The 55,241-nt window shown below is 72.1% G+C and carries 59 protein-coding genes and 1 pseudogene (2 of these 60 running past the window's edge); 40 read left to right on the forward strand and 20 right to left on the reverse strand.

The window, feature by feature from the left end:
* From VMS22_17780 to VMS22_17875, 20 genes are all read left to right on the forward strand, one after another.
* Window positions 1–535, forward strand: the 3' end of a protein-coding gene (locus tag VMS22_17780; GenBank protein HXJ35885.1) for an EscU/YscU/HrcU family type III secretion system export apparatus switch protein. It extends 539 nt beyond the left edge of the window; 535 of the gene's 1,074 nt are visible here — the last part of the coding sequence; its start codon lies off the left edge, out of view; it ends in the stop codon at window positions 533–535.
* A gap of 3 nt (window positions 536–538) precedes the next feature.
* On the forward strand, window positions 539–2,647 hold the full coding sequence (flhA, locus tag VMS22_17785; protein HXJ35886.1) for a flagellar biosynthesis protein FlhA: 2,109 nt from the start codon (window positions 539–541) through the stop codon (window positions 2,645–2,647).
* Window positions 2,637–3,380 (forward strand): hypothetical protein, encoded by a 744-nt coding sequence (locus VMS22_17790; GenBank protein ID HXJ35887.1) that lies wholly within the window; start codon window positions 2,637–2,639, stop codon window positions 3,378–3,380. Before flhA ends, VMS22_17790 begins: the two co-directional genes overlap by 11 nt.
* A gap of 8 nt (window positions 3,381–3,388) precedes the next feature.
* A complete protein-coding gene (locus VMS22_17795) occupies window positions 3,389–4,252 on the forward strand; it encodes a MinD/ParA family protein (GenBank protein HXJ35888.1) in 864 nt (287 codons plus the stop codon).
* A gap of 3 nt (window positions 4,253–4,255) precedes the next feature.
* Window positions 4,256–5,047, forward strand: coding sequence for a FliA/WhiG family RNA polymerase sigma factor (locus VMS22_17800; GenBank protein HXJ35889.1), 792 nt, complete (start codon window positions 4,256–4,258; stop codon window positions 5,045–5,047).
* Window positions 5,048–5,055: 8 nt separating this feature from the next.
* Window positions 5,056–5,232, forward strand: a complete 177-nt coding sequence (locus VMS22_17805) for a hypothetical protein (GenBank protein HXJ35890.1) — start codon at window positions 5,056–5,058, stop codon at window positions 5,230–5,232.
* A gap of 1 nt (window position 5,233) precedes the next feature.
* The gene (locus tag VMS22_17810) at window positions 5,234–5,563 is read left to right on the forward strand and encodes a hypothetical protein (GenBank protein ID HXJ35891.1); all 330 of its coding nucleotides are present in this window, start codon (window positions 5,234–5,236) and stop codon (window positions 5,561–5,563) included.
* A gap of 100 nt (window positions 5,564–5,663) precedes the next feature.
* Complete coding sequence (locus VMS22_17815) at window positions 5,664–6,410, forward strand: flagellar hook basal-body protein (GenBank protein ID HXJ35892.1); 747 nt, start codon at window positions 5,664–5,666, stop codon at window positions 6,408–6,410.
* Window positions 6,407–7,195, forward strand: coding sequence for a flagellar basal-body rod protein FlgG (gene flgG, locus VMS22_17820; protein HXJ35893.1), 789 nt, complete (start codon window positions 6,407–6,409; stop codon window positions 7,193–7,195). The genes VMS22_17815 and flgG overlap by 4 nt, the downstream gene beginning before the upstream one ends.
* On the forward strand, window positions 7,179–8,153 hold the full coding sequence (gene flgA, locus VMS22_17825) for a flagellar basal body P-ring formation chaperone FlgA (protein HXJ35894.1): 975 nt from the start codon (window positions 7,179–7,181) through the stop codon (window positions 8,151–8,153). Before flgG ends, flgA begins: the two co-directional genes overlap by 17 nt.
* Window positions 8,153–8,842 carry a flagellar basal body L-ring protein FlgH gene (locus VMS22_17830; protein HXJ35895.1) on the forward strand — a complete coding sequence of 230 codons (690 nt, stop codon included), beginning with the start codon at window positions 8,153–8,155 and terminating at the stop codon, window positions 8,840–8,842. Before flgA ends, VMS22_17830 begins: the two co-directional genes overlap by 1 nt.
* Window positions 8,830–9,972, forward strand: a complete 1,143-nt coding sequence (locus VMS22_17835) for a flagellar basal body P-ring protein FlgI (GenBank protein ID HXJ35896.1) — start codon at window positions 8,830–8,832, stop codon at window positions 9,970–9,972. The genes VMS22_17830 and VMS22_17835 overlap by 13 nt, the downstream gene beginning before the upstream one ends.
* Window positions 9,972–10,361 carry a hypothetical protein gene (locus tag VMS22_17840; protein ID HXJ35897.1) on the forward strand — a complete coding sequence of 130 codons (390 nt, stop codon included), beginning with the start codon at window positions 9,972–9,974 and terminating at the stop codon, window positions 10,359–10,361. Before VMS22_17835 ends, VMS22_17840 begins: the two co-directional genes overlap by 1 nt.
* Window positions 10,345–10,656, forward strand: a complete 312-nt coding sequence (locus VMS22_17845) for a flagellar biosynthesis anti-sigma factor FlgM (GenBank protein ID HXJ35898.1) — start codon at window positions 10,345–10,347, stop codon at window positions 10,654–10,656. The genes VMS22_17840 and VMS22_17845 overlap by 17 nt, the downstream gene beginning before the upstream one ends.
* A 21-nt stretch (window positions 10,657–10,677) precedes the next feature.
* The gene (gene flgN, locus VMS22_17850) at window positions 10,678–11,163 is read left to right on the forward strand and encodes a flagellar export chaperone FlgN (GenBank protein ID HXJ35899.1); all 486 of its coding nucleotides are present in this window, start codon (window positions 10,678–10,680) and stop codon (window positions 11,161–11,163) included.
* Window positions 11,164–11,166: 3 nt separating this feature from the next.
* The gene (flgK, locus tag VMS22_17855; protein ID HXJ35900.1) at window positions 11,167–12,570 is read left to right on the forward strand and encodes a flagellar hook-associated protein FlgK; all 1,404 of its coding nucleotides are present in this window, start codon (window positions 11,167–11,169) and stop codon (window positions 12,568–12,570) included.
* A gap of 2 nt (window positions 12,571–12,572) precedes the next feature.
* Entirely contained in the window at window positions 12,573–13,472 is a 900-nt protein-coding gene (locus VMS22_17860; GenBank protein HXJ35901.1) for a hypothetical protein, read from the forward strand.
* A gap of 32 nt (window positions 13,473–13,504) precedes the next feature.
* A complete protein-coding gene (gene csrA, locus VMS22_17865) occupies window positions 13,505–13,744 on the forward strand; it encodes a carbon storage regulator CsrA (GenBank protein ID HXJ35902.1) in 240 nt (79 codons plus the stop codon).
* A gap of 31 nt (window positions 13,745–13,775) precedes the next feature.
* Entirely contained in the window at window positions 13,776–14,138 is a 363-nt protein-coding gene (locus VMS22_17870) for a cupin (protein HXJ35903.1), read from the forward strand.
* Between the two features lie 263 nt (window positions 14,139–14,401).
* A complete protein-coding gene (locus VMS22_17875; GenBank protein HXJ35904.1) occupies window positions 14,402–15,553 on the forward strand; it encodes a sigma-54 dependent transcriptional regulator in 1,152 nt (383 codons plus the stop codon).
* Between the two features lie 63 nt (window positions 15,554–15,616).
* Here the strand turns inward: VMS22_17875 and VMS22_17880 are convergent, their stop codons facing one another.
* Window positions 15,617–16,783 (reverse strand): hypothetical protein, encoded by a 1,167-nt coding sequence (locus tag VMS22_17880; protein ID HXJ35905.1) that lies wholly within the window; start codon window positions 16,781–16,783, stop codon window positions 15,617–15,619.
* Window positions 16,784–17,022: 239 nt separating this feature from the next.
* Here VMS22_17880 and VMS22_17885 point away from each other — a divergent pair, with 239 nt between their 5' ends.
* The 5 genes from VMS22_17885 to VMS22_17905 all read left to right on the forward strand — a co-directional run bounded on the left by VMS22_17885 (window position 17,023) and on the right by VMS22_17905 (window position 21,889).
* Complete coding sequence (locus tag VMS22_17885; protein HXJ35906.1) at window positions 17,023–17,442, forward strand: hypothetical protein; 420 nt, start codon at window positions 17,023–17,025, stop codon at window positions 17,440–17,442.
* Window positions 17,443–17,619: 177 nt separating this feature from the next.
* Window positions 17,620–19,176 carry an MFS transporter gene (locus VMS22_17890; protein ID HXJ35907.1) on the forward strand — a complete coding sequence of 519 codons (1,557 nt, stop codon included), beginning with the start codon at window positions 17,620–17,622 and terminating at the stop codon, window positions 19,174–19,176.
* Window positions 19,177–19,218: 42 nt separating this feature from the next.
* Complete coding sequence (locus VMS22_17895) at window positions 19,219–20,379, forward strand: hypothetical protein (GenBank protein HXJ35908.1); 1,161 nt, start codon at window positions 19,219–19,221, stop codon at window positions 20,377–20,379.
* Window positions 20,380–20,424: 45 nt separating this feature from the next.
* Window positions 20,425–21,105: a VOC family protein gene (locus VMS22_17900; protein ID HXJ35909.1), complete on the forward strand. Its 681-nt coding sequence runs from the start codon at window positions 20,425–20,427 to the stop codon at window positions 21,103–21,105.
* Window positions 21,098–21,889 carry an enoyl-CoA hydratase gene (locus VMS22_17905; protein HXJ35910.1) on the forward strand — a complete coding sequence of 264 codons (792 nt, stop codon included), beginning with the start codon at window positions 21,098–21,100 and terminating at the stop codon, window positions 21,887–21,889. The genes VMS22_17900 and VMS22_17905 overlap by 8 nt, the downstream gene beginning before the upstream one ends.
* Window positions 21,890–22,068: 179 nt before the next feature.
* On the opposite strand, the gene VMS22_17910 is transcribed toward VMS22_17905, so the two are convergent.
* Window positions 22,069–22,824 (reverse strand): SDR family NAD(P)-dependent oxidoreductase, encoded by a 756-nt coding sequence (locus VMS22_17910; protein ID HXJ35911.1) that lies wholly within the window; start codon window positions 22,822–22,824, stop codon window positions 22,069–22,071.
* A gap of 11 nt (window positions 22,825–22,835) precedes the next feature.
* Window positions 22,836–24,095 (reverse strand): MFS transporter, encoded by a 1,260-nt coding sequence (locus VMS22_17915; protein HXJ35912.1) that lies wholly within the window; start codon window positions 24,093–24,095, stop codon window positions 22,836–22,838.
* A 59-nt stretch (window positions 24,096–24,154) separates the two neighbouring features.
* Between VMS22_17915 and VMS22_17920 the strand changes: the two genes are divergently transcribed.
* Window positions 24,155–24,724 carry a hypothetical protein gene (locus tag VMS22_17920; GenBank protein HXJ35913.1) on the forward strand — a complete coding sequence of 190 codons (570 nt, stop codon included), beginning with the start codon at window positions 24,155–24,157 and terminating at the stop codon, window positions 24,722–24,724.
* 7 nt (window positions 24,725–24,731) lie between these two features.
* On the opposite strand, the gene VMS22_17925 is transcribed toward VMS22_17920, so the two are convergent.
* Both VMS22_17925 and VMS22_17930 read right to left on the reverse strand, forming a co-directional pair.
* Complete coding sequence (locus VMS22_17925) at window positions 24,732–25,103, reverse strand: rhodanese-like domain-containing protein (GenBank protein ID HXJ35914.1); 372 nt, start codon at window positions 25,101–25,103, stop codon at window positions 24,732–24,734.
* A gap of 313 nt (window positions 25,104–25,416) precedes the next feature.
* Window positions 25,417–26,919, reverse strand: a complete 1,503-nt coding sequence (locus VMS22_17930) for a mechanosensitive ion channel family protein (GenBank protein ID HXJ35915.1) — start codon at window positions 26,917–26,919, stop codon at window positions 25,417–25,419.
* Between the two features lie 76 nt (window positions 26,920–26,995).
* Here VMS22_17930 and VMS22_17935 point away from each other — a divergent pair, with 76 nt between their 5' ends.
* Window positions 26,996–27,340 carry a hypothetical protein gene (locus VMS22_17935; GenBank protein ID HXJ35916.1) on the forward strand — a complete coding sequence of 115 codons (345 nt, stop codon included), beginning with the start codon at window positions 26,996–26,998 and terminating at the stop codon, window positions 27,338–27,340.
* Here the strand turns inward: VMS22_17935 and VMS22_17940 are convergent, their stop codons facing one another.
* Complete coding sequence (locus VMS22_17940; GenBank protein HXJ35917.1) at window positions 27,341–28,489, reverse strand: hypothetical protein; 1,149 nt, start codon at window positions 28,487–28,489, stop codon at window positions 27,341–27,343.
* A gap of 149 nt (window positions 28,490–28,638) precedes the next feature.
* Here VMS22_17940 and VMS22_17945 point away from each other — a divergent pair, with 149 nt between their 5' ends.
* Window positions 28,639–30,456 carry an ATP-binding protein gene (locus tag VMS22_17945; protein HXJ35918.1) on the forward strand — a complete coding sequence of 606 codons (1,818 nt, stop codon included), beginning with the start codon at window positions 28,639–28,641 and terminating at the stop codon, window positions 30,454–30,456.
* Between the two features lie 9 nt (window positions 30,457–30,465).
* Here VMS22_17945 and VMS22_17950 read toward each other — a convergent pair whose 3' ends face one another.
* Window positions 30,466–31,125, reverse strand: a complete 660-nt coding sequence (locus VMS22_17950) for a response regulator transcription factor (GenBank protein HXJ35919.1) — start codon at window positions 31,123–31,125, stop codon at window positions 30,466–30,468.
* Between the two features lie 160 nt (window positions 31,126–31,285).
* Between VMS22_17950 and VMS22_17955 the strand changes: the two genes are divergently transcribed.
* The 5 genes from VMS22_17955 to VMS22_17975 all read left to right on the forward strand — a co-directional run bounded on the left by VMS22_17955 (window position 31,286) and on the right by VMS22_17975 (window position 36,514).
* A complete protein-coding gene (locus VMS22_17955; GenBank protein HXJ35920.1) occupies window positions 31,286–32,779 on the forward strand; it encodes a hypothetical protein in 1,494 nt (497 codons plus the stop codon).
* A gap of 119 nt (window positions 32,780–32,898) precedes the next feature.
* The gene (locus tag VMS22_17960) at window positions 32,899–33,732 is read left to right on the forward strand and encodes a TIGR03619 family F420-dependent LLM class oxidoreductase (GenBank protein ID HXJ35921.1); all 834 of its coding nucleotides are present in this window, start codon (window positions 32,899–32,901) and stop codon (window positions 33,730–33,732) included.
* Window positions 33,729–34,136 carry a DUF4079 family protein gene (locus tag VMS22_17965; protein ID HXJ35922.1) on the forward strand — a complete coding sequence of 136 codons (408 nt, stop codon included), beginning with the start codon at window positions 33,729–33,731 and terminating at the stop codon, window positions 34,134–34,136. The genes VMS22_17960 and VMS22_17965 overlap by 4 nt, the downstream gene beginning before the upstream one ends.
* Window positions 34,137–34,184: 48 nt before the next feature.
* The gene (locus VMS22_17970; protein HXJ35923.1) at window positions 34,185–35,366 is read left to right on the forward strand and encodes an acyl-CoA dehydrogenase family protein; all 1,182 of its coding nucleotides are present in this window, start codon (window positions 34,185–34,187) and stop codon (window positions 35,364–35,366) included.
* Window positions 35,367–35,371: 5 nt separating this feature from the next.
* Entirely contained in the window at window positions 35,372–36,514 is a 1,143-nt protein-coding gene (locus VMS22_17975; GenBank protein ID HXJ35924.1) for an acyl-CoA dehydrogenase, read from the forward strand.
* Here VMS22_17975 and VMS22_17980 read toward each other — a convergent pair.
* Entirely contained in the window at window positions 36,508–36,654 is a 147-nt protein-coding gene (locus VMS22_17980) for a hypothetical protein (GenBank protein HXJ35925.1), read from the reverse strand. The two genes, VMS22_17975 and VMS22_17980, sit on opposite strands and share 7 nt — an antisense overlap.
* On the opposite strand from VMS22_17980, the gene VMS22_17985 reads away from it, so the two are divergent.
* From VMS22_17985 to VMS22_18000, 4 genes are all read left to right on the forward strand, one after another.
* A complete protein-coding gene (locus VMS22_17985; protein HXJ35926.1) occupies window positions 36,653–40,348 on the forward strand; it encodes an AAA family ATPase in 3,696 nt (1,231 codons plus the stop codon). The genes VMS22_17980 and VMS22_17985 overlap by 2 nt on opposite strands.
* Before the next feature lie 84 nt (window positions 40,349–40,432).
* Window positions 40,433–41,302: a Crp/Fnr family transcriptional regulator gene (locus VMS22_17990; protein ID HXJ35927.1), complete on the forward strand. Its 870-nt coding sequence runs from the start codon at window positions 40,433–40,435 to the stop codon at window positions 41,300–41,302.
* The gene (locus VMS22_17995) at window positions 41,232–41,657 is read left to right on the forward strand and encodes an NUDIX domain-containing protein (GenBank protein HXJ35928.1); all 426 of its coding nucleotides are present in this window, start codon (window positions 41,232–41,234) and stop codon (window positions 41,655–41,657) included. Before VMS22_17990 ends, VMS22_17995 begins: the two co-directional genes overlap by 71 nt.
* Window positions 41,654–42,517, forward strand: a complete 864-nt coding sequence (locus VMS22_18000) for a DUF882 domain-containing protein (GenBank protein ID HXJ35929.1) — start codon at window positions 41,654–41,656, stop codon at window positions 42,515–42,517. Before VMS22_17995 ends, VMS22_18000 begins: the two co-directional genes overlap by 4 nt.
* A 169-nt stretch (window positions 42,518–42,686) precedes the next feature.
* On the opposite strand, the gene VMS22_18005 is transcribed toward VMS22_18000, so the two are convergent.
* From VMS22_18005 to thiE, 10 genes and pseudogenes are all read right to left on the reverse strand, one after another.
* Window positions 42,687–44,279, reverse strand: a complete 1,593-nt coding sequence (locus VMS22_18005; protein ID HXJ35930.1) for a tetratricopeptide repeat protein — start codon at window positions 44,277–44,279, stop codon at window positions 42,687–42,689.
* Between the two features lie 25 nt (window positions 44,280–44,304).
* Window positions 44,305–44,967, reverse strand: a complete 663-nt coding sequence (locus VMS22_18010; GenBank protein ID HXJ35931.1) for a TIGR00730 family Rossman fold protein — start codon at window positions 44,965–44,967, stop codon at window positions 44,305–44,307.
* Window positions 44,968–45,017: 50 nt separating this feature from the next.
* Window positions 45,018–45,794: pseudogene (locus tag VMS22_18015) on the reverse strand (glycine betaine ABC transporter substrate-binding protein).
* Window positions 45,782–46,387: an ABC transporter permease gene (locus VMS22_18020; protein HXJ35932.1), complete on the reverse strand. Its 606-nt coding sequence runs from the start codon at window positions 46,385–46,387 to the stop codon at window positions 45,782–45,784. Before VMS22_18020 ends, VMS22_18015 begins: the two are co-directional and overlap by 13 nt.
* Window positions 46,384–47,115: an ATP-binding cassette domain-containing protein gene (locus VMS22_18025; protein ID HXJ35933.1), complete on the reverse strand. Its 732-nt coding sequence runs from the start codon at window positions 47,113–47,115 to the stop codon at window positions 46,384–46,386. Before VMS22_18025 ends, VMS22_18020 begins: the two co-directional genes overlap by 4 nt.
* The gene (locus tag VMS22_18030) at window positions 47,112–47,567 is read right to left on the reverse strand and encodes a pyridoxamine 5'-phosphate oxidase family protein (protein HXJ35934.1); all 456 of its coding nucleotides are present in this window, start codon (window positions 47,565–47,567) and stop codon (window positions 47,112–47,114) included. Before VMS22_18030 ends, VMS22_18025 begins: the two co-directional genes overlap by 4 nt.
* Window positions 47,568–47,575: 8 nt before the next feature.
* Entirely contained in the window at window positions 47,576–48,490 is a 915-nt protein-coding gene (locus VMS22_18035; protein ID HXJ35935.1) for a hypothetical protein, read from the reverse strand.
* Window positions 48,474–50,735: an ergothioneine biosynthesis protein EgtB gene (gene egtB, locus VMS22_18040; GenBank protein HXJ35936.1), complete on the reverse strand. Its 2,262-nt coding sequence runs from the start codon at window positions 50,733–50,735 to the stop codon at window positions 48,474–48,476. Before egtB ends, VMS22_18035 begins: the two co-directional genes overlap by 17 nt.
* Window positions 50,732–51,145 carry an HIT family protein gene (locus tag VMS22_18045; protein HXJ35937.1) on the reverse strand — a complete coding sequence of 138 codons (414 nt, stop codon included), beginning with the start codon at window positions 51,143–51,145 and terminating at the stop codon, window positions 50,732–50,734. Before VMS22_18045 ends, egtB begins: the two co-directional genes overlap by 4 nt.
* A 43-nt stretch (window positions 51,146–51,188) precedes the next feature.
* A complete protein-coding gene (gene thiE / locus VMS22_18050; GenBank protein HXJ35938.1) occupies window positions 51,189–51,821 on the reverse strand; it encodes a thiamine phosphate synthase in 633 nt (210 codons plus the stop codon).
* Here thiE and VMS22_18055 point away from each other — a divergent pair.
* Complete coding sequence (locus VMS22_18055; GenBank protein HXJ35939.1) at window positions 51,820–53,037, forward strand: acyl-CoA dehydrogenase family protein; 1,218 nt, start codon at window positions 51,820–51,822, stop codon at window positions 53,035–53,037. The genes thiE and VMS22_18055 overlap by 2 nt on opposite strands.
* A gap of 173 nt (window positions 53,038–53,210) precedes the next feature.
* Here the strand turns inward: VMS22_18055 and VMS22_18060 are convergent, their stop codons facing one another.
* Entirely contained in the window at window positions 53,211–53,381 is a 171-nt protein-coding gene (locus VMS22_18060) for a hypothetical protein (GenBank protein ID HXJ35940.1), read from the reverse strand.
* Window positions 53,382–53,459: 78 nt separating this feature from the next.
* Window positions 53,460–54,302, reverse strand: a complete 843-nt coding sequence (locus tag VMS22_18065; GenBank protein ID HXJ35941.1) for a transglutaminase-like domain-containing protein — start codon at window positions 54,300–54,302, stop codon at window positions 53,460–53,462.
* A gap of 202 nt (window positions 54,303–54,504) precedes the next feature.
* Here VMS22_18065 and VMS22_18070 point away from each other — a divergent pair, with 202 nt between their 5' ends.
* Window positions 54,505–55,008, forward strand: coding sequence for a hypothetical protein (locus VMS22_18070; GenBank protein ID HXJ35942.1), 504 nt, complete (start codon window positions 54,505–54,507; stop codon window positions 55,006–55,008).
* Window positions 55,008–55,241, forward strand: partial view of a lipid-transfer protein gene (locus VMS22_18075; protein HXJ35943.1) — the 5' end (the start) only. It continues 930 nt past the right edge of the window; only the first 234 of its 1,164 coding nucleotides appear in the window; its start codon is at window positions 55,008–55,010; its stop codon lies off the right edge, out of view. Before VMS22_18070 ends, VMS22_18075 begins: the two co-directional genes overlap by 1 nt.

Genomic DNA, 55,241 nt, shown 5'->3' on the forward strand with positions numbered 1-55,241 from the left:
CATGGGGCTTGCCGGGACCGGCCTCCAGCGCCTGGGCCTCGTCATGGCCGCCGTGCTGGCGGTCGTCGGCGCCGCCGACTACGCCTGGGCGCGCTGGCGGCACGAGCAGACGCTCAAGATGAGCCGCTACGAGCTCCGCGAGGAGCTGAAGCAGAGCGAGGGCGATCCGCAGGTGCGGCTGCGTTTCCGCCGGGCACATCGAGAGATCGCCAAGCGCCGCATGCTGGCCGAGGTGGCGCGCGCCGACGTCGTGTTGGTGAACCCGGTCCACGTGGCGGTGGCGGTGCGCTACCGGCCGGACGAGATGCGGGCGCCGCGAGTGGTCGCCAAGGGCGCCGACGAGCTGTGCGAGAAGATCAAGGCGGCCGCGCGGGCGGCGGGCGTGCCGATCGTCGAGCGCCGCGCGCTCGCGCGCGCGCTCTTCCGCACGGTCCAGATCGGCGCCGAGATCCCGCCGACGCTCTACCGCGCCGTGGCCGAGATCCTCGCCTACATCTACTCGCTGCGCGGCGGGGTTCCCGGGGAGGTCCGGTAGGCCATGGCCACGACCGCCGCCACGTTGCCGGCCCCGAAGGGACGGAGCGTCGCCTTGGGCGAGCTCGTGGTCCCGCTCGCGCTCGTCTCCGTCGTCCTCATCATGGTCATCCCGCTACCGGCGGTGCTGCTGGACCTCCTGCTCGCCGTCTCGATCTCGATCGCGCTCATCATCCTCATGGTCGGGATGTACACGCAGCAGCCGCTCGAGTTCTCGACCTTCCCGTCGGTGCTGCTGGTCGTGACGCTCTTCCGGCTCGCGCTCAACGTCGCCTCGACCCGCATGATCCTGCTCTACGGTCACGAGGGACCCGCCGCGGCCGGGCACGTGATCCAGGCCTTCGGGAACTTCGTCGTCGGCGGCTCCTACGCGGTCGGGATCGTCGTCTTCCTGATCCTCGTCATCATCAACTTCGCCGTCATCACCAAGGGCGCGGGACGCATCGCCGAGGTGGCGGCGCGCTTCACGTTGGACGCGATGCCCGGCAAGCAGCTCGCGATCGACGCCGACCTCAACAGCGGCCTCATCACCGAGAAGGACGCCCGCGCGCGGCGCCGGACGATCGAGGCCGAGGCCGACTTCTACGGCGCGATGGACGGCGCCTCGAAGTTCGTCCGCGGCGACGCGATCGCGGGGCTCGTCATCACCGCGATCAACATCGTGGGCGGCTTCGTGATCGGCGTCGGCCAGCACGGCGTCGACTGGCAGACGGCGGCGCAGAGCTACACGGTGCTGACGATCGGCGACGGGCTCGTCTCGCAGCTCCCGGCGCTCCTCATCTCGACGGCGGCCGGCATCATCGTGACCCGTGCTGCCTCGGGGTCGGACCTCGGGACCGAGGTCGCCGGGCAGCTCCTGACGAGCCCGCGCGTCCTGTGGCTCGTGACCGGCATTCTCGGCTTCCTGTCGCTCGTCCCGGGCCTGCCGTTCCTGCCGTTCGTCGCGCTCGCCGGCACCACCGGCGCGCTCGCGGCGGCGGGCGGGGTCGCGCCGTCCGCGCCGGCCGAGCCCGAGGGCGCGCGCGGCGGCGCCGCCACGTCGGCCGAGGATCGCCCGGAGGCGCTCCTCGCGCTCGACCTCATGGAGCTCGAGGTCGGCTTCGAGCTCGTGCCGCTCGTCGACGCCGTCACCGGGCACGTGCCGGACGGCGGCGGCGATCTCATCGAGCGCATCCGCACGACGCGCCGTCAGCTCGCGCTCGAGATGGGGTTCATCGTTCCGCCCATCCACATCCGCGACAACCTGCAGCTGAAGCCGTCGGCGTACAGCATCCTGGTGAAGGGGATCGAGGTCGCGCGCGGCGAGCTCCGCATGGGGAGCCTGCTCGCGATCAACCCGGGCACGGTCGAGACGCCGGTCACGGGCGTCGCGACGCGCGAGCCCGCCTTCGGGCTCGACGCGCTCTGGGTGGCATCGCAGGACCGCGAGCGGGCGCAGCTCGCCGGCTACACGGTCGTCGATCCCGGCACGGTCGTCATCACGCATCTGACGGAAGTGATCCGGCGCCACGCCTGGGAGCTGCTCGGACGGCAGGAGGTGCAGGGGCTCCTCGACCAGGTCGCGAAGACGCGCCCGAAGGTGGTCGAGGAGCTGGTCCCGCAGCTCCTCCCGGTCGGCGGCGTCCAGAAGGTGCTGCAGAACCTCCTGCGCGAGGGCGTGTCGATCCGGGACCTCGCGACGATCCTCGAAGCGGTCGCCGATCACGCGGGGCGCACGAAGGATCCGGACGCGCTCACGGAGTACGCGCGGCAGGCGCTGGGGCGCTCGATCACGCAGAAGCTGGTCGGCCCCGATGGCACGCTGGCCCTCGTCACGCTGGCGGCGCCGCTCGAGCGCGGGCTCGTCGACTCCATCCAGCGCACCGAGGACGGGGCTTCGCTGGTCGTCGACCCGTCGACCGCGCAGCGCCTGGTCGGACGCCTCGGCGCGTGGATGGAGCGCTTCGCGACCGACGGTCTGACGCCGATCCTGCTGTGCGGCGCGACGCTGCGGCCGTCGGTGCGCCGCTTCCTCGAGCGCTACCTGCCGACGCTCGTCGTGATGGCGCCGGCGGAGATCGCGCACACCGTGCGGGTGCGCTCGCTCGGCGTGGTGGCGCTCGATGACGCCTGAGCGCTTCCGCGCGGCGTCGACCGCCGCGGCACTGGCCCTCGTGAAGGCCGCCTGCGGTCCCGACGCGGTGCTCGTGGCGACGCGGACCCATGCCGACGGCACGGTCGAGATCGAGGCGGCGGCGCCGCCCGAGCCGCGGCGCGCGCTCGACGATCCGCGCGTCGAGCTGCTCGTCGGCCTTCCCGGCGACGGCAAGACGACCGTGCTCGGCAAGCTCGCGCTCGCGGCGCGGCGTGGGGGTGCGCGCATCGGCGTCGTCTCCACCGACACGCACCGGCTCGGCGCCGCGGCGGAGATCGACGCCATCGGCCGCGCGCTCGACGTGCCGGTCGCGCGCGTCGTGGACACGCGCGGGCTCGCCGCCGCGCTCGCGACCTTCGCGGACCTGGATCGCGTGGTGGTCGACACGACCGGGGCAGGACTCGCCCACGCGGCAACCCTTGCCGAGCTCGCGGCGTTGGCCGAGGTCGTGGGCGCGCAGAGCCGCCGCACCCTCGTCGTCGCGGCGACGACGGCGCCGGCGGTGGTCGCGGCCACGCTCGATGCGTTCGCCGTGCTCGCGCCGACGGCGAGCATCGTCACGAAGGCGGACCTCGCGCCGGCGGACGCGGTCGCGAGTCAGATCTCGGGACACGGAGTCGTCGTTACCGCCGTCTCGAGTGGCCGTCGGCTGACCGACTCGCTCGTGCCCACGGGGCGCGGTGGGCTGGCACGCCGCCTGCTCGCTGCGTGAGACGCACCATGAGTAGCCCGATCCCCGACACCGCGCCCCCGATCGGGGCCGCGCCGAGCAGTGCCCCCGTGCGCGTCATCGCCGTGGCGAGCGGCAAGGGGGGTGTCGGAAAAACCAACATCACCGCCAACCTCGCCGTCACGTACGCGCAGCGCGGCGATCGCGTGCTGGTGCTCGACGCGGACCTCGGGCTCGCCAACATCGACGTGGTCTACGGCGTCACGCCCGAGCACACGCTCCTGCACGTCCTGCGCGGCGAGCACCGTCTCGCCGACGTCATCGCGCTCGGCCCCGCCGGCGTGCGGCTCGTGCCGGCGGCGAGCGGCGTCGCCGAGCTCACCGCGTTGACGCCGGCCCAGCGGCTCGCCGTGCTCGACGAGGTCGACGCGCTCGAGGACACGCTCGACGTGCTGCTGATCGACGTCGCCGCGGGCATCTCGTCGAACGTCCTCTACTTCGCGGCGACCGCGAGCGAGACGCTGGTGGTCGTCACGCCCGAGCCGACGGCCATGACGGACGCGTACGCGCTCGTGAAGGTGCTGGCGACGCGCTGGGGACGCACCGAGTTCCCGGTGGTCGTCAACATGGCGGCGAGCGCGCGCGACGCCGACGAGGCCTTCGCGCGCCTGGCGCGCGTCGCGGCGCAGTTCCTGCCGGTCCGCCTCGACTACGTGGGCTGGGTGCCGCTCGACGACGCCGTGCCGCGCGCCGTGCGCACGCAGGCGCCGATCGCGATCTCCGCGCCGGGAACGCCGGCCGCGCGCGCGATCGCCGCGCTCGCCGATCGGCTGCGCAATCGCGATCCGCGCGGCGCGGCGACCGGCGGACTGCAGTTCTTCTTCCGCAAGCTGCTCGCGGAGGGGAGGGCGTAGCGCGTGGCGGGAACGGGCTACGCCGATCTCGGCCGGGGGCGTGGCCGCCGCCGCACGACGTACGCGCCGCTCGAGGGCGAGCGCGACGAGATCATGCGGCGGTACCTGCCGCTGGTCCGCCGCGTCGTGCAGCGCCTCGCGATCCGCAAGCCGCCCCACATCGAGATCGACGATCTCGTGTCGTGGGGCATCGTCGGCCTCCTCGACGCGATCGAGAAGTACGATCCGAAGAAGGAGGCGCTCTTCTCCACGTACGCGCAGTTCCGCATCCGCGGCGCCATCCTGGACCACCTCCGCTCGCTCGACTGGGTGCCGCGCAGCGTGCGCCAGAAGGCCGCGCTCATCGAGAAGGTGTCGCACGAGCTCGAGGGCCGGCTCGGACGGCCGCCGAGCGAAGAAGAGATCGCGCGCGAGCTCGAGATGTCGCTCACGGACTACCAGGATCTGCTCGCCAAGGTCGGCGAGATGACGCTCTTCTCGCTCGAGGATCTGGGGTTCGGCAGCGGGGAGGAGCGGCTCTCGCAGGATCAGGAGGACGAGGAGGCCGACGCCGACCCGCTGCGCGCGTTGCTCTCGCAGGAGCGCGTGCACCTGGTCGCCGACGCGATCGGCAAGCTCCCGGAGCGCGAGAAGCTCGTCGTGTCGCTCTACTACAACGAGGACCTCACCATGAAGGAAGTGGGCGGCGTGCTCGGGCTCACCGAGTCGCGCGTCTCCCAGCTCCACTCGCAGGCGATGCTGCGCCTGAAGCGCTTCCTGCTCGCGAAGCTCGCGGGCGAGGAGCCGGGCGAGTGAGGGAGACGATGGACGGGACCGTGGTCGACAGGACGGTGGCGCGGGGCGCGGACCCGCACCCCGAACGCCGGCGCAGCGAGCCCAAGCGGCAGCGCCGTCCGGCACGCCCGTCGGCCCCCGAGCGGCCGGCCGACGATGCCCTGCCGCCGCCGCGACATCCGGGCCGCCTCGACGTGATTGCCTGACATGACCCGGGTCCTCGCCGTCACCACCATCGTCGACTGTCTCGCCGTGCTGGCGCTCGCCTGGCTCGTCCGGCGCGGCCGCCGCGCGCACGAGCTGGTCGCCGCCGAGCAGCAGGCGACGCTCGAGCGGTTGCGCGCCCAGCTGGCCGATCTCGTGGCCGACGCCGAGCGGCGCGCGACGGCGCTCGACGAGACGCTCGCGCGGCGCGAGGCGGCGCTGCGGGAGCTCGTCCGGGCCGCCGAGCCGCTGCGGCCCACGATCGATCCGGCCGAGGTACGCCTGCGGCGCGATCTCGAGCTCCAGATCGGCGCGAGCCCCGCGAGCAGATGACGCCCTACCGGCAACTTCTGCCGCCCGCGCCCGGCCCGTCCGGCCGGTGCACGAGGCGGGGCGCCGTGGCACCGGCGTTGCTCGAACGGGTCGAGCTCCCATGACCCGCGGGATCTACACGATCGCCTCCGGAGGCGTGGCGGCGCTGGCACGCCTCGATGCCGCGTCGCAGAACCTCGCCAACGCGGGGACGGCCGGCTACAAGGCCGAGCGCGCCGCGTTCGTGCTGGAGCCGCTCTCGGGCGGCCCGCGCGCCGGCGTCGATCCGATCCTCGGACGGACCGGCGCACAGGTGCAGCAGATCGCCACGATGCGCGACTTCTCGCAGGGGCCGATCCGGATGACCGGCAACCCCCTCGACGTCGCCGTGTCGGGGAGCGGCTTCTTCGCCGTGCAGACCGCGCACGGCGAGCGCTACACGCGCCAGGGCAGCTTCCAGCGCGACCCCGAGGGCTTTCTCGTGACGCCCGTCGGTGACCGCGTGCAGGGGGAGAACGGCGACATTCGCCTGGGTGACGGCGACGTCGTCATCGCCGAGGACGGCACGATCACCGTCGACGACCAGGCGGCAGGGCGCCTGCGCCTCGTCGACTTCGGCGACAAGCCGCGGCTCGTGCCGGAAGGCGGGACGCTCTTCGCAGCGGTGCCGGGCGCGACCGGTCGCCCGGTTCCGGCCGTCGACACCCACGTGGTGCCGAGCGCGATCGAGGGCGCGAACGTCGACGCGGTACACGGGCTCGTCGAGCTCGTGGATCTCGCGCGCGGCTTCGAGTCGTACATGCGCGCGCTACAGCGGCTCGACGAGGTCACGCAGCACAGCATCAACGACGTAGGGAGGGTTGGATGATCCGCGCACTCTACACGGCGGCGACGGGCATGCAGGCGCAGGAGCTCGCCATCGACGTCATCGCGCACAACCTCGCGAACGTGAACACGACCGGCTTCAAGAAGAGCCGAGCCGACTTCCAAGACCTGCTCTACCAGACCCTGCGCGCACCGGGCGTCGCGACGACCGCGACCACGAATTCGCCGACCGGCATCCAGGTGGGCCTGGGCGTGAAGCCAGCGGCCGTGCAGCGCATGAACATGCAGGGCGACTACACGCAGACCGCGAACACGTACGACGTCGCGATCGAGGGCAACGGCTTCTTCCAGATCGACATGCCCGACGGCACGACGTCGTTCACGCGCGCGGGCGCCTTCAAGATCGATTCGCAGCAGCGCATCGTCACCTCGGACGGGTTGCCGATCGACCCGGCGATCACCATCCCCGACGGCGCGCTCGACGTGACGATCGGCCAGGACGGCACCGTCTCGGCGATCCTGCCGGGGCAGAATCTCGCCACCCAGCTCGGACAGATGCAGACGGCGCGCTTCACGAACCCGGCGGGCCTGCGGGCGCTCGGGAAGAACCTCCTGCAGGAGACCGAGACGTCCGGTCCCCCACAGCTCGGCAACCCCGGCGAGGACAACCGCGGGACGCTGCTCCAGGGCTTCCTCGAGAACTCGAACGTCAGCGTGGTCGAGGAGCTGATCGGCCTCATCACGGGCCAGCGCGCCTACGAGGTGACCTCGAAGGCCATCCAGACCGCCGACGAGATGCTGAAGGTGACGAATGCGATGGTCCAGTAGACGGGTCGTCGTCCGTCTCGCGTGCGGCCTCGTCCTCGCGACGTGCGTCGTCCGCGTGGTGACGGCCGACGGCGGGCGCATCACGGTCGCGGCCGACCCCATCGTCACGGGCGGAACGGTGCGCCTGCGCGACGTGGCGACGCTCGACGGCCCCGCGGCGCTCGCCGTCGCGGACGTGGAACTCGCCGCGGCGCCGAGCGCGGGCGAGAGCCGTCTCCTCGACGGCAGGCGGCTCCTCGACACCCTCGTCGTGGCCGGCCTCGATCTCTCGACGGTGACCTACAACGTGCCGCCGACGGTGCGCGTGCGGCGCGCGACGCAGGAGATTCCGCCGTCGACGGTCCGGCAGCTCGTCGAGGACGACCTGCGGCGCCGGTTCGGCGACGACGGCGGCACGCTCGCGCTGCGAACGGTGGAGCTGACCGCGCCGATCCGCATCCCGACCGGAACCTGGACGGCGCAGGTCGTCGTGCCGACCGGGACGGCGCTCCTCGGGCGCGTGCGCCTCCAGCTCGACGTCACGGTCGACGGCCGTCCGGCACGGACGGCGTGGATCACCGCCGACATCGGCCGCTTCGCCGACGTCGTCGTCGCGACGCGCGAGATCGAGCGGGGCGAGGTCGTGCCGCCCGACGCGGTGGGGATCGATCGCCAGGATCTCTCGGCGCTCCCGCGCGACGTCGCCACCGACCTCGCGAGCATCGTCGGACGAACGGCGCGTGCGCCGATCGTCGCCTTCTCGCCCGTGCGCCTGCAGCAGGTCGCGACCGGCGCGACCGTGCGGCGCGGCGACGTGGTGGAGCTGGTGGCCGAGCGCGGCGCGCTGCGGCTCTCCGCGCTCGGCGAGGTGAAGCAGGACGCGGGCGCGGGGGAGCGCGTGGCGGTCATGAACCGGACGAGCGGCAAGGTCATCACCGGCCGCGTGGTCGACGGCAAGACGGTGAGCGTGGAGTTCTGATGCGGGTCGCGGGCATCCTCCTCGTCGCCAGCCTGCTCTCGGGCTGCTTCCTCTTCGGCAGCCGGCCGAAGCTCGAGCCCGTGCCGTGCGACCTCGGCACGCCGCCGCCCGGCCCCCCGCCGGGCATGGGGTCGCTGTGGCGTCCCGAGCTCGCGGCAAACTACACGGGTCTGGACGTGCGGGCGCGCTTTCCCGGCGATCTCTTGACGATCGTCGTCTCCGAGACGGCGAACGGGCGCAAGAATGCGACCACCGAGGGGCACGAGAAGTCGTCGATCCTCGCCAAGGTGCAGGCGTTCTTCGGCATCCCGGCGGCGGCCGTCGGCTTCCTGCCGAGCGGGTTCAATCCGGACCAGATCATCCAGGCGGAGACCGCGCACGACTACCAGCAGGACGGCGCCACGTCGCGAGCCGGCGCCCTCACGGCGAGCATCACGGCGCGGGTGATCGCGGTCGACGGCGGCGGGAACCTCCGCGTGCAGGGCGACAAGATCGTCACCGTGAACAACGAGGACCAGCACATCGTGCTGCTCGGTACGGTCCGGCCGGTCGACATCCGGCCCGACAACACGGTGCTGTCGTCGCGACTCGCGGACGCGCGCATCGCCTACTACGGCTACGGCCCAGTCGGCGACAAGCAGAACGCACCGCTCCTCCAGCGCGCCATGGATTGGGTATGGCCCTTCTGAACCGTCGCCTCGGCGCGGCGAAGCCGCGCCGGGCTCCACTCACGATGGTTGCGATCCTCGTATGCTTCGCCTCGGTGGCGCACGCCGTGCGGGTGAAGGACATCGCGGCCATCGAGGGGGCGCGCTCGAACCAGCTCTCGGGTTACGGCCTCGTGGCCGGGCTGAACGGCACGGGCGACACGCAGCAGGCGCTCTTCACGCCGCAGACCGTGCTGAACCTCCTCAAGCGCCGCGGCCTCACGATCGACGTCAACCCGCGCACGCTGCAGGTGCGCAACTCGGCCGCCGTCATGGTCACGGCGACGCTGCCGCCGTTCGCGCGGCAGGGCGGACGGATCGAGGCGCAAGTGTCGTCGCTCGGCGACGCCAAGTCGCTGCAGGGCGGCACGCTGCTGCCGACGCCGCTCTTCGCTCCCGACGGCCAGGTGTACGCGGTCGGGCAGGGTGCGCTCTCGCTCGGCGGCGGGTATGCCGTGCGCGCCATCGGCGCCTCGGCGGTGAAGAACTTCCCGACCGTCGCGCTGCTCACCGAGGGCGCGATCGTCGAGCGCGAGGTGCCCGTCGAGCTCGGCGCAGGCGGCGAGCTGAAGGTCGCGCTCTACCAGCCGGACTTCACGACCGCCGAGCGCGTGAGCCGCGCCGTCAACGCCAAGCTCGGCCGCGGCGCGTCGCGCCCGCTCGACGCCGGCACGGTGCTGATCGAGCTCCGCAGCGCGTCGCCGCAGGAGGCCGTCGACACCGTCACGCTCATCGAGCAGGCGGAGGTCACGCCCGACTCGCCGGCGCGCGTCGTGCTGAACGAGCGCACCGGTACCGTCATCATCGGACAGAACGTCCGGCTCCTCCCGGTCGCCATCGCGCACGGGAGCCTCCAGGTCACCGTGAAGACCGACTTCGGGGTATCGCAGCCGGCGCCGTTCTCGAACGGCGAGACGGTCGTGGTTCCCGATTCGACCATCGGCGTCGAGGAGGGCAAGCCGCAGGGGATCGTCACGCTTCGTGGCGGACCGAACCTCGGGGATCTGGTCTCCGGTCTCAACGCCCTCGGCGTGACGCCCCAGGACCTGATCGCCATCCTCCAGGCCGTGAAGGCGGCCGGGGCCCTGCAGGCCGACCTGGAGATCATGTAGTGGACGCGCTCGGCCTTCGCACCGATGCCGCGGCCGCGGCGGCGCTCGCCGCGCCCGAAGCGCCCCATCCAGCCTCCAAGGCCGGGGCGATCCGGCAGGTCGAAGTCGAGTTCTTGACGCAGCTGCTGGGGGTTCTGCGCAAGACGATCCCCGAGAGCGACTGGCTGCCCAAGTCCCCCGAGCGGGAGATCCTCTCGGGAGCCTTCGACCGCAACGTCGCCGAGGTGCTGGCGTCCCAGGACGCGCTCGGCATGGCACGTGCTTTGGAAGGTGGGGCCCCCAAGGGGGCGTCAGGAACGCCGACGGGACGATTAAAGGTTGCGACCGAAACTGCCGAGACTCGTAGTGGAGCACCACTGCAAGGCGGTCGACATGAAGATCGGCGATAAGAACGGGGTTGATCATTCCACGCTGACGGGGCGGGTCGCTCCCCAGACGGCGACGCCCGCCGGCCGTCGCGGCGAGGCCGGCCGCAAGCCCGGGGCCGATTCGGTCGAGGTATCCGACGTGGCACGCGCTCTCGCGAAGCTGATCGGCAGCGTGGGTGGCGACGCCCCGGATCCGGCGCGCGCGGCGCAGGTGGCCATCCTGCGCAACACGGTCGCCAGTGGCCGCTACCAGCCGAATCTCCACGACGTGGCGCACAAGCTGCTCTCCGAGGTCGCCGCCGAGATCGCGGGCTAGCCCGCCCGGGGCCGGGAGCCGATGGAGCACGTCGAGCGACTCTGCGCGGTGCTCAGCGAGGAGACGGCGCTGTGCGACGCGCTTGCGCGCGTGCTCCGCGATCAGCAGGCCGCGGTGGTGCAGCTGCGGGCCGACGCCATCGTGTCGTGCCTCGCCGAGCGCGAGAGCCTCCAGGCGCAGCTCCTCGCCGTCGCCCGCGAGCGCCGCGAGAGCGTGCGCGCCGCCGCGGCCGAGCGCGGCGCGACGACCACGAGCGCGGTGGAGCTCCTGCCGCTGCTGCCCGCGGCGCCGCAGGCGACGCTGCGCGAGAAGCTCCGCCGCCTGCGCGCGGCGTTGCTCGAGACACGCGCGCTCGAACGCGAGACGGCGCGCCTGGTCGGCGACGGCCTCGGTACCGTCAACGAGCTCCTGCGCGCGCTCCGCGCCTTCGTGCCCGGCGCGCGCTACGGCGCCGACGCCGCCATCGCCACGCCGGACGCGCCCGAGCGCGTCGATCGCCACGTGTGACCCATGGGACTCCTTCCACTTCTCGACATCGCCCGCAGCGGCCTGCTCGCCCACGAGTACGGCCTCTCGGTGATCGGCAACAACATCGCCAACGTGCAGACGCCGGGCTACACGCGCCAGCGCGCGATGTTGGCGTCGGTGTCGGGTGGCCTCGGCCCGTACGGTCTGCCGGTGCCGGGCGGCGTGCGCGTCGCCGGGCTCGAGCAGCTCCTCGACGGCTTCCTCGACCGGCGCCGGCGCCTCGCGACGTCGGATGCGAGCGGCGGCGCGGCCCGGCGCGACGCGCTCGGGGCTCTCGGCTCCCTCGTCGACGAGGTGAGCAATCCCTCGCTCTCCGCGGCGGTGAACGACTTCTTCGACGCCGCCGAAGCGCTGCAGCGCAATCCCGCCGGCATCGCCGAGCGCCAGCAGCTCCTCGCCCGCGCCGGCGCGGTCGCGAGCGAGCTCGCGCGCCGCACCAGCGGCATCGCCGCGCAGCAGCGCGAGGCCGACGATCGCGTGACCGCGCTCGTGACGCGCGCCAACGACGATCTCGCGCGCATCGCCGACCTCAACACGCGGATCGGCGCCTCGGCGGCCGAGGGCCCCGGCGCCGCCAGCGCGCTCGTCGACGAGCGCAGCCGCGTCCTGCAGGACCTGGCGGGCGTGCTGCCGGTCGAGGTCACGCAGCGGTCGGATGGCGGCATCAGCGTCTCGGCGGGCGGCGCGACGCTCGTCGACGGCGGCGCGATCGTCCAGCAGCTCGGAATCGCCGCCGGGAGCCCCGGGCTCGACGGACTCCCGCTCCATCAGGTCGGGATCGCCGGCGCGGGCGGTACGCTCGTCGGCGTGCCCGGCCTCGGCGCTCACGGCGAGCTGGGCGCGCTGCTCACGGTGCGCGACCAGGACCTCGCGACTGCGGCGTCGAACCTCGATACCTTCGCGGCCGCGTTCGCCGGCGCGGTGAACGGCGTCCAGACGAGCGCCGGCGCCGTCGACCTCGACGGTAACCCGACCGCGGGCGTGCCGCTGTTCACCGGGACGACGGCCGCGACGCTGGCGGTTGCCATCACCGACCCCCGCCGAATCGCGGCGGCGGGCTCCCTCGCGCCCGGCGACAACCAGAATGCGATGGCGCTGGCGGCGCTGCGCACGACCGCGCAGGCGGGCCTCGGAAACCTCACCTTCACCGGCTGGATCGGTGGCGAGCAGACCCGCATCGCGGGCGACGTCGCCGACGCGGACGCCGCGGCGCGCTCGGCCGAGCTGTGGGCGAACGAGGCGGAGGCGCAGCACGACGCCGTCTCCGGCGTGAGCCTCGAGGAGGAGCTGACGAACCTGCTCGCCGTGCAGCGCGCCTTCCAGGCTTCGTCCAAGCTCGTGAGCGTCGCCGACGAGGTCTTGGACGACCTCATGCAGATGGTGTGACGATGATCGGACGCGTGACCGACGGCATGCAGCTCCGCGCCCTCGTCGAGCAGCATCGACGACTGCAGACGCGGCTCGCGACGCTCCAGGAGCAGCTCGCGACCGGCAAGCGGCTCACGTCCGCCGACGTCGATCCGGTCGCCGCCGGCGCGGTGCTGCGTTCGAGTGGGACGCTCGCCGCCCTCGGCCAGTTCGACACCTCGAGCCGCTTCGGACTCGAGGTGCTGGGCGCCGAGGACACCGCGCTCGGACAGGGCACGGACCTCCTCGTGCGCGCCGAGGAGATCGCGACCACCTTCGCGTCCGCCGGCCACACGCAGGCCGACCGCGACGCGGCAGCCGAAGAGGTGCACGGCCTCCTGCAGGCGCTGACGGCGCTCGGCAACAGCTCGAGCGCGGGCCGGCGCATCTTCGGCGGGCTGGCGCAGGACGCCCCCGCGCCGTTCGCCGATCCCGACGGGCCCGGCTATACCGCAGCGACCGCGTACACCGGCTCGACCTACGAGTTCGAGCTGCGCACCGGCGATGGCGAGTCGGTTCGTCTGACGACGCGCGGCGACACCGTGTTCGGCCAGGCGCTGCAGGGGCTCGAGGCGCTGGAGACGTCGCTCCGCACGCCCGGCGTCGACGTCGCGACCACGCTCGCCGGCCTCGCGTCGGGACGGGACGCGATCACCGCCGAGCGCACGAGCGTCGGCACGCGCGAGACGCTGCTGCAGGCGCGGCTCACGACCGTGCAGGCGAGCAGCGCCGACGAGACGGCGCGGCGCTCGCGCCTCGAGGACGCCGACGTGATTGCCGTCGTGACCGAGCTGACGCAGGTGCAGCAGGCGCTCGAGACGCTGCTGGCCGCAGCCGGGCGCCAGAACGACACGAGCCTCGCGAGCCTCCTCAGAATCTGAGCCGGCATGGGTGGCTGGGAAGGATCCCTACGATGCTGATACTGACACGGAAGGTTGGCGAGCTGATCCGGATCGGCGATGCGGTCACCGTGCGCGTGCTCGAGGTGCGAGGGAGCCAGGTGCGGCTCGGCGTCGAGGCGCCGTCCGACGTCCGGATCTTCCGGGAGGAAGTCTATCGCGCCATGCAGCAGGAGCAGGCCGAAGGCCGCACGCCCGACACCGACACGACGCCGGTGAACGGCGATCCGCACGGAAAGCATCGCAGCTCTTGAACGCCCGCGACGTGGGTGCCATGGGAGCCCGATGCCCACGCACATCGCCGCACCGACCCGCGTCACCGCCGCCGGCAACAAGCCCAAGCTGATCGACGAGTACGTCGGGCGCGTCAATTCGCAGACCGCCTCCGTCAGCGTCGCGCACATGCGAAGCCCTGCCGGCTGGGTCGAGCCGGGTCAGACACCCGACTTCGACGAATACACGGTCGTCCTCGGTGGACGGTTGCGTGTCACGCACCGCGACGGCTCGTTCGACGTGCGGGCGGGCGAGGCCGTGCTGGCACACAAGGGCGAGTGGGTGCAGTACAGCACGCCCGATCCGGACGGCGCCGAGTACATCGCCGTGTGTCTGCCGGCCTTTTCGCCCGACACCGTGCACCGCGACGCGTAGGCGCGGCCGCGCCGCGTACGAAGTCGCGCACCTGGCGGGGATGGGCGTACAGCATTGTCCGCGTCCCGACCCCCCCTATGGGCCCCGCCCGACGCCCCTGAAGTCAGTTTCCACAGCGTTGAAAAGTCAATTTTCTCGGCTGCTTAGGTGCCAGACCGCTGACAGGTGGAGGGTCAATCGCCTGGCCCTTCCGGGGCGGTGGATTGGCTCTTGCTGTGTTGTCGCCTCCAGCGGTCACGTGTCTGACCGGGGGAGGGTTGGTGATGGAAGGGACTGCGGGGGAAGTGGGCTTCGAGGGCATCATCGGGCGTCATCCGAGCATGCTCGCGATCTTCGAGATCATTCGGCGGGTCGCGGCGACGGACGCGACGGTGCTGATCACCGGCGAGAGCGGGACGGGCAAGGAGCTCGTCGCGGCGGCGTTGCACAAGCTGTCGCGTCGTACGAGCCAGCGCTTCGTCCCCGTGCATTGCGGCGCGATTCCGGAAGAGCTCCTCGAGAGCGAGATGTTCGGCCACGAGCGCGGCGCGTTCACGGGCGCCGTCACGAGCCGCCTCGGTCGCTTCAAGCTCGCCGACAACGGCACGATCTTCCTCGACGAGATCGGCGAGATGAGCCCGAAGCTCCAGATGAAGCTGCTGCGCGTGCTCGAGGACGGCCGCTTCGAGCCGGTCGGCAGCATCGGGACGCAGCAGGTGGACGTGCGCATCATCGCGGCCACCAACCGCTCGCTCGAGCAGGCCGTCGCCGCCAAGCAGTTCCGCGAAGACCTGTTCTACCGCTTGCGCGTCGTCCCGATCGAGATGCCCCCGCTGCGTCGCCGGCGCGAAGACATCCCGCTGATCGTCGACCACGTGCTCGACACGCTCGCCGCCAAGGGTATGGCGCGCTTCACCGTCGAGCCGGCGGCCATGGAGGTGTTCCAGCGCTACTCATGGCCGGGCAACGTGCGCGAGCTGCGCAATCTGCTCGAGCAGCTCGTGGTGCTCGGCCGGCCCGATCAGGTGATCGAAGCGCGCGACCTTCCGCCGCACCTGGTGGCGCCGCGCGACGTGGAGACGGGCGTGTCGCCGATGCCCTGGCAGTTCGGTGCCGGCGGCATCGACTTCTATCGCGAGATGGAAGCGATCGAGGACCGCATCATCGCGCAGGCGCTCCGCCTTTCACGCGGCAACAAGAAGGAGGCCGCGCGTCTGTTGAGAGTGAATCGCACCACGCTGCTCGAGAAGCTGAAGCGCAAACGGGCTCAGGGAAGCCCGCTTGCCGTGCTCCTCGGCGGAGCGCTGCCGGAGCAGGCGGGCGACATGGAGGTGCCCGTCGAGGCGCCGCCCCTCACGATCGTGGCACCGGAACGCAGCCCCCTCGATCCCGACGTGCCGGGCACCAGTGGCCCGCGCTTCAACTACGCCGGCTGAGCGTTTCGGATTGCCATCGAAGCGCGGCGTCGCCGGGTCCGGCCCGGCGACGCCGCCGTCGTTTCAGAGCGGATGGATGCCCTGGAACGGGAACCAGACGGCACCCGGACCGTCGACGGCGGTCGCTGGCTGCTTGAAGAGGTTCAACAGGTACACCTGGTGGCCCGCCGTCACGCCCGTTCCGGCCATGAGATCGAACGTGGTCGAGAGGACGACGAAATGCTTGCCGAGCTCGGGCTGCAGCCGCGTCGTGTTCCCGCCCGGCGTCGGGATCGCGTAGAGCTGGTCCTCGCGCAGCATGAAGAAGAAGGGTTGACCCGAGCACACGAAGCCGATGCGCCAGTCGCGCTTCACCTTCGTCACCGCAGGATCCGTGCAGCCGCCGGCGTCGAAGGTCACCTGCGCGGTCGTGTGCGTCTTCGGGTCGTGGGCGAAGATCTGGGGCACGTCCATGTCGCTCTTGTCGCCGGCGAGATCGGCACGGCTCTGGAAGGCGAGGATCGCGCCGTCGCTGCTGAACGACGGATTGGTCGACGGCGCGAGCCCGTCGGTGATGGGCGTCGCGCCCTGGCCGGTCACGAGACCGAGCCAGATCTGCTCGACGCCCGTGTCGTGACCGTCGCCCGGCGCGCTCGTCGATTCGAACGCCACGCGCCCCTTGCGCGCCGACAGCGCCGGGTTGCGGCTCGTGCCGACACCGATGCTCAGCTGCGAGACGCCGCCCGTCGGCTGGCGCAGGAACACCTGGCGCGCACCCGCGTTGCCGGTGTTCGCGAGATCGCCCGTCGATTCGAACGCGACACGCTGCCCGCCGGCGTCGACGCTCGGGTTCGTGCTGGTTCCCGTCGGGTCGCCGGGGCCGGCCGTGAGGGTTCCGGTCTTGGCGACGACGATCTGGCGCCCCGGCAGGCCCGTCGCGAGCGGATCGGCGTCGGTGTCGTAGGCGACCACGGTGCCCGTGTACGAGACGGCGGGATTCTGGTTGTCCCCCGGCGTCCCGACCGGCGTCTGCAGCGACGGATTCTTGTACGGCTTCACCGTGACGATCTGTGCACCCGTAGCCTGCGGAACGGCGAATGTGAGGGTCGATCGTCCGGGCGCGGGTTGGCGCGGAAGCCCGGTGTCGCCGCTCGTCGTGAGGGGCACGACCGGCGGGGTCTGGCGGTGATGGGCGAGGGCCGGTGTGGCGGCGAGGCTCGCCATGGCGGCGCAGGCCAGCAGGCGTCTCATGATGCTGAACGAAGGTGATACCACCACGACGGGCACGCGGGGCCCGAAAATAGCGAACGGCATGCCGCCGCCCGGCCAGGATTGGCGCCGCGGGGCTCGTGCACCCCTGCACGAGCATCGCGACGACGCCATGGCGGGTGCCTGGACGGGCAGCGATCTGACATCGCGCAGACGGCACGGCGCCTGCCGACTTTTGACTCGCGGGGACGGCCACTACGCTCGGAGTGGGAGGACTCCACATGCATCGGGGGATCGCAACGGCCGTGCTCGCGGCCATGCTCGTCGCAGCGCCCGCGGCACACGCGTTCACGTTGGGAGAGACCGGCGCCGCGGCGGCCGTGCAGGGCACGCTCGCGGGAAACAGCACGCTCAACGTCGCGGGAACCATCAACGGCGTGAAGAGCGCGCTCGGCGCGGCGACCGACAAGCAGAACCAGAAGCTCGGCCAGGTCGGCGGCGGGCAGGGTTGGGGCGGCAAGGGCGGCGGCCAGTCGCGCTGGGCGTCGAACGGGAAGGGCGGCTCGGGCGGCAGGGGCTGGACGTCCGGCGGCGGCTGGGGCGCGAACGGCAAGTCGGGCGGCATGGGAAAATGGCAGACGGCGAGCGCGGGTGGCTCGAAGGCGTGGGCCACGGGTTCCTGGGGGCGCGCGCGGAACTAGCATTTCGACCCGAGCCACGGCTCGGGTCGAGGTCGGAACGCGTAGGCTGCGGCGGCGGTGGCTCGCGCGACCGGGGTGCGGCGGCCGGCGCAAGCCGGCGCCGCATACGGGTGCGAACGTAGGAAGAGCGCGCGAGCGCTTTCGCTGCGCGGGGGCGGCCGGCTATACGGGCGCGCCATGGCGCGGCCCGCGGAGCGCGAAGGACGGTATGCTTGGGGCGTCCTTCTGGTGCTGACGGCGGTCTACGTCCTCAACTATCTCGATCGGCAGATCCTCTCGATCCTGGCGGAGGACGTGAAGCGGGATCTCGATCTGACGGACGCGCAGATCGGGTTCCTGTACGGGACGGCGTTCGCGGTCTTCTACGCGGTGTTCGGGCTGCCGCTCGGGCGGCTCGCGGACACGTGGACGCGGACGCGCGTCATCACGTGGGGGCTGTCGGTGTGGAGCCTCATGACGGCGGCGTCGGGGCTCGCGCGCAGCTTCGGGCAGCTCGCGGCGGCGCGCTTCGGCGTCGGCGTCGGGGAGGCGAGCGCCAACCCGGCGGCGTTCTCGCTCATCGCGGACTACTTTCGACCCGAGCGGCGCGCAACCGCGATGGCGGTCTACCAGACCGGGCTCTACATCGGATCGGGGCTCGGGCTCGGCATCGGCGGGCTCGTGGTCCACGCGTGGGACGTCGCGTGGGCCGGGACGACGGCGCCCCTGGATCTTCGGGGCTGGCAGGTCGCGTTCTTCGTCGTCGGCGTGCCGGGGCTCCTCCTGGCGCCGCTCGTGCGGCGGCTCGCCGAGCCCGAGCGCGGTGCTCTGGACGGCGTTCCGGCGCCGAACGCCGCGCATCCGCTGCGCGATGCGCTGCGCGAGCTCGGCGCCGTGCTGCCGCCGTTCACGCTCGCGCACCTCTGGAGGGTGGGCAGCGGCCCGCGGCTACCGGCGCGCAACCTCACCGTCGCGGCGCTGCTCGCGTTCGCGGCGTGGGGCCTCACGGCCGCGCTCGGCAACCCCGTGCAATGGATCGCGCTCGGCGTCGGCATCTACGCGGCGACGTCGTGGGCGCAGGCGCTGCGCGTCCGCGATCCGGCGAGCTTCGCCCTCATGTTCGAGGCGCGCGCGCCGCGCCTGGCCGCGCTCGGCTTCGCGTTCATCGCCGCCGTCGGCTACGGCGTCAACTTCTGGACGGCGCCGTTCTTCATCCGCGTGCACGGCATGGAGAAGGCGACGGCGGGAGTGACGCTCGGTCTCGTCCACGCGCTCGGCGGATGGCTCGGTGTCGTCGCGGGCGGCGTCATCGCCGATCGCTGGCGGCGGCGTACCCCCGAGGGACGCATCTACACGACCATGCTCGCGGCGAGTCTCCCGGTGCCGTTCGCGATCGCGATGCTGCGCGCCCCGGCGACGTCGGTGGCGCTCGCCTGCTATGCCCTCTGGTCGGTGTTCGCCGGGTGCTGGGGCGGGGCCGCGGTCGCGGTCGTGCAGGATCTCGTGCTACCGCGCATGCGGGGCACCGCGGCGGCCGTCTACCTGCTGCTCGCGACCTTCGTCGGGCTCGCGGTGGGACCGTATGCGATCGGTCGCATCTCGCAGGCGATCGGCGACCTCGGTCTCGCGATGCAGATGGGGCTCGTGTGGGACGGCGTCGCGCTCGTGTGTCTCGCCGCCGCGGCCCGCCATCTCGCCGCCGACGAGGCCGGCAGGATCGCGCGCGCCCGCGCCGCCGGCGAAGCGATCGCCTGACGCCGGCTGGCGGGAGGAGCACGCCGGGTATACAGGCGCGCCATGCGACGCGGCGACTCTCGCATCCTCACCACGCACGCCGGCAGCCTGCCGCGTCCGAAGGCGCTCGTCGACCTCTTCGTCAGGAAGAGCCGGCGCGAGCCCGTCGACGAGGCGGCGCTCGCGGCCGCGATCGAGGACGCCACGCGGCGCGTGGTCGAGAAGCAGATCGAGGCCGGCATCGACGTCGGCAACGACGGCGAGCAGCCGCGGGAGAGCTTCTTCACCTACGTGCAGCACCGCATGCGCGGCTTCGGCGGCCAGAGCCAGCGCCCGATCATGCGCGACATCGTGCGCTACCAGAGCTTCCTCGCGCTCAAGCTGCCCGACTTCTCGCGCACGATGGTGAGCCTCATGAACGCGCCGCAGGCGATCGCGCCGGTCGAGTACGCCGACCGCGGTCCGCTCGAGCGCGACCTCGCGGCCCTGCGCCGCCTCGCCGGGGTCGACGGCGACTCGTTCGTCGAGTGCTTCGTCACGGCGCCGTCGCCGGGCATCGTCGCGTGCGCGATGGAGAACGCGCACTACGCATCGTTCGACGAATACTTCGTCGCGCTGGCCGATGCGCTGCGCGTGGAATACGAGGCGATCGTCCGAGCCGGCTTGGTCCTCCAGATCGACGCGCCCGACCTGGCGATGGAGCGACACACCCGCTTCGCCGACCGTCCGCTGGAGGAGTTCCTCGCCTTCGTCGACGTGGTGACGGCGGCGATCACCCGCGCGCTCGTGAACGTGCCGCCCGACCGCGTGCGCCTGCACGTGTGCTGGGGCAACTACGAGGCGCCGCACGACTGCGACGTGGCGCTCGAGGACATCGCCGAGCATCTCTATCGCGCCCGCGTCGGCGGGATCGTGCTCTCGATGGCGAACCCCAGGCACGCGCACGAGCACCGCGTCCTGGTGCGCCATCCGCTGCCGAAGGACTGGCTCCTCGTGGCCGGCGTGGTCGATCCGACCACGAACTACGTCGAGCATCCCGAAGTCGTGGCGGAGCGGCTCGAGCGCGCCGCCGCAGCCGTCGGCGACCCGCGGCGGGTTCTGGCCGGGACCGACTGCGGCTTCGACACCTCCGCAGGCCTCGGCGAGGTCGCCGAAGAGGTCGTGTGGGAGAAGCTGCGCGCGCTGTCGGAAGGCGCGCGGCTCGCGAGCGCGCGCCTGTTCTGAGGCGGCGCTGGCCGCGGCTCGCGCCGTCGGATAGCAGGGCGATCGATGCGTCTCGTCGGAGTCCGGATCGGCGCGCCAGATGCGCGCCGCGCGGTGGAAGCGTACACCGCGCTGCTCGGCGTCGCGCCGGCCGAGGTGGCGTCGGGTCGGCAGCGCCTCCAGCTCGGGCGCGGCGCCGTGGAGATCGAGGCCGGCGAGCCCGGCGTCCACGCCGTCCTCTTCGCGCCCGACGGGCCGGACGACCGCTGGCCCGCCGATCCCGCCGCGTCGCACGGGCTCACCATCGTCGTCGAGACGCCGCCGCAGGTGACGTCGCGTGCGCTCGCAGCCGACGCCGCCGTGGCGATCGACCACGTGGTCGTCTTCACGCCCGATCCGGCGCGCGCGATCGCGCTCTGGCGCGACGCACGCGGCCTGCGCCTGGCGTTCGATCGCGAGTTCCTCGAGCGCCGGGTCCGGCTCATGTTCTTCCGCTCGGGCGGGCTCACGTTCGAGTTCGCCTGCGCGCTGCCGCCACCCGACGATGCGAGCGGACCCGACCGCTTCTACGGCGTCAGCTATCGGGTGCCGAATCTGGCCTCGCGCCGCGCGACGCTGCTCGCGGAGGGGTTCGACGTGAGCGAGATCCGCACCGGCAACAAGAAGGGCACGCGCGTCGCCAGCGTGCGATCGGGTACCGCCGAGGTGCCGACGCTCCTGCTCGAGGAGGAGGCGCGCGATGAGTGAGTTCGGCGTCGACGTCGAGCGCGACGGCGACGGCGTCGCGTGGGTGGTGCTCCGCAATCCGGGCAAGCTGAACGCCGTGCGCCTCGAGATGTGGCAGGCGATCCCGGGCGCGATCGCCGCCCTGGTCGCCGATCCGCAGGTGCGGGTCGTCGTGCTGCGCGGGCACGGCGGCGAGGCGTTCGCATCGGGCGCCGACATCTCGGAGTTCGCGACCCACCGCAAGGACGCGGCATCGGCGGCGGCGTACGAGGCCGTGACGGCCGACGCCTTCGCTGCGCTCATCGCCTGCGAGAAGCCGGTGGTCGCGATGATGCAGGGCGTGTGCATCGGCGGCGGCCTCGCGATCGCCGTCTCGGCCGATCTTCGCATCGCCGCCGACGACACGAAGATGGCTCTCCCGCCCGCGCGCCTCGGCCTGGGCTACCACCTGGCCGGCGTCGAGCGCGTGGTCGAGATCGTCGGCCCCTCGGTCGCCGCCGAGATGTTCTTCACGGCCCGCCAGTACACCGCCGACGAAGCGCTCGCCGTTGGCCTCGTGAATCGCGTCGTCCCGAAAGCGGACCTGCTGAGCTTCACCCGACGCTACGTCTCCGACATCGCCCAGAATGCGCCGCTGACGATCCGCGCCGCCAAACGTGCCATCGGGGAAGTGCAGCGCGATCCTTCCCAGCGCGACGCCGCGACGGTCGCTCGAATGATCGCCGCCTGCTTCCAGAGTCGCGACTACGCCGAGGGCGTCCGCGCCTTCCAGGAAAAGCGCCGCCCGAAGTTCGAGGGCCGCTAGCGATGACGCGGCCGCCGCGGCCGCGAGTCGCGAGGTCGGGGGGCCAGGCGGAGGCGCCTGCGTAGCGGCGCGACGAAATGCAAGGGCCGAGACGCCGCGTATGTATCGTCGCGCGGCGAAGCCGAAGCCGCAGCCTGGCCCCCCGACCTCGCGGACCGCCGCCGCGTGGCCCGCGCGTCTCAGAGGTGCCCGCCGCCGTTCGGCGAGAGGACCTGGCCGGTGAACCAGCCCGCGTCGTTCGAGACGAGGAACATGCACGCCGCGGCGATGTCGTCGGGCGTTCCCAGGCGACGGATGGGCATCGAGGCGATGGTCGCGTTGCGGACGGCGTCGGGGAGGCCGGAGGCGGCGAGCATGGGCGTTTCGACGAGGCCGGGGGCGATGGCGTTTACGGTGATTCCCTTGGGACCGAGGTCGACGGCGAGGGCCTTGGTGAAGCCGATCACGCCGGCTTTCGCGGCGGCGTAGTGGATGAGCATGGGGCCGCCCCGCAGGCCGCCCACCGACGAGACGTTCACGATCCGGCCCCAGGCGGCGGCGAGCATGTCGCCGACGAAGACCTTGCAGGCGCGGAACGTGCCGGTGAGATGGACGTCGAGCATGCGCGACCAGTCGGCTTCGCTCATCCCCGGCAGTGTTCCGAAGCCCGAAATGCCGTGGCTGTTGACGAGGATGTGCACGGCACCGAGGGCACTCCGCACGGTGCCCGCCGCCGCTTCGACGCTCTCCAGCCGCGCGACGTCCGACGCCGCGGCGACGGCGCGCCGGCCGAGCGCGCGCACCTCGCCCGCGACCGTCTCCGCACCGGCGACATTGACGTCGAGCACCGCGACGTCGGCGCCGGCGCGCGCGAGGTGGAGGCACACGGCGCGACCGATGCCCGATGCGCCGCCGCTCACCGCGGCCGTGCGTCCCGCCAGGTCGTTCGTCGACATGGGCGGACCTTCTAGCCCGCCGGCTCGGTCGCCGTCGAACGCGCGAGCGTCCGCCGCGCGAGGCCGACGGTCGCGATCGCGAGCCCCGTCCACGCGAACGCCGAGTTCCAGCGCTCGGGCACGCTGTAGCCGCCGTAGAGATCGTAGAGCCACGCCGTGAACAGCGGCGCCGACGCCGCTGCGACGTCGTAGGGGATCTTGTACACGCCGAGGATCGTTCCCAGGTGACGGCGGCCGAAGAGATGGACGGCGAGGATCGGGATCGACGGCAGCAGGCCGCCGTAGCCGATGCCGACCACGAGGAGACAGGGGACGAGGAGCTGCGGGTGCGCCGGCACGGCGAGGATCAGCGGATAGCCGAGCGCGATGAGCGCCACGTGCGCGAGCGTCGTGCGGCGTTTGTCGAAGCGGTCGCAGAGCCATCCGAACGAGAGGCGCGAGCACCCCGACACGAAGAAGAAGAGCCCCTTCATGTCTGCGGCGGCGACGGGCGAGAACCCGGCCTCGCGCAGGAAGACGAGGATGTGCTTGTTGAACGAGTAGCAGGGGATGCCGCCGAAGAAGATCATGCCGGCGAGCGCCCAGAACGTACCCGTGCGGGCCGCCTCGCCGAGCGTGAAGCCGCTCTGCGGCACGGCGCCGGGCGACCGCGGGTCCGCGCCGTAGGGCTCGAGTCCCATGTCCGAGGGCCGGTCGCGCACGATCGTCAGCACGACGAGCATGGGCGCCGCGAAGGCGAGGACCGCGATCCACACGAAGCCCGTGCGCCAGTCGCTCGCCTCGATGAGACGCGTGATGAGCGGCGGCGAGATCGCGGCGCCCATCGCGGTGGCGGCCAGGATGACGCCGTTCACGAGCCCCACCCGATCGTGGAACCAGCGCGACACGAGCACCTGGTTCGGCAGGATCGTGACGCCGGACATCCCGAGCCCGACCAGCAGCGACGCCAGCCCGTACTCCGCCGGCGTCGTCACGCGCCCGAACAGGTAGAGGCCGAGCGTCTGCACCAGAATGCCCACGACGAAGAGCCAGCGGATCGGGAAGCGGTCGATGAACACGCCGGTGATCGGCGACATGACCGCCGTCGTCGTGATGATGATGGTCGTGGGCAAGAAAACGGTCGTGCGCGGCCAGTCCGGGAACGTCTGGATGACGTACGGGTAGACCGTGGTGATCGCGAAGATGCCGAAGCCGAGCCCGAAGAGCTCGATCACGACGCTCGCGCCGAGCACCCACCAGCCGTAGAAGATCGTGTTCGCCGTCCGCGCCATGCGTCGATCCGGCGGGCCGTCTTGACAGGTCACCCCGCCATCGAGCAAGCGAAGAGACCATGCGCTTGTGGCCCCGCCGGTGGTGGCTTCGTGTCCTCGTCGTCCTCCTCGGCGTTCTACTCGTGGGCGGGGCCCTCGCCTGGCGCTACCAGAGCGTGATCATCGGCCGGGCCGCCGAGTGGTACCTGTCGCGCGTCGCCGAGAGCGAGACGGCGACGGGAAAGCTCGACAAACGGCGCGACATCCTCACCAGCGTCAACAAGCAGCTGCTGATGCCCGCGCCCCCGGACGCGCTGGTGCCGGAGCTCTTCGACCTGGTGACCCTCGTCTCGTCCCGGGTCGCGACCGGCGACATCTCGCTCAACTGGGTCGCCTACCTCTACACGACGTATCAGCGCGACATGGTCCAGCAGCGCCCGAGCGGCACCCCGCGCCGCAGCGTCGACGAGGTCCGCGGCGAGCTCGACCGCCTGGTGCAGTTCTACGCCATCCAGAAGCGCCCCGAGCAGCAGGGCATCAAGGTGGGCGATCTGCTCGGCACCGGCGACGACGTGATCAGCCTCGACGAGATCGAGGCTGCCGAGAAGAACGGCAAGCAGATCGACCTGCGAACGCGCGGCGCGAAGTGACGCCGGCTCAATCCCGCGCGGTCGGGTAGCCCGCCTCCGTCCAGCCTCGCCAGCCGCCGTCCATCGAGACGACGCGCGTGTAGCCCATCTTCTGCAGGTTGTCGGCCGCGAGCGCCGAACGGAACCCGCCGCCGCAGTACAGCACGATGTCCGCGTTCGGATCGGGGATCGCCGCCTCGACGTCGCGCTCGATGATGCCCTTGCAGAGATGTCGCGCGCCCGGCAGGTGCCCACGCTCCCACTCCTCGTGCTCCCGCACGTCGACCAGATGGAACTGCTCGCCCGCGTCGAGCCGCCGCTTCACGTCCGCGACGCTGCACTCCCGCACGCGCGCCCGCGCGTCCTCGACCAGTCGCAGAAACCCCGGCGCATGCTTCATGGAGGGCGCGTACCACGAGCCCGCTCGCGGCGTCCATTGTTCGTGCTCTCCACTTCGATTCTGGACGCGCGCGGCGGCGGGGGTGGCCGGGGGTGCAGCGTTCGCTCCCCTATAATCGCTCGGCGCTGCACCCCGGGCCTCTCCCGCCGCCGCGACGCAACGCGAATCGCGCCGCGACGTTCGTCGCCAGCGCGCGTGTCGCGTCCCGTGCGTAGTCGTATGCGGCGCCGGCTTCGCCGGCCGCCGCACCCCGTCCGCGCGTACCCCCCAAGCTACACCCTCGCCACCGCCACGAGGCGAAGCCTCGGGGCGGCTATAGCCCGAACGCGTCCCGGATCGAGCGAAGGAGCTGCGAGCGGGCGTCCCGCATGCGGCGGGCGCGGGCTTCGGCGCCGAGGCCCTCGCGGTTCATCTCGAGCTCGGTCTGGCGCTCGGCGAGGATCTTCGCGATCTCCTCCACGATCGCCGGGCTCGTGACGCAGCGGAACGCGTTCTGATCGATGACGTAGCAGATCGTGTCCGTGACCGCCGTCACCGTCGCCTGCCGTGGCTCGCCCGTCATGAGCGACATCTCGCCGAAGAACTGCCCCGGTCCGAGGCGCGCGATGGCCCGCGAGCTGCCGTCGACGCCGACGTGGATGCCGACTTCGCCCCGGCTGATGATGAAGAGCGAATCCCCGGGCGTGTCCTGGCGGATGATGTCCTCGCCGGCGCCGAAGCGCTGCTCGCGCATCGCGACCGCCAGGCGGTGCCGGCATGCGTCGTCGAGCGGCGCGAAGATGTCGACGCGCCCGAGCGCGGCCAGGCGGGTGCCCTCGTCCGCTTCGGCGCTCGGCGCGGGCGGCGCCTGCTGGATCGTGCGGATGGGGTAGGGTATCTCCGACCCCGCCCGCCGGGCCGCGTACCAGACGCGGGTGCGGACCTCGCCGTCGATCGGCTCCGAACGGGCGAAGTCGTCGATCCAGTAGCGCAGCGCGTAGACGACACTGCTCTCGGCGAACTCCACCGGGAAGCAATCGGGCGCGGGGTCGGTCAGCACGCCGGGCAGGCCGTGGATGGCTCCGAGGAGCATCTCCCGCACCTCGTTCGGGGGATGCCGGTAGTGGAATCCCACGTGATGCCACACGCGGTGCGCCGGCGTCGGGCGCGAGTAGTTCGCCACGTCGGTCGTGAGGAGCTGGTTGTTGGGAACGATTACCGTGTCGTTGTCCTTGGTGACGATGGTCGTGGAGCGCCAGCGGATCTCGCGGATGTGCCCGGTGTGCCCCGCCACCTGGATCCAGTCGCCGATCGCGAGCTGGCGCTCGAGCGGCAGCGCGACGCCGGCGAACACGTTCGCGATCGTGCTCTGGAGGGCGAAGCCGATGACGGCGGTGAGCACGCCCCCGGTCGCGGCGAGCGAGACCGGGTCGAAGCCGTGCTGGGACAGGATGCCGAGGAAGATCGCGGTGACGAGCATGATCTGCAGGAGATCGCGGACGACCGCGGGCGCGGGGCGGCGGCGGAGCGCGACGTCGAAGACGACGACGCCGGCGAGGCCCGTGAGGCCCACGACGAGGCAGAGGACGCTCAGCAGGTTGAGGACGCCCCACGCCTGCCAGTAGCCGGTTGCGATCGACATCGACGCCGCGAGACGCAGCGCCATCGTCAGCAGGAGGAACAGGGTGGGGGTGCGGGTCCGCCAGCGCGACGCCGGCGCGATGAAGCGGCGCAGGATGAGCAGCACGACGAGCGCGCCGAAGGCCGTCGAGTACCCCGCCCACGCGGGCGCGATCTCGTCCAGACGGCTGCGCAGCTTGTCGACGGCGTCCATCATGGGCGCCCGAACCCTAGCATGGTTCCCGGCGGCGGCGCATTTGCTCCGCCGCAGGCGCGCCGGTACGTCGGGCTGGATGGTGCTCTACGTCGTGCGCGACCTCCTGTTCGTCTCGAAGATCCGTGCGGCCGCCGAGCCCCTGGGCGTCGAGGTGCAGGCGGTGCGCGACGTCGAGACTCTGCCGGCGGTCGCGCCGGGCGCGCGGCTCGTGCTGGTCGATCTCGCGCTGCCCCAGGCGATGCGGGCGCTCGAGCTGCTGGCGGCGACCCCGGAGACGGCGGACGTTCCGACCGTGGGCTTCGTGGGCCACGAGCGCCTCGACGTCATGGAGGCCGCCCGCGCGCTCGGCTGCCGCGAGGTGATGGCGAAGGGCGAGCTCTCGACGAAGCTCGGGATGCTCCTTCGCGCCGCGCAGGCCTAGCTAGAGCGGCGGAATCCCCTGCGTGGGGAACCAGACGACGGCGCCCGGTACCGACTCCGGCGCCCGCTTGAAGAGGTTCACCATGTACACGAGGTGGGTCGCCGTCGTGCCGGCGTCGAGCAGGTTCGCGGTCGTGGCCACCAGCATGAAGTGCGCATCGGCCTGCGGGACGAGGCGGGTCGTGTCGCCCCCGTCGGTCTGGACGCGGTAGCGCGCGTTCGCCCTCAGCATGGTGAAGTACGCGGTACCGCCGCAGAGGTAGGCGATGCGCCAGTCGCGCTTGATGCGCAGGGTGGTGGGCGCGGTGCAGTCGGCGGCGTCGCTCGTCACCCGTGCGAAGGTGCGCGACACGGTGTCGTAGGCGAAGATCTGGGCGACCGTCGTGTCGTGACCGTCGCCCGCGAGATCGGCGCGACTCTCGAAGACGATGAGCCGGCCGTCGCTCGAGAGCGACGGGCTACGGCTCGGCGCGGCGCCGTGCGTGACGGGCCCGGTCGCACCGGTGACGAGGTCGGCGATCCAGACCTGCTCGACGCCGGCGTCGGCCCCCGAGACCGGGTCGCTCGTCGACTCGAAGACGACGCTGCGGCCCTTCTTGCCGACCGACGGATTGCGACTCGTGCCGGTGCCCCGCGAGATCTGCGCGATCGTTCCGGCGGGGCTCTCGAGGAAGATCTGCCGGGTGCCCGCGGTGCCGGTGGCGGCGAGGTCGGCGGTCGATTCGAATGCGACGTAGATGCCGAGCAGATCGACGGCCGCGTTCGCGCTCGTGCCGGTCGGGTCGACCGCGACCTGATCGAGGTCGAAGCCCGCGTTGCGCAGCACCTGCCGGCCGGGCGCGCCGCTCCCGAGCGGGTCCGCGTCCGAGTCCCACACCACGGTGCGGCCGCTCGAGCTGATGGACGGGCTGGCGTTCGATCCGGAGGCGAACGAGAAGGTGGGCACCGTCGGGTTGCGGAAGGGGCTCACGACCGCGATCGAGTCGTCGACCGTGACCGCCGCGGCCTTGCGGCTCGGCGGCGGGAGCCGCGGGAGCGCACCCTCGCCCGACGTCGTGATGGCGACGACGGGCGGTGTCTGGCGGTGGTGCGCCGTTGCGGTGGACGCGGCGGCGAGGACCGCGAGGGTGAGCAGGAGCCGAGGGGACACGAGCCGCGAGGCTACCATGTGCCGCCCGCGAGACGCCACGAATTTTTCGCGGCCTTGCGTCATGCGGCATGCGACATGGCCTTCGCCCGGCGCTCTCACACGCACCCGTCCGACTGGTGCGGTACGCGGCCTTTCGGTAGGACCGCGCCGTGCGGTGGCTCGTGGCGGTACTCGCCCTCGGCGCGACGGCTTGCGTGCCCGCGCTGCCGACCGACGTGCGGACCTTCGAGACGGCGCGCCGGCTCTTCAGCACCGCGGCGGCACCGCCCGCGCCGGACGCGGCGGGGTGGGAGGAGGTCCGGCTTCCCGAATACTGGGGCACGGCGGTACGCCGGCGCGCGATCGAGGGATGGTATCACGTCGCACTTCGCCTCGACGCGCCGCCCACGGAGATGTGGGCGGTCTATCTGCCGCGCGTCGGCCAGACCGGCGACGTGTGGGTGAACGGGGTGCTGGTCGGCGACGGCGGCACGTCGCAGAGCCCGCTGCCGCGCAACTGGCTCCGGCCGCAGCTCTTCTCGGTGCCGGATCGGCTGCTGCGCGCCGGCGACAACACGGTCGACGTGCACGTGCGGACCCACATCGGTGCGCCCGGCTACATGTCCCGGATCCTCGTCGCCCCCGAGCGCGCGCTGCGGCCGCAATACGAGTCGGTCCACTGGTGGCAGGTGAGCTTCGCGCAGATCGTCGCAGCGACGACGTTCACGATGGGGCTGCTTCTGCTCGTCGTGTCCGTCGGGCGTCACCTCGTCGGCACGCCGTGGCTCGCGGCGGGATTCATCGTGTGGTCGGGGTCGGCCGCCGACTCGTTCGTGCACTTCATTCCGGTGTCGGAGCATCTCTGGGAGTGGGCGACCGGCGTCACGCAGCTCTGGGCGACCATCCTGTTCGCGATCGGCTTCCAGCGCGGCCTCGGGCTCCGCTGGCTCGGGCGCGAGGCGGCCCTGCTCGCGCTCGGTGTGGTCGCGAGCCTCGTCGTCTTCCTGCTTCCGCCGATCCACGCCTTCTCGGGGATGCTCGTGACCACGATGATGGCGGTCGGCATGGCGATCTACATCACGCGCCTGCTCGTCCGGCAGGGGCGAGGCGACGGATGGGCGTGGCGGTACTTCCTGGTGCCGGCGGCGGTCGGCATCGGCTTCGGCGTGCACGACATCCTCGCGATCACGACCGGCCTCCGCTTCGCCGGCGTGCTGCTCTCGCCGTTCATCCCCGCTGTGGCGCTCGTCACCTCCGGCTGGGTGCTCCTCGCGCGCCTCGTCGAGACGCTGCACGAGACCGAAGCGCTCAATCGCGACCTCGAGCAGCGCGTCGCCGACAAGCACCGGGAGCTCGAGCGCAACTACGCGCGGCTGGCGGAGCTCGAGCGCGAGCGCGCGGTCGCCGACGAGCGCGAGCGCTTGATGCGCGACGTGCACGACGGCGTCGGCGGGCAGCTCGTCTCGACCCTCGCCCTGGTCGAGAGCGGCGAGTCTGCGCCGGACGACGTCGCGGAGTCGATCCGGGCCGCGCTCGAGGACCTGCGGCTCGTGATCGATTCGCTCGACCCGTCCGAGAACGACCTCCTGTCCGTGCTCGGCACGGTGCGCAGCCGTCTCGAGCCCCGCCTCGCGCGCTACGGGCTTCGCTTCGCCTGGCACGTGACCGATCTGCCGCCGATCCCCGGCTTCGGTCCCGAGATGGCGCTCCAGGCGATGCGCATCGTCCAGGAGGCGGTGACGAACGTCGTGAAGCACGCTCACGCCCGCACGGTCACGGTGAGCACCGGCGAGTGCGCGGCGCCGGACGGGCGCGCGGGCGTCTTCGTCGAGGTGCAGGACGACGGCTGCGGCGTCGTCGCGGGTGCGCCGCGCGGGCGCGGGCTCACGAACATGGCGCGCCGCGCGAGTCGACTCGGCGGGGCCGTCGACGTCCGCTCGGACGGCGCGGGTACGACGGTCCGGCTCTGGCTCCCCTGCGCGGCATAGCCGCGCGAGTCATTCGTCGAGCTTCACCAGCCCCATCGCGAGCGCCTCGTAGACGGCCTCGCCACGCGAGTGGACCTCGAGCTTGCGGTAGATGCCGCGCACGTGCGTCGTCACGGTGTGCGCCGAGACGCCGAGGAGGTTCGCGATCTCGGCGTAGCTGAAGCCCTTCACGATGAGGCTCAGCACCTCGTGCTCGCGATCGGAGAGCCGGGGCGTATCCGACTCCCCGGTCGCCGCCTCCGGCGCGGGACGGAACCGACGCAAGAGATAGCGCGCGATCGGCGGGCTGATCGGCGAGCCCCCCGCGATCATCTCGAGGATCGACGTGCCGATGTAGTCGGCGGTGCCGTCCTTCAAGAGGTAGCCCATCGCGCCCGCCTCGATGGCCGCCACGACGTGTTGCTCGTCGCCGAAGACGGTGATGACGAGGACGAGCGTGTCGGGGCTCTGGCGTCGTGCCTCGCGGATCAAGTCGACACCGTCGCCGTCGGGAAGCCCGAGGTCCGTGATCAGCACCTGGGGATGCTCGCGCGCGAACAGGCGCCGGGCCTCTTCGCACGACGCCGCCGCGCCGAGCAGGCGGAGCTGCGGGTGCCCTTCGATGGCACGGGCGAGGCGGCCGCGTGTGAGATCGTCATCCTCGACCAGGACCACGCCGTACTCGGCCACGAAACCAGCTAACCATTTCGGGCCCCGCGGTGACGAGGGGCGCGCCATCCCCAGTTCGTGTGAGGGCGTTTCGCTTACCGCCCCCCTATTCATGCGAGGGAGGCTCGTGTTACGCGGGGGGTGGGGAATGGTATCGGTGGCCAACAAGGGAGGAAGTTCAATGACTCGCATCGCAGGGAGACTGCTCGGGCTCGGGCTGGCCATGGTCATCGGCGGCACCGCCGCGTGGGGCGCGGTTGCGGGAACCGGGACCTTCGACATCGACACGAACGGCTTCCCGCCCGCCATCACCTTCGACGGCACGCTCAGCTTCGCCAACAATCCGCAGATGGTCGGGGGCAACGCCGTGAACCTCGGCACCTCGGTCGGAACGGTCCCATACAGCGGCAACGCGACGGTCAACGTGCAGGCCCTGCGCGCCACCTTCGACATCACCGCGACGGAGACCGGGTTCACCTTCATGGGCAACGGCCAGGCCGCGTGCACGAACTCGTGCCTCACGGGTACCGCCACGTTCGTCGGCAGGGGAACGACCGTCACCCAGGCAAGCCTGCCGGCGGGCTATACCTACACGTTCGACGGCACGATCGGGCTGCTCGCCGCCAGTGGCAACTTCGCGATCAACGCTTTCGCCGATCAGGCGACCGCCGCCGGCTCCAACGTCATGGTGACGAGTGGGCTCGACACCTTCGTCGACTCGGCGACGCTCGATCTGCGTTCCTTCCTGGCCGAGGCCGTGTTCTCGCTCGTGAACAACCCCGGCATCACCACCTTCCTCGGCGCGACCGTCGTGCCCGGGAACCTTCCGGCCGGCGTCGGGCTCATACCCGACGAGTCGATCTTCATCGACGTCGCGACCACCGCCGGCTTCTCGGGCCCCGTCGATCTGTGCGTCGCCTACACCGATGCCAACAACGACGGCATCGTCGACGGGACGTCGATCCAGGTCGTGCAGCTCCGACTCCTGCACCAGCTTGCCACCGGCGGCGACTTCATGGACGTCACGACCACGGCCGGCAACGGCAAGGTCTGCGGCCGGGTGACGAGCCTGTCGCCCTTCGTCGTCGCGGCCGGCCCGGTGCCGACCACGACCACGACGACCACCCTCGCGCCGACGACGACCACGACCACCACGACGACGCTGCCGCAGCTCCTGGCTGGCAAGAAGCTCCTCCTGAAGGACAAGGCCGGCAAGCCGCAGAAGCGGGCGCTCGCGCTCCTGGTGAAGGGCGCCATCGACCTCGGGGACGGCAACAACAGCCCCGACGACCCGACCCAGAACGGCGGCTCCCTGCGCGTCGTGTCGGGTCCGGGCGGCTTCGACAACACCTACGCCCTGCCGGCGAGCGGCTGGAAGTACCAGGGCAAGGGGCAGGAGAAGGGCTACAAGTTCAAAGGGAGCGGCGTGAAGTCGGTGATCGTCAAGCCCGGCAAGATGATCAGCGTCGCCGGCGCGGGATCGGCGCTCGGCCACTCGCTCACGAACAACCCCGCACCCGTGGGCATCGTCCTCGAGCTCGGCGGTCGCCAGTACTGCTCGCGCTTCGGCGGCACCGTGAAGTTCACCGCGGGCAAGAAGTTCCAGGCGACGAACGCGCCGGCCCCGAGCGCGTGCGGCTCGCCGAGCGGCGCCTTCATCGACCCGATCGACTAGCCCGACCGCAGACCGGGCCGCGCCATGACGGCGCGGCCCGGCCCACCCCTTCTCGGCGCTCCGGCGCGCGCCGCCTGTGATGCTTGACCGGCCCACGACGGGCTGCCAGCGTCCGCCGCATGCGGTTCGGTCTGTTCGGGGTCAACTTCGGAGCGTGCGCCGATCCGGAGGTGCAGCGCCGAGTGGTCGTGGCCGCGGAGGAGGTGGGCTTCGAGTCGGCGTGGACGGGCGAGCACGTAGCGCTGCCCGTCGAGGGCAATCCGGTCCCGACTCCGGCCGAGACGCCCTTTCTCGACTCGGTCGTCGCCCTCACGCGAGTGGCGGCGATGACGACGCGCATGCGGCTCGGCACCGGCATCCTCGTCCTCCCGCACCACAACCCGATCCTGGTTGCGAAGACGCTCGCGTCGCTCGACGTGCTCTCGGGCGGACGCGTCATCGCGGGCTTCGCAGCCGGCTACGCCGAGCCCGAGTTCCGGGCCCTCGGCGTACGGTTCGATCGCCGCGGCGCGATCACCGACGAGTACCTCCCGGCGATCCGTGCGCTGTGGACGGACAAGGTCCCACGCTTCCAGGGACGGTTCGCCCGCTTCGACGGCATTCGGTTCGAGCCGAAGCCGATCCAGAAGCCGCACCCGCCGATCGTCGTCGGCGGAACGGCGGCGCCGGCTCTGGCGCGCGCCGCACGCTTCGGCGACGGCTGGTACGGCTTCGCGCTCACGGTGGCGAAGACCGCCGCCATCGTCGCGGAGCTCCGGCGCCTTCGTCGCGAGGTCGGACGGGCGCACGAGCCGTTCGAGATCTCGCTCACGACCTTCGAGCCGCTCACCACCGAGCTCGTGGCCGAGGCGGAGCGCGCCGGCATCGATCGCCTGATCGCGTTCCCGATGGTGCCGGCCGCGGAGCTCGAGGCCGTCGTGCGGGAGCTGGGTCGCCGGTTGATCCGCTCGTGAAGACGATCCTCGTCTGGGTGCATCCCGTCCTGGGCCTCGTCGCGACCGCGCTCGCCACGCAGGGGGCGAGCCTCGCGCTGCGGGGACGGCGCCTCGGCCCGCGCGGCGAGCCGCTGCGCGCGCGGCATCGCGCGCTCATGCCGTGGGTGTACGCGCTCGTCCTCGCGAACTTCGGCGGGGGCGTCGTCAGCTGCTGGCTCTGGCGCGACGAGGAGGACCTCGCGACGAGCGGGCATTTCACGGTCGGCGGCGTGCTGGTCGTCCTGTTCACGCTGGGTGCGTTGCTCTCGCGCCGCATCGACACCGATCCACGGGCGCGCGCGCTGCATCCGTGGGTCGGCGCGGCGGCGCTGCTCGCCTGCGGGGTGCAGATCTTCCTCGGCCTGCAGATCGTCCCGCACTGAGCGCCGCCGTCCTTGCACGGGCGCCGCCGACCTACTAGCGTCGCCGGCATGGGGGAGCTCGATACGTTTCGCGAGGACACCCGCCGTTGGCTCGAGGCAAACGCCCCGGCGTCGATGCGCACGCCGCCGCGCGCCGCCGAGGACCTCTGCTGGGGCGGTCGCAAGGGCAAGTATCCCGACGACGTGCGGCGCTGGCTCGCCGTCATGGCCGAGCGCGGCTGGACGGCCCCGACCTGGCCGCGCGAATACGGCGGCGGCGGCCTCTCGAAGGACGAAGCCAAGATCCTCGCCGAGGAGATGGCGAAGCTCCGCATCCGCCCCGCGCTCATGGGCTTCGGCCTCACCATGATCGGACCGCTCCTGCTCCAGGCCGGCAACGAGGAGCAGAAGCGCGAGCACATCCCGAAGATCGTGCGCGGCGAGATCCGCTGGTGCCAGGGCTACTCCGAGCCCGGCGCCGGCTCGGACCTGGCCGGCCTCCAGACGCGCGCCGTGCGCGACGGCGACCACTTCGTCGTGAACGGGCAGAAGGTGTGGACGTCGTACGGCGAGAAGGCCGACTGGATGTTCCTGCTCGTACGCACGAACACCGAGAAGAAGCACGCGGGCATCAGCTTCCTCCTGATGGACATGGAGACGCCCGGGGTCGTCGCGCGGCCGATCAAGCTCATCAGCGGTGCATCGCCGTTCTGCGAGACGTTCCTCACCGACGTACGGGTGCCCGTCCGCAACGTCGTCGGCGAGATCGACCAGGGCTGGAACATCGCGAAGATGCTCCTGCGCTTCGAGCGCAACATGATCGCCGACGTGTTCAAGGAGCGCGACGACCGCTCGCGCGTGCTGCGGCTCGCCCGCAAGTACGTCGGGCCGCAGGAGGGCCAGCTCCGCGATCCCGTCCTGCGCGACCAGATCACGCAGGTCGAGCTCGACCAGCTCGCACTCGACCTCACGCTCTCACGCTCGCGCGACCGGCTGAAGGCCGGGCAGCCGCCGGGACCCGAGACGTCCATCTTCAAGCTCTACGGCACCGAGCTGAACCAGCGGCGACGCGAGCTCATGATCGCGCTCGCGGGCCCGCAGGGCCTCGGCTGGGAGGGACCCGGCTTCAGCGAGGACGAGCTCACGATGACGCGCGACTGGCTGCGCTCGCGCGGCAACACGATCGAGGGCGGCACCTCGGAGATCCAGCTGAACATCATCGCCAAGCAGGTGCTTGGCCTTCCGGACTGACGCGCATGGCCCTGGTGCGAACCGAAGAGCAGGAGATCCTTGCGCGCACCGCGCGCGAGTTCGTCACGAGCCGCTCGCCGCTGCGGCGCGTGCGCGAGCTGCGCGAGGATCCGGTCGGCTTCTCGCGCGAGCTGTGGACCGCGATGGCCGAGCTCGGATGGCTCGGCATCGTCGTCCCGGAGCAGTATGGCGGCGCCGGCCTCGGCTGGGCCGAGCTCGCCGTCGTCATGGAGGAGGTCGGGCGCGGCCTCATGCCCGAGCCGCTCGTCGGCACGGTGCTGCTCGGCGCGACGGCGCTCCTGCTCGGCGGCTCCGAGGCGCAGAAGCAGGCGCACCTCCCTCCGCTCGTCGGCGGTGAGCGTCTGTTCGCGGTCGGCTACCAGGAGGCGGGAAGCCGCTACGACGTCGCGCGCGTCGCGACGCGGGCCGAGCGCGCCGGCGGTGGCTGGAAGCTGACGGGCGAGAAGATCCAGGTGCTCGACGGCCAGGTCGCGGACTGGCTCGTGATCTCCGCCCGCAGCGCGGGCGAGGCGACGGACGCGAGCGGGGTCACGCTCTTCCTCGTTCCGAAGGGTGCTCCCGGGCTGCGCGTCGAGCGACAGTGGCGCGTCGACTCCCGGCCCGCCGCCGGCGTGCGGCTGGAGGGCGTCGCGGTCGGGGCCGACGCCGTGCTCGGCGGCGAAGGGCAGGGGGCGGCGCTCCTCGGCCGCGTCCTCGACCGCGCCACGATCGGCCTCGCCGCCGACATGCTGGGCGGGATGAGCGCGACCTTCGAGATGACCCTCGACTACCTGAAGACGCGCAAGCAGTTCGGCGTCCCGATCGGCTCGTTCCAGGCCCTGAAGCATCGCGCCGCGCGCATGTTCATCGAGACCGAGCTCGCGCGTTCGGTCGTCATGGCGGCGGCGCAGGCCGCCGACGCGGCCGGCGGCGACGCCCAGGTCGCGCGCCTCGCCTCGGTGGCGAAGGCGCGGGCGGCCGACGCGTACAACCTCATCGCCGCCGAGGGCGTGCAGATGCACGGCGGCATCGGCATGACCGACGAGCACGACGTGGGCCTGTACTTCAAGCGGGCGCGCGGATCCGACATCCAGTTCGGCGACGCGACGTTCCATCGCGATCGGGTCGCGCACCTCGACGGCTACTGATCGCCCGCGCGGACGATCTCGCCTGCAAAATTGCAGGCGCGCGACGCGGCGTCCGCCCTGTCGTCGCGGATGCTGTATGCAATGTTCTGATTGACGGCGCGGGGCACGACGAGTACCTCTCGATCGTCGAGCGAGACCATGCGCGAGACGACCCACGCCGCCCGCCTGCCGCGTGCGCCAGGTGTCGCCGCGGTCTCGTCCCCGGAGGACGAGGGCCGCATGGAGGGCGAGCGCCTGCTGCTCGTCGAGGACGAGGCCGACGCCGCCCGCCACATCGATCGTGCCTTCTCGGCGGCCGGATTCGTCGTCCACCGAGTCCCGACCGGCGAGCAGGGTCTCGAGTACCTCGCCGCGCACCCGGTCGCGGGCGTCGTCCTCGACCATCGCCTGCCGCTCGCCGACGGCCTGCAGACGCTGCGCCGCATCCGCGAGCGCCGCATCACGATCCCGGTCGTGATGATCTCGAGCGCGGGATCGATCGACGTCGCGGTCGAGGCCATCAAGGCGGATGCCTTCGACTTCGTCGAGAAGCACGACGGCTATCTGCCGCGGCTGGTCGCCCGGATGTGCGACGCGATCCGCGACGCGCGCCGGAGCGCCGAGCGCCGCGTCGTGCGGGCCGTCAGCGTCGGACGCGCGGCCGAGCGCCGGCTCCTCGCCGACGAGCTGATGCGCGCGTCCCGCGGCGAGGGCCGGGTGGTACTCGTCACCGGAGACGACGGCATCGGCAAGACGACGCTGGCGCTCGAGGCCGAGCGGCTCGCGCGCGACGCCGGAGCGGTGGTGCTCTGGGGGCGCTGCCCCGAGACGGGCGGGGCGCCCGCCTACTGGCCCTGGACCCAGGTGCTGCGAGGCTACGAACGGGTGGTGGGTCCCGATCGTCTCCGTGATGCGCTAGGACCCGTGGCGCGGGTGCTCGCCCGGCGGCCGGCCGACGAAGCGGCTCCGGCGACGGGCCCGGAGCACGTTCCCTTCCAGCTCCTGGACGGCGTGACGCAGTGTCTGCGGGCTGCGGCCCAGGACCATCCGCTCCTGCTCGTGCTCGACGACCTGCACCACGCCGACGTGGAATCGCTCCAGCTCCTGCGCTTCCTCGCGGGCGGGATTCGCGACGCCGCCATGCTCGTCGTCGGAACCCATCGCGACACCCCGATGCGCAAGGGGCTGGTCGAGCTCGGCCGCGAGCCGTTCACCACCGTCGTGCCGCTCGCCGGCTTCAGCGAAGCGGAGGTGCGAGCCTACATCGTCGAGGCGACCGCCGTCGTGCCGACCGAGGGACTGGTGCGGGCAGTCCACGAGAAGACCGAGGGACATCCCCTCTTCGTCGCCGACGTCGTGCGGGCGCTCGCCGGCGATGGTCGCCTGGCGGTCGATCCCGCGGGCCAGCGCATTCGTCTCGCCATTCCCGAGACACGGCGCCACGCCATCGACGATCGGCTGGGCCGCGTGTCACCCCCGTGTCGCCGCGTGCTGGGGACGGCCGCCGTGATCGGTCGCGAGTTCGACCTGGCGCTTCTCGAGCGGATCGCAAGGAGCGGCGAGGCGTCCCCGGCAATCGACGAGGCGGCCGAGGCGGGGCTCGTCGTCGGCGTCGACGACGAGCCGGGCGCGTACCGCTTCTCGCACGTCCTCATCCGCGACGTGCTCTACGACGACCTGCCGGCCGACGCGCGCGCCCGGCTGCACGCGCGCATCGCGCGGGCGCTCGAGGTGGCATCCTCGCCCGGCGCCGAGCCACCGCTCGCAGCGATCGCGCACCACTACTTCGAAGCCGCGACCGGGTCCGACGACGTGCTGACCGCGATCGAGTACGCGGCCCTCGCGGGCGAGCGCGCCGGCGCCCTCATGGCGCACGAGGAAGCGGCGCGCCACTACGAGCAGGCGCTGCGCGCCGCCGAGCGGGCCCGCTCGATCCCGCCGGGCCTCGTCGAGCGCCTGCTCGCGAAGCTCGCCGATGCGCGCTGGCGGGCGGGGGAGCTGGCGGACGCGCGCGCGGTCGGGAGGCGCCTGCTGCGCCTCGCCAAGGAGAGCGGCGACGCGTCGGCCGTCGCCGCGGCGGCGCTCACGTTCGCCGGACGCCTGCCCGGTCTCGGGGTGATCGTCTGCGACGACGAGGTGGTCGCGGAGCTCGAGCACGCGCTCACCGGGCTGCCACCCACCGCTACCGCCCTTCGTTCCATGCTGACGGCGCGGCTCGCCGAGGAGCTCACCTATTCGCCGCGCCGGACGGCCGATCGTGCGCTGGCGCCGAAGGCCATCACGCTGGCGCGCGCCCTGGACGAGCCCGCCGTGCTCGCGACGGTGCTGCGGACGACCCAGTGGTCCGTCTGGACGCCGGACGACGTCGAGCGCCGCCGCCAGCTGGCCGAGGAGATCGTCTCGCTCGCCGGGCAGACGGACGATCCCACGCTGGCCCTCGACGGCGAGCTGCTCCGCTTCTGGAGCGCGCTCGAGCACGGCGAGATGGACGTGGCGCGCCGACAGCTCGCCGTCGTCGGCCGCCTCGCGAGCCGCCTGAACCTTCCCTACTACGCGTGGATCACGGCCGCGGCGCGCGCCACCTTCCTCATCGGCGCCGGCCGGCTCGACGAGGCCGATCGCGTCGCGGACGAGACCCTCGGCGCGGGGGATCCGACGACCAATCCAACGGTTCCGCTGTTCGTCGGCGCGCAGCGCTATCACATCGCGTGGCACCGCGGACGGTTCGACGAGGTGGCCCGCTGGCTCACGGGCGTCCTCGACGAGTTCCCGATCCTCGCCTCCGCGATCGAGTGCTCGCTCGTCATCACCTACGCCGAAGCCGGCCAGCGCGAGTTCGCGCAGGCGAAGCTCCGGCAGTTCGCGGCCGACGACTTCGCGGGCGTGCCGCGCAATGCCATGTGGCTCATGAACATGTCGAGCCTGGCCGAAGCGTGTGCGGCTCTGGGGGACGTCGACGCGGCCAGAGGGCTGTACGCCCAGCTCGCTCCCTTCGCACGGTACAACGTCATGCTCCTGCTCACGTGGGTCGGGGCGCCGGTCTCGCACTACATGGCGGGGCTCGCGGCCCTGCTCGGCGACGGTGCGGCTGCCCGACGTCACTACGACGATGCCCTGTTGATGGAAGCGCGAACCGGCACGCGGCACTGGCAGGCGCGCACGCAGCTCGCGTACGCGCGGCTCCTGCGCGCCTCCGGCTCAGCCGCCGACCGCGAGCGCGCCGACGCGCTCGTCGCTGCGGCGTGCGCGACCGCGAAGGAGCTCCGGCTGCAACCGGTTCTCGATGCGGTGGCGACCCTGGGCGCGGTGGCAGGTCCGCCGGTGGCCGACGGTCACTGTCTCTTCCGGCGTCGCGGCGACGTGTGGGACGTCGGCTACCTGAGGATCATGACGACCGTGCACCACCGCGTGGGGATGGAGTACCTGCGGCGGCTGTTCGAGAACGCCGACCGATCCATTCCGGCGATCGAGCTGGCGAGCGGCGGCGAGGGCGTCCTGATCGAGTCCGACGGCGGCTACGTGGTCGATGGCAGGGCGGTGGCGGAAGCGCTGGGTCGTCTGGATCGCGTCAACGACGAGATCGCCGCCTGCGAGCGGGGCGAGATCATGGCGTGCATCGATGCTCTGCACACAGAGCGGGAGCGCCTGGAGCAGTACGTCCAGGACCAGGGCCGGACGGCGGTGTCCGCTTCGGAGCGGGCCCGCACCGCAGTGACCAAGGCGATCGATCGCGCCATCGCCGACATCAAGGCCGTCCACGAGCCCCTGGGCCGGCACCTCGAGATCCACGTACGGACCGGCCGCTATCCGCGATACGTGACCGACCCGGTGGCCCCCCTGACGTTCGACCTGTAGCCCGCCCGGGCGGGGCGGTGACACGTCGTGCCGCCCCGGGTCACGCCTTCGGGGTAGAGGGGAACCGCCCCGCAAGGAGGCGACATGCGAACGCGTACGAACGGTGAGGCGCGCGAGCGCCTACGCCAGCTACTGTATCAGCACGCCCGCCGGCTCGGGCTCACGAACACCGCGGTCGAGACGCTGGGCCGCACGGCCAGCCTCGACCGCTGGGACGCCGGCGACCGGATCGTCGCGCGCGAGGACGGCCACGACCTCGTGTCGTTCCTGGTGATCGGCGCGGTGAAGATCGTGTGCCCCGGCCCGCGCAACGCACAGGTCGCCGTCTGCTTCGGCGCGCCCGGACAGGTCATCGCCACCGGGTGGCTCTTCGATGACCGGCCGGTGCGGCGGGAGTTCGAGATCATCGCGCACGACGAGCTGGGGACGACCGTCGCGTCGTGGAGCCAGAACGTCCTGACCGAGGTCATGGCATCGCTGCCGCCCTCGCAGGCGCTGCAGCTCATGTCCTACGGCTGGCGCGCCTTCTCGAGCTTGCTGCGCGAGAAGTGCCACCTCCTCGGCCTCTCGCTTCGCGATCGGGTGCTGCTCACGCTGATCGCGCTCGCGCGCGACTTCGGCATCGCGCACCGCGACGGGGTGCTCGTCAACCTGCGCCTCACGCACGCCGACGTGGCGAGCATGGCCGTCGGCAGCCGGGCCAACGTGACGCGGGCGATCGAGGAGCTGCGCGGCGAAGGCCTGGTCGCGTGCGAGCCTCGCCGCCTGGTGGTGACCCGCCGGGGGCTGACCGCGCTCCGATCGAGCGAGGCGTCGCAGTCCGCGGCGCCCGCCCGGCCGGCCGCGTCTGGCGAAATGCGCCGCCGCCCCGTAGAGTCGATGCATGGTGATCCGGCCGGGGGTGGCGGCGGTGATCGTGACGGCGGACGGTGTCCTGCTCCAACGGCGGGATGACAACGGGAGGTGGGGGCTCCCCGGTGGCGGGGTCGAGCCGGGCGAGTCCGTGCGCACCGCCATCATCCGCGAGGTGCACGAGGAGACCGGCCTCGACGTCGAGCCGCTGCGCCTGATCGGCGTCTACTCCGATCCGGTGAACCATCAGGTGATCACGTACCCCGACGGCAACGTGATCCACTACGTGAGCTCCGTGTTCGAGTGCGCCATCCGCGGCGGCGCGCTCGCCTGCGGCGCCGAATCGCTCGAGCTCGGCTTCTTCCCGCTCGACTCGCTCCCCGCGGACACGCTGCCGATCTCGCGCATCCGCATCGCGGACGCGATCACGGGGCGGGTGGAAGCGTTCATCCGATGATGCTCGCGGTCCTCGCCGTCGCAACCACGCTGGCGGCGCCGCGGTTCTTCCTCGAGGGCGACGGCACGCTCGCGCTCACGAGCGCACACTCGGGCGACAAGGCGACCGTGCGCTACCGCCGCGCCGACGGCAGCTACGACCCGGACGCGCTCGCGCAGATCCGTCGCGTGCTGCGATCGCGCGACGGCGCCGAGGGCGACGTGGCGCTGCGGCTCGTGGAGCTCCTCGGCCATGTCTACGTGATGCGCGGCAAGGTGCCGCTGACGATCGTCTCGGGCTATCGGAGCCCCGACTACAACGAGGCCATCCGCGCTCGCGGCGCCCGCGCCGCGAGCGAGTCGCTGCACACCGAAGGTCTCGCGGCGGACGTCGCGTTTCCGGGAAAGCAGCTCCGGCCCCTGTGGATGCAGATCCGCTCCCTCGACTGCTGCGGCGCCGGCTACTATCAGTCCGAAGGGTTCCTGCACCTCGACGTGGGGCGGCCGCGTTTCTGGGAGCCGGCGACGTCCAAGGTCGAGCAGCATCTCTCGGCCGGCAACGCGCTCGTGTTCGCGCGCACCGAGTTCGATCGCTATGCGACCGGCGAGACGATCATCGTCGAGCTGCACGCCATGACGGCCCCGCCCGTCCTCATCGCAAAGGACGCCGTGCTCGCCGGGGGCACGGGCGAGACCAAGGTGCGGGTCGAGGCCGATCTGCCCGAGCGCGAAGGCTGCTGGGACGTCGCCGAGCGCGGCGTCCGCATGCGCGTCGTCGGCGCGCCGGCGGCGGCGCGCGGGCGGCTCACGCTGCGGACGTGTACGCCGCGCGTCGAGAAGACGCCGGAGACCGTGGCGACGAACCCGATCGAAGTGCGGTAGGCGGCGAGGCCGCGGCGTCGGTGCCGCGAGGTCGGGGGCACGGCTTCGGCTTCGGCTCCGCCGCGCGGGAAGACATACGTTGCGTCACGGCCCGGCATCTCGTCGCGCCGCTTCGCAGGCGCCTCCGCGGTGCCCCCGACCTCGCGATGCTGCACTTCGGTAGCGTCCCCTACAGGACGGACGCTTGGAGCTTGACGTCGGCGCGGGTCCAGGCGCGCTGGAAGCGCGCGTCGACCTCGGCGGCTTCGGCGGTCTTGCCCTCTTTGCGAAGGGTGGCGGCGAGGCCGTACAGGGCCCAGCCGTTGTCGGGGTTGCGGCGGAGGTCCTCGCGGTAGACGGCTTCGGCCTCGGCGAGCTTGCCGTCGCGGAGCAGGAGCGCGCCCAGGCGGTGACGTACCGGGGCGTACCACGCGGGCGGCTCGGTGTAGGGGAGCTTGTCCTCCAGGCGGACGGCTTCCTCGAGCGTGCGGATGGCTTCGTCGGTCCGGCCGCGGCGCGCGGCGATCTCGCCGGCGAGGATCGTCGCGGCGAGGCGCAGATGCTCTCTGGCGGGCTGGTTGTCGCCGATGATGCGGTCGCCGGGTATGGCGTCGACGATGGTGGCCAGCTCCGCGTGCGCGGCGTCGGCCTCGGGGAGCTTGCCGGTCGCGGCGAGCGCGAGGCCGCGCCCGTGGAGCCACATGCCGCGCCAGAAGGCGAGATCGTCGGGCGGCGCCGGCACCGCCAGCACCTGGTCCCACTTGCCGAAGCGAACGAACGTGACGATCAGCGTCGGCGCGAAGTACTCCATCGCCGGCATCTCGCGCACCATCGCCGGGTCGAGATGTCCGTCGAGCTTCTGCGCTGCCACCGTCGCCTCGGCGGTCCGGCCCTCCATGCTCGCGGCCGACCACATGAAATGGATGTTGTGGGGGTAGTACATCATCGGGTAGACGCCCTCGGGCGCGCCGGCCGCGATGTATTTCTCGTCGACGGCGATCGCGCGCCGGTTCGTCTCGGTCGCGTCCTGATAGCGGCCGACCCGCATGTAGATGTGCGACGGCATGTGCACGATGTGGCCAGCGCCGGGCATGGTGGCGGCGACCGTGTCGGCGGCGCGGAGCGCACGCTCGGGGTTCCCCGAGGCCTCGACCGCATGGATGTAGTAGTGGTTCGCGCCCGGATGCCCCGGCCAGCGCTTGAGCGCGCCCTCGAGGGTCTCGACGATCTCGAGCGTGCCGGGCTGTGGCTTGCCGTCGAGCGTCCACAGGTCCCACGGGCGCAGCACCATCAACGACTCGGCGAACATCACCTGCGCGTCGGGGTCGTCCGGGTAGCGCCGCGCCACGTCGCGCATCGCGTTCGCGTAGGCGACGTCGAGCGCCTTGCGGTCCGTCCCGACCTCGGGCTTTGCGTAGCGCTTGGCGAGCGCCGCGATGTAGGCGCGCTCGCGCGGCGACGTCTTGCCGGCTCGTGCCACCGCTTCGGCGACCGTCGAGCGCGCCGCGCGCGCACGCTCGGAGTCGATCGGCAGATTGTAGTTCGGGCCGAGCGCGAGCGCCTTGCCCCAGTAGGCCATGGCGCAGCCGGGGTCGAGGCGCGACGCCTGCTCGAACGACCGCACCGCCTCGTCGTGGTTGAACGCATAGACGTAGCGGACGCCCTGATCGACGTAGTCCTGCGCCTTCGCGGAGCACCTCGTGACCGGGAAGTGGAGCGAGCCGAGGTCGTCGGCGAGCGGCACGGTCGGCTCGTCGGCCGCGTGGGCCGCCGTCGCCAGCACGACGACCGCCAGGAACGACGTGCGCCTACGTCTCGCTCGGACGGAGCCACGGGCGCGGGAGCGCCGGCGGCGTCCAGTCGCGCAGCCGATCGAGCAGGCGTCCGGGATCGTCATCGACCAGGAGCATAGCCGCGTTCTCGGGAGCGACGAAACCGGCCGCGACGCCGTCGGCGAGCAGGCGGCGCAGCCCGGTCCAGTAGCCGTCGACGTCGAGCGCGCCGACCGGCTTTGCGTGCACGCCGAGCTGCGTCCACGTCAGCATCTCCATCAGCTCCTCGAACGTGCCGAGCCCGCCCGGCAGCGCGACGAAGCCGCCCGCGAGCGCTGCCATCGTCTCCTTGCGCTCGTGCATGCTCTCGACGATCCGCAGCTCCGTGCAGCCGCCGTGCGCGATCTCCTTGGTGGCGAGCGGGCGCGGGATGACGCCGATCACCTCGCCGCCGCCGGCGAGCATCGCGTCGGCGAGGATCCCCATGAGCCCGATCGCGCCGCCGCCATAGACGAGGCCGATCCGCCGGCGCAGCAGCTCGCCGGCGAGCGCACGTGCCGCACCGGCGTAGGCCGGGAGCGCACCGACCGACGATCCGCAGAAGACGCACAGGCGCTGCACGGGCCGCTCGATGCCAGGCCGCGCCCAGCGTCGCAAGCAGCGCCAGGAGCGGGCGGTGCCGGGTGCTGGCTCCGCCACGCCCGCACCACCGCGCCCACGTCCTGGTGCTCGCCGTCGACGGCGTAGTTGAGCCGCCGCATGGTGGCGGCGTCGAGCGTGCCGCCGAGGCGGGAGAGGGCGTCGCGGAGCTGCGGGTGGCGCTGGAGGGTGTCGGTGCGGACGACGGGCGCCGCCTCGTAGGGGGGGAAGGCGTGGCGGTCGTCGGCCAGCACCCGCAGCTTCATCGACTCGATGAGGCCGTCGGTCGCGCTCCCGACCCCGAGGTCCACCTGCCGCTCGCCGAGCGCGCGATAGAGAAGCCCCAGGTCCATGGTGCGGATCTCCTTGAACGCGAGGCCGTAGACGCGCTCGAGTGCAGGGTAGCCGTCGGGGCGCGTCTGGAACTCGTAGCCGAAACCGGCGCGCCAGCCGCGGGCGACCGGGACCGCTTCCGAGATCGTGCGCGGCGCTTCGTCGCCCCGCACGACCAGCGCGAACGTGTTGTCGAAGCCGAGCGGCGGCAGCCATTCGAGTCCCGCCGGCGCGTACGCTGCCGCGACGCGCTCGCGCACGCGGGCTGGATCGGTGTCGGGCGGGTCCTTCAGGACGGCCGTGAGGGCCGTGCCGGTGTATTCGACGTACGTGTCGAGCTCGCCTGAGCGCAGGGCCGCGTCGCACACGAACGTGCCGCCGAGGTCGAAGCGCCGCGTGACCGGAATGCCGGCTGCCTCGGCCGTTTGCGCGACCAGCTCGCCCAGCACGCGCTGCTCGGTGAAGTTCTTCGCGCCGACGACGATGCCGTCGGGACGGCCGCACGCGGCGACCGTCACGACCAGCGCTGCGAGCCACCACCTCAACGCGGCCACCGCAGGCGCCGCTCGACGCCGCCGAGGAGCGCGTCGGCCCCGAGCGCGAGCAGGGCCGCCGGGACGGCGCCCGCGAGCAGGCGGCGGTTGTCGAGCGAGGCGAGGCCGCTGAAGACGAGGACGCCGAGACCGCCGGCCCCGATCGGCGCCGCGATGGTGGCGAGCCCGACGCCGATCACGGTCGCCGTGCGCACGCCCGCCAGGATGACGCTCGTCGCGAGCGGCAGCTCGACCCGGCGCAGGAGCTGCGTGCTCGTCATGCCCATGCCGACCGCCGCCTCGCGAATGGCGGGATCGACGCCGGCGATTCCGACCACCGTGTTCCGCAGGATCGGCAGGATGGCGTACAGCGTGAGAGCGACCAGCGCCGTGCGCGTCCCGATGCCGAAGAAGGGAAGCGGGATGAGGAGGCCGAAGAGCGCCAGGCTCGGAATCGTCTGCACGACGTTGGCGGCGCCGAGGACCAGGCGCTGCCACGCCGGGCGCCGCGTGAGGAGGATGCCGAGCGGGACCGCGAGCGCCGTCGCCAGCGCGACCGAGACGACCACCAGGACGACGTGCTGCGCGGTCGCCTGCGCGATCTCGGCCGTCATAGGCCGCTCGCCTCCTTCAGCGCGCGGAGCACCGGCAGATCGCTCGCGCCGACCTCGGCCGCGCCGAGGCAGACGACCACGCGCCCGCGGTCGACGACCGCGACGCGATCCGCCACCCGCGTGGCCTCGCGGAGATCGTGCGTCACGAAGAGCGCCGTCTTGCGCAGGCGCCGCTGCAGGGCGTGGAACTCGCCCTGCAGCGCCCAACGCGTCACCGGGTCGAGGGCGCCGAAGGGCTCGTCGAGGAGGACGAGAGGTGGGTCGGCCGCGAGCGCGCGTGCGACGCCGACGCGCTGGCGCTGGCCGCCCGAGAGCTCGTGCGGGTAGCGAAGGCCGTACTCCGCGCGCGGCAGCCCGACCAGCTCCAGCATCTCCTCGCAGCGCGCGTCGATGCGGGCGTCCTCCCAGCCGGCCAGGACCGGGCCGAGGGCGACGTTCTCCGCCACGGTCATGTGCGGAAAGAGCCCGACCTCCTGGATGACGTAGCCGGTCCCGCGACGGAGCGCGATCGGATCCCATTCGGTCGTCGTGCGCCCGGCGACGCGCACGGCGCCTGCGCTCGGCAGGCGGAGCGCGTTCACGAGCTTCAGCGCCGTCGTCTTGCCGCTGCCGCTCGGGCCGATGAGCGCCATCGACTCGCCCTCGCGTACCTCGAGCGAGAAGCCCTCGAGGATCGTGGCGCCGCTCGGCGACCGCGCCCCGACGTCGTCGAAGGCGACGAAGCTCACGATCGCTCGGGCGCCCGCATGGCGTACACCCGCGTGAGGGCGACCTCGATCGTCACCACCTTGCGCGGCGCCCCGCTCCGCCCGCCGCGTGCGTCGCGCAGGCTGTCGGGCACCTCGCGCGCCCGCCCGTACACGATCGCGACCGCGCCGTCCTTCCAGGTGGTGAACGCGACGCGGGGATTGCCCCGCAGATCGGCGCGGCGGACGGTGTTCTCGTAGATCACCACGCGCAGCGTCGTTCCATCGATCTCGGAATGAACGGGCGCGATGTGCGGCTGGCCGTTCGGACCGACGGTCGTCATCGCCATCATGCGTGCGGCGCGCCAGAACTCGACCAGCTCGGCGGCCGTCATCTGACGCTCGGGATAGGCGACCGAGTCGGCGACGGCCGGCGAGGCGGTGCGCACGCTGCGGTCGATGAGGGCCTGGAGCGCGCCCAAGTCCGATGCCATGCCCCCGCCTACGGTGCCGGCGGCGGATCGGCAAGCGAGATCGGCGCCAGGTCGTTCGGTCCGTCGGAGCAGAGGACGGCCGCCAGGTCGCGGAGCTGGCGGCGGCCGACGTCGATCTCGAACATGCCGCCGAGGTAGACGGCGATGCCGCGCTCTGCGCAGCGGGCGGCCGCCGCCAGCATCTCGAGGACCCCGCCCATGCGTGCGGGCTTGAGATTCACGGCCGCGGGCGCGACGCCGGCGAGCGCGGCGGCGGTCGTGATCGGCCCATCGAGGGCGAGCCATGGATGCATCGCCTCCGGCCACGGCTCGGCGGGATCCTCGTGCAGGACGCCGGGCATCGCCTCCATCGCACGCGCGAACGCGGTGTGGTCGCCCGCGCCCTTCCAGTCGAGGATCGCGACCCGTCCGAGCGCGCCGAGCCCGCGCCACACCGTGTCGGCCCAGGCGGGGTCGGCGTCGACCTTCAGCTCGGCTGCCGGACGGCGCTCGGCTTCGGCGACCGGATCGTCCGTTCGTGCGAAGGACACCACGTGACGGACGGGCCTCGGTGTCACGCCGGCGAGCGCGCCCAGCGTCGTCGCGCGCTGGCGCAGCGCGAGCTCGATTGCCGCCATCTCGAACGCGGCGCGATCGTACGGCGCGTCGATCGTGGCGCGCAGCCGTTCGGACAGCTCGCCGAGACGGCAGGCGCGCCGTCCGACCCGCGCCACGCCGGCGCGGAAGGCGGCATGTGCCTCGTCCGTCCAGCCGACGTGCTCGCCCGCGCCTTCGCGTCCCGCGCCGGCGAGGGTCACGATCGAGGTCGGGCGAGCGCCGCCGTAGGACGGGACGGGCACGGCGCGCGAGACGCAGGACGCACCGTCGATCACCACCGGGAGGTTCGCGAGCGCCTCGTGCAGGCGCTCAGCAGTCGCTGGCACAGCGAAAGCCCGCGAAGATCTGGCGTCGCTCGGGAAGATCCCAGTTGCGGAACGTGTTGCGCGCGACCAGCGCCTGCGTCGCCCACGAGCCCCCGCGCAGCACCTTGTAGCCGCGCCCGAAGTGGGTCGCCGAGTACTCGGGGTAGGGGAACACCTCGAATCCGGGGTAGGGAGCGAAGTCGCTCGACGTCCACTCCCACACGCAGCCGAGCATCTGATGGCAGCCGAAGTAGCTGACGCCGCGCGGGTAGGCGCCGATCGCGGCCGGGGCGAAGCACGTCTGGCCCAGGTTCGCGTGCTCGTGCGTCGGCGGCGTGTCGCCCCACGGGTAGCGGCGCGCGACCAGGCTCTCGAGATCCCACGCGGCCGCCTTCTCCCACTCGGCTTCGGTCGGGAGGCGCCTTCCCGCCCAGCGCGCGTAGGCGTTCGCCTCGTGCCAGCACACGTGCACGACCGGCTGGTCGCGCAGGAGCGGCTCGACGCGGCCGAATGCCCGCTCGGTCCATCCGCCGTCGGGCGATCGATCCCAGCCGGCCGGATGCGCCACACGTGCGCGCTGGAGCCAGGCCCATCCCTCGTCCGTCCACAGCGAGCGCCTCGCGTACCCGCCGTCCTCGACGAAGCGCAGGTAGGTGCCGTTGGTCACCGGTGCGACGTCGATGCGGAAGGCCGGCAGGTGGACCTCGTGCGCCGGCCGCTCGTTGTCGTAGGCGAGCGTCCGGTCGTCGGTGCCCATCATGAACGGGCCCTCCGGGACGTACGTCTGCCACGCCTCGCTCACCTGGACGCGCGCCGCGAGGGGTCCCTCGCGCCGGGCCGGCTCGTACCCGATCTGCGCGATCTGGATCGTCTGCAGGATCGTCTCGGTGTGCTGCGCCTCGTGCTGCGCCAGCATCGCGTGCACGAAGCCGCCGTGCAGTAGCGGATCGCCGGGCGCGAAGGTCGCCGCGTCGATCGCGGCCAGGGTCTCGGCCCGTACGCCGCTCAAGTACGAGAGCGCCCCGGTGCGGCCCAGGAGCGGAAGGTCGCCGCGCGTCGAGCGCGCATGCGCGACGGCGTCGTAGCAGTGGTCGCGCTGGCGCGCAGCGTCGTCGCGCCGCCGCTCGGGCCGGTGGGCGCGGCGGACCCACTGCTCCTCGAAGTTCGCAATGTGCCCCAGGTCCCACACGATGGGGCTCATGAGGGGGCTCCACTGGCGGGTGAGGGCAGCCTCGCCCAGCGGCGCGATCAGCTCGAGCGTCCGTGCGCGCGCGTCCGCGAGCAGGCGCGAAGCGACGACGCGGGGATGCGGGGGCGCCGGTCGCGAACGGCGGCGGAAGAGCAGCAGCGCGAAGGCGGCGTCCTCGGTCGCGAACGTCCGCACGAGATCGAGCCCGCGCCGCGCCGCCAGCATCGCGACGTCCGGCGCGTGGAACTTCGTGCTGATCTCCGTCATCACCAGCTCGCCCGGTCGGATCTCGAACGTGCGCGCGTGGTCGGCGAGCGTGATCGTGGCGCCGCGCGTGAAGCGCGCATAGATCTCGATGCGAGTCTGGGCCGCGTTGTACCAGGCGACGTGCTCGACGCTGTCGAGGTCGATCGTCGTGCCGAGGTCGCGGTTCATGCGTACGAGGAGGTTCCTCGTGAAGCGCTCCGTGACGCCCGCCCGGTCGTTGTACGCGGCCTCGAGCGTGCGCGCATCCTTCACGAGGTCGATGCCGAGCAGAAGGTGGTCGCCCGCCTCGAGCGCACCGGCGACGGCCGTGAAGAGCTCGTCCTGCTCGGGGGGATTCAGGTTGCCGATGCTGCTGCCGAGAAAGCAGAGCGTGGTCGGCGAGAAGGCGCCCAGGCGCGCGAACGCCTGCTCGTAGGTGGCGCACAGCGGCTCGACGGCGAGCCGCGGGAACTCGCGTTCCAGCTCGAGTGCCGCGGTCTCGAGCACGTCGCCGCAGATGTCGACGGGGACGTAGCGGGCGGTTGCGCCGCCGGCGGGCCAGGCGCGCAGCAGGTGCCGGGTCTTGGTGGCCGTGCCGGCGCCGAGCTCGACCAGCGTCGAGGGACCGGCGAGGGAGCGGATCTCGTGCGCGTGGGCCACGAGCAGGGCCGCCTCGGCGCGCGTCAGGTAGTACTCGGGCTGCCGTGTGATGTCGTCGAAGAGCCGGCTGCCCTCCGCGTCGTAGAGGTAGCGGCAGGACAGCCACCGCGGCATGTCTCCGAGGCCGCGGACGACGGACTGCGCAAAGGCGGCGCGGGCGACGCTGCTCACCCGATCGCCTTTCGGATCTCCTGCCCCACCTCCGCCACCGACCGGCGGGCCCCCGCTTTGAAGATCGTGTGGACGCTGCCGGCGCCGTCCCCGGGCCAGCGCGGGACGATGTGCACATGCACGTGCGGGATCGTCTGGCCGGTCGCCGCACCGTTGTTGACGCCGATCGTGCTGCCGTCGGCCCGCACCGCCTTCCGTACCGGACCGGCGAGCCGGCGCACGGCGCGAAAGAGGCCCTCGGCGTCGGCCGGCGTCATCTCCTCGATCGTGGCGACGTGCGAGCGCGGCACGACGACCGTGTGACCGTCGGCGAGCGGCGTGATGTCGAGGAAGGCCACGCTGTGCTCGTCGCGCGCGACGATCTCCGCCGGGATCTCTCCCGCGACGATGCGGCAGAAGATACACGACATGGGCGGACGCCTAGCCGGCTCTCAGGGGTGGGTCAATGTCCTATCAGCGGAGCGCGGCGAGCAGGTCTCGCGTCGCCGCGGCGGGGTCGCCGGCGGCGAGGATCGCGCGCACGACGGCGATGCCATGTGCCCCGGCGTTCCGCGCCGCCGCAGCACGACCCACGTCGAGACCGCCGATCGCGATCACGGGAGCACGGGCGGCGGCGACGGCCTGACGCAACTGGGCCATCCCCTGAGGCGCGCCGAAGGCTCGCTTCGACGGCGTATCGTGAACGGGCCCGAAGAAGAGGAAGTCCGCGGTCGACACACGCACCTCGTCCAGGCCGTGCGTCGACTGCCCGATCTGCATTCCGGCGGGGAGCAGCGCGCGCGCGACGTCGACCGGAAGCGACGCGCCGCCCACGTGGACGCCGTCGGCTTCGACCGCGACCGCGACGTCGACGCGATCGTTCACGTAGAGAAGCGCGCCCGCGCTGCGGGTCGCGGCGCGCAGGCGCTCGGCGATCGCGTGGATCTCGCGGCCGGGCAGGTCCTTGTCGCGGAGATGCACGGCAGGGAGGCCGGCGCCCAGCGCGCGCGTCACGACGTCCACGAGGTTGCGCCCGGCGGTCGCATGCCGGTCGGTCACCAGGACGAGGTTGGGGATACGCCCGATCGTGCTATGCGTGGCCGCCATGAGCTTCGAAGTCCCGTCGCACGTGCGTCCGATCCGGGAGAAGGTACGCCGCTTCATCGAGGAGCGCATCTATCCCGTCGAGGGAGTGATCGACGCCGGTGGCGACGAGGGCCGCGCGATCATGTTGCGGCTCATGGCCCAGGCGAAGGCCGACGGCCTGTGGGCGCTCGGCCATCCGAAGGAGATCGGCGGCGGCGGGCTTCCGTTCCTCGACTACGTCTACGTGAACGAGGTCGTGGGACGCGCCGAGCACGCGATGGTCGCGCTCGGGACGCATTCGCTCCAGGACTCGATCATGCTGAACCTGTACGCGTCGCCCGAGTGGCGGGAGCGCTACCTGCGCCCGCTGGTCGCAGGCGAGATCTTCCCGAGCTTCGCGATGACCGAGCCCGACGTCGCCAGCTCGGACCCGACCCAGCTCAAGACCTCGGCCGTCCTCGACGGCGACCAGTGGGTGATCCGCGGCCGCAAGTGGTTCACGACCGGCGCCAACCGGGCCGCGTACACGACGGTCATGGTGCGCACCGAGCCCGATGCGCCGCCGCACCGCGCCTACAGCATGATCATCGTTCCGACCGGCACGCCGGGCTACGAGATCGTGCGTGAGACGCCCGTGCTCGGCATGCTCGGCGGTCACTGCGAGGTCGCCTACGACGACGTGCGGGTCCCCAAGGCGAACCTCCTCGGGGAGCGCGGCCAGGGCTTCCTCATCGCGCAGCAGCGCCTGGGGCCGGGGCGGATCTTCCACTGCATGCGCTGGCTCGGGCAGGCCCAGCGCGCCTTCGATCTCATGTGCGAGCGGGCCAACTCGCGGGTCGCGTTCGGCGAGCCGCTGGCGAAGAAGCAGTCGATCCAGAACATGATCTTCGACACCGCCGCCGAGATCCAGGCGTGTCGCCTGCTGACGCTCGACGCCGCGCACAAGATCGATCAGGGCGACCCGGCACGCATCGAGATCGGCATCATCAAGGTCGTGGGCGCGCACATGCTGCACCAGGCGATCGACCGGGCGATCCAGGTGCACGGCGCCAAGGGTGTCACGTCGGACACGCCGCTCGAGCGCATGTATCGCAACGCCCGGTTCGCGCGCATCTACGACGGCCCCGACGAGGTGCACCGCATGACGGTCGCCCGCCTGCTGCTGCGCGCCTACCAGGACGGTGGGCGCGTCGACTTCGGGAAGCCGAGCCAAGACTCCGTCTTGGCTCGGGGCTAGGACGCGAGGGTGTAGCGTCGGTGGTACGCGCGACCGGCATGCCGCGGCCGGCGAAGCCGGCGCGGCAGCGCAGGCACGCGCGAGGAGGGAACCGCGGCACACGGGTGCCGCAGCGTGCGCTCAGGGCAGGGCTCTCGACCGGTTGCACTCTCGCGTCCGGTCGCGACCCGAGACTAGGTCTTGGGTCGGTCCAGTGCCCACCAGGTCGCGACGACCACCGCCGTCGCGATCTCCCGGGCGGCCCAGTCGTCCTCGCCCTCCGCGTCGTCGAACACGACCCACTGGGGCTCGTTCGCGATCTCCGCTGCGAGCCGGTTCTCCTCGCCCTCGCGCCGCTCCGCCATGCTGAACCTCCTCGACGCCCGGAGCGAAGGTACTCTCCGACCGGGCGGGCCTCAACGACGCGGCGCGCTGTCGCGCGGTCAGTGGAGCGTCGGGGCGTCGTCCAGCAGGCGGGAGAGGCGCGTGCGGATCTGCTCCACGTCGTCCGCCTCGGGCGCGATCTCGAGATAGCGACGGAAGTCGGTCGCAGCCGCGGCGGCGCAGCCGAGCCGCTCGTACAGGAAGCCGCGCGTGCGGATCTCGTCGGCGCCCTGCGGCGTCATGACCAGGAGGAGGTCGACGGCGAGCAGCGCCTGCGCGTCCTGGTCGCGCTCGAGGTAGATGCGCAGGAGGTTGCGGAGCATACGACCCAGCATCGCGCGGGACGTGGTGCTGGAGAGGAACTCCTCCGGAACCGTCTCGAACGTCGGGCCGCGATTCGCCTCCGCGAGGCCGCGCAGGCGCTCCAGGAGCTCCTCCTCCCCCACGCGCTGTCCGCCGTGGAAGGGATCGAGCAGGAGCGGGGGCCCGCTGCGTGAGGGCACGCGGACGAGGAAGTGCCCGGGGAAACCAACGCCCTCGAGTTTGACGCCGACCCGGCGGCCGACCTCGATCAGGACGATCGAGAGCGTGATCGGGATGCCGAGGCGGCGCGCGAGGACGTCGTTCAGGAAGCTGTTGCGGGCATCGTAGTAGTCGTCGGCGTTGCCCTTGAAGCCGCACTCGCCGAACAGATACCGCGCCACGGCGAGCGCCCGGTCGACCGGCGTCGCCGTCGGCATCAGGCGCGGCCGGACGGCGTCGGCCAGACGGTCCAGCTCCGCGAGCGCCGGCTCGGGGTCGAGGTCCGGGTATGCGATCCGCGCGATCTCGAGGGCTCCGCGCGCGAGATCGCAGCGCGGGCTCTGGACGATCTCGGCGAATCGACTGCGCAGCGTGTTCACGACAATCCGGCTCGACGATCGAGCGTCACGACACTAGCCAGGATGCCCCGGGGGCGGCAAGCGCGCGTGCATCGGCAGACGGCATGCGCCTTGCTCGACGCGCCCGACGCACGCGCGAGGCCGGGGCGCTCGACTCTTGCGTTGACGAGCCCGTGGGCGGCTGGGGTAGAAGTCGGGACGACAGCAACGGAGGAGGGGCTCCATGGCCGTGGATCGGTTCCGTTTCGTGGCTTCGCTGGCAGCGATCGCGCTGTCGGCGGGCCTGGCATCGGCGCACAAGGAGCGCCCGATCGCCTCCCCGGTGCGGCCGGGGCCGGTCCCCGACCTCAATCGCCCGTGCGCTCAGACCAACATCGTCTGCAAGGCCTCGTCGAAGCCCACCAAAGCGCAGCTCGACGCGATCAAGCAGGACATCGTCTCCTCGAGCGGCCCGGCGCTCGAGGCCGCGAAGGCCGCGCTGGCGGCGTGGAAGCTCAACTCCAAGCTCTTCCGCAAGTGCCACGATCCCTTCCACACGATCGACGGCATCCAGATCGTCCAGGTGCGCTCGAACGGGACCGTCGTCGCGAAGGTGCGCGGCAAGGCGATCGCCGGCGCGATCGGCAGCGACGTCGTGTCGGCGACGGTGCGCGTCGGCGACGGCGAAGAGTCCTGCAGCTCGAGCGGCACCTCGTCGCTCAAGTGCAAGAAGTACGCGCGGCTCTAGTGTCGCTCAAGGACAAAGCCGCCATCGTCGGGATCGGGCAGCTCCCGTTCTCGAAGAACATCGGCAAACCCGAGGAGGTGACCGCCCTCGAAGCGACCAAGATCGCGCTCGAAGACGCGGGGCTGCGGCCCTCGGACATCGACGGCATGGTCAAGTGGAGCATCCAGACCACCGCCGAGAACGTCATCGCTCGCAACCTCGGCGTCCCGAACCTGCGCTTCTTCGGCGAGGTG

Source organism: Candidatus Eisenbacteria bacterium (assembly GCA_035577985.1).
GTDB lineage: Bacteria > Desulfobacterota > Binatia > DP-6 > DP-6 > DATJZY01.

Coding starts and splice junctions, on each gene's coding strand:
- VMS22_17860 (HXJ35901.1), top strand. CDS start 12,573: ATGATCGGACGCGTGACCGACGGCATGCAGCTCCGCGCCCTCGTCGAG.
- VMS22_17835 (HXJ35896.1), top strand. CDS start 8,830: ATGGCCCTTCTGAACCGTCGCCTCGGCGCGGCGAAGCCGCGCCGGGCT.
- VMS22_18030 (HXJ35934.1), bottom strand. CDS start 47,567: ATGGCATCGGACTTGGGCGCGCTCCAGGCCCTCATCGACCGCAGCGTG.
- VMS22_17975 (HXJ35924.1), top strand. CDS start 35,372: ATGGCCCTGGTGCGAACCGAAGAGCAGGAGATCCTTGCGCGCACCGCG.
- VMS22_17930 (HXJ35915.1), bottom strand. CDS start 26,919: ATGATGGACGCCGTCGACAAGCTGCGCAGCCGTCTGGACGAGATCGCG.
- VMS22_17790 (HXJ35887.1), top strand. CDS start 2,637: ATGACGCCTGAGCGCTTCCGCGCGGCGTCGACCGCCGCGGCACTGGCC.
- csrA (HXJ35902.1), top strand. CDS start 13,505: ATGCTGATACTGACACGGAAGGTTGGCGAGCTGATCCGGATCGGCGAT.
- VMS22_17880 (HXJ35905.1), bottom strand. CDS start 16,783: ATGAGACGCCTGCTGGCCTGCGCCGCCATGGCGAGCCTCGCCGCCACA.
- VMS22_18055 (HXJ35939.1), top strand. CDS start 51,820: ATGAGCTTCGAAGTCCCGTCGCACGTGCGTCCGATCCGGGAGAAGGTA.
- VMS22_17925 (HXJ35914.1), bottom strand. CDS start 25,103: ATGAAGCATGCGCCGGGGTTTCTGCGACTGGTCGAGGACGCGCGGGCG.
- VMS22_17970 (HXJ35923.1), top strand. CDS start 34,185: ATGGGGGAGCTCGATACGTTTCGCGAGGACACCCGCCGTTGGCTCGAG.
- VMS22_17905 (HXJ35910.1), top strand. CDS start 21,098: ATGAGTGAGTTCGGCGTCGACGTCGAGCGCGACGGCGACGGCGTCGCG.
- VMS22_17875 (HXJ35904.1), top strand. CDS start 14,402: ATGGAAGGGACTGCGGGGGAAGTGGGCTTCGAGGGCATCATCGGGCGT.
- VMS22_17890 (HXJ35907.1), top strand. CDS start 17,620: ATGGCGCGGCCCGCGGAGCGCGAAGGACGGTATGCTTGGGGCGTCCTT.
- VMS22_17915 (HXJ35912.1), bottom strand. CDS start 24,095: ATGGCGCGGACGGCGAACACGATCTTCTACGGCTGGTGGGTGCTCGGC.
- flgK (HXJ35900.1), top strand. CDS start 11,167: ATGGGACTCCTTCCACTTCTCGACATCGCCCGCAGCGGCCTGCTCGCC.
- VMS22_17920 (HXJ35913.1), top strand. CDS start 24,155: ATGCGCTTGTGGCCCCGCCGGTGGTGGCTTCGTGTCCTCGTCGTCCTC.
- VMS22_18000 (HXJ35929.1), top strand. CDS start 41,654: ATGATGCTCGCGGTCCTCGCCGTCGCAACCACGCTGGCGGCGCCGCGG.
- VMS22_17870 (HXJ35903.1), top strand. CDS start 13,776: ATGCCCACGCACATCGCCGCACCGACCCGCGTCACCGCCGCCGGCAAC.
- flhA (HXJ35886.1), top strand. CDS start 539: ATGGCCACGACCGCCGCCACGTTGCCGGCCCCGAAGGGACGGAGCGTC.
- VMS22_17990 (HXJ35927.1), top strand. CDS start 40,433: ATGCGAACGCGTACGAACGGTGAGGCGCGCGAGCGCCTACGCCAGCTA.
- VMS22_17910 (HXJ35911.1), bottom strand. CDS start 22,824: ATGTCGACGAACGACCTGGCGGGACGCACGGCCGCGGTGAGCGGCGGC.
- VMS22_17980 (HXJ35925.1), bottom strand. CDS start 36,654: ATGGTCTCGCTCGACGATCGAGAGGTACTCGTCGTGCCCCGCGCCGTC.
- VMS22_17795 (HXJ35888.1), top strand. CDS start 3,389: ATGAGTAGCCCGATCCCCGACACCGCGCCCCCGATCGGGGCCGCGCCG.
- flgG (HXJ35893.1), top strand. CDS start 6,407: ATGATCCGCGCACTCTACACGGCGGCGACGGGCATGCAGGCGCAGGAG.
- VMS22_18060 (HXJ35940.1), bottom strand. CDS start 53,381: ATGGCGGAGCGGCGCGAGGGCGAGGAGAACCGGCTCGCAGCGGAGATC.
- VMS22_17805 (HXJ35890.1), top strand. CDS start 5,056: ATGGACGGGACCGTGGTCGACAGGACGGTGGCGCGGGGCGCGGACCCG.
- VMS22_17955 (HXJ35920.1), top strand. CDS start 31,286: ATGACTCGCATCGCAGGGAGACTGCTCGGGCTCGGGCTGGCCATGGTC.
- VMS22_17895 (HXJ35908.1), top strand. CDS start 19,219: ATGCGACGCGGCGACTCTCGCATCCTCACCACGCACGCCGGCAGCCTG.
- VMS22_17810 (HXJ35891.1), top strand. CDS start 5,234: ATGACCCGGGTCCTCGCCGTCACCACCATCGTCGACTGTCTCGCCGTG.
- VMS22_18020 (HXJ35932.1), bottom strand. CDS start 46,387: ATGACGGCCGAGATCGCGCAGGCGACCGCGCAGCACGTCGTCCTGGTG.
- VMS22_18045 (HXJ35937.1), bottom strand. CDS start 51,145: ATGTCGTGTATCTTCTGCCGCATCGTCGCGGGAGAGATCCCGGCGGAG.
- VMS22_17960 (HXJ35921.1), top strand. CDS start 32,899: ATGCGGTTCGGTCTGTTCGGGGTCAACTTCGGAGCGTGCGCCGATCCG.
- thiE (HXJ35938.1), bottom strand. CDS start 51,821: ATGGCGGCCACGCATAGCACGATCGGGCGTATCCCCAACCTCGTCCTG.
- flgA (HXJ35894.1), top strand. CDS start 7,179: ATGCGATGGTCCAGTAGACGGGTCGTCGTCCGTCTCGCGTGCGGCCTC.
- VMS22_17845 (HXJ35898.1), top strand. CDS start 10,345: ATGAAGATCGGCGATAAGAACGGGGTTGATCATTCCACGCTGACGGGG.
- VMS22_17935 (HXJ35916.1), top strand. CDS start 26,996: ATGGTGCTCTACGTCGTGCGCGACCTCCTGTTCGTCTCGAAGATCCGT.
- VMS22_17885 (HXJ35906.1), top strand. CDS start 17,023: ATGCATCGGGGGATCGCAACGGCCGTGCTCGCGGCCATGCTCGTCGCA.
- VMS22_17830 (HXJ35895.1), top strand. CDS start 8,153: ATGCGGGTCGCGGGCATCCTCCTCGTCGCCAGCCTGCTCTCGGGCTGC.
- VMS22_18070 (HXJ35942.1), top strand. CDS start 54,505: ATGGCCGTGGATCGGTTCCGTTTCGTGGCTTCGCTGGCAGCGATCGCG.
- VMS22_17985 (HXJ35926.1), top strand. CDS start 36,653: ATGCGCGAGACGACCCACGCCGCCCGCCTGCCGCGTGCGCCAGGTGTC.
- VMS22_17900 (HXJ35909.1), top strand. CDS start 20,425: ATGCGTCTCGTCGGAGTCCGGATCGGCGCGCCAGATGCGCGCCGCGCG.
- VMS22_17815 (HXJ35892.1), top strand. CDS start 5,664: ATGACCCGCGGGATCTACACGATCGCCTCCGGAGGCGTGGCGGCGCTG.
- VMS22_17995 (HXJ35928.1), top strand. CDS start 41,232: ATGGTGATCCGGCCGGGGGTGGCGGCGGTGATCGTGACGGCGGACGGT.
- flgN (HXJ35899.1), top strand. CDS start 10,678: ATGGAGCACGTCGAGCGACTCTGCGCGGTGCTCAGCGAGGAGACGGCG.